Below are 57,671 nucleotides of genomic sequence, written 5' to 3' on the forward strand. Positions count from 1 at the left end.
GAGGCCCGAAGGTCCCCCGCTTTGCTCCAAAGAGGTTATGCGGTATTAGCCATCGTTTCCAATGGTTATCCCCCTCTACTGGGCAACTTCCTATGCATTACTCACCCGTCCGCCGCTCGACGCCGAAGTAGCAAGCTACCTCTCGTTTCCGCTCGACTTGCATGTGTTAGGCCTGCCGCCAGCGTTCAATCTGAGCCATGATCAAACTCTTCAATTAAAGTTTTTGTGGTCTTTCGACCGGCTCAACGAATACTGACTTCAAAACTATTCTTCTTAAAAGAAGAAGTAACCTTAAAGCTATTATCTATCCAACAGATAGATAATGAATTGACTGTGCCAATTATTAGTAAACTAATAATTGATTGGTCACTCAGTTCATTGATAAATCTTTTTGATTATCATCAACGAGTGCCCACACAGATTGATAGGTTTAAATTGTTAAAGAGCGTTGTTCTTATTGAAAGCGCTTAGCGCGTCTCGTTGAACAGGGCGGCCATTCTAGCTCAATAAATTATAGTGTCAAACACTTTTTTAATTTATTTTTTTGCTTGCCTTAAAAGGCTTAGACCGCTTTACTAACAAAGGCCTGCATTGCTGCTTACTCCGTGTCAGTGAGGGCGCATTATAGGGAGTTATTTTAGGTTGGCAAGTGCTTTTTTAAATTTAATTTCTGACTGCTTATTTTTAAATCAAACCAAGGTTTTATGATTATAATTTAAACATTTTGAGCGGTATCACAGCAATAAGTTGGTAAATGTAGACTATTAAACGTAAGATCTATGTGTCTACTTAATATAGACGTATTCTTATTTCTTTTTATTCAACTAGTAGTATGCAGATATGAACTCAAAAAAATCGACCATATTGGTCATCGCTCTTGCAGTACTTGGCACCATTATTTTTTCCCTTGATGTAATACCAGCTTGGGGAAGCTTTTTAATTGGTGTTGTCGCTACCTTCTTTATTACGTCTACCTCTTCTTCGTCAACGCAATCTCAAAGCTCATCTGAAAAAGCGTCAACTCAAACGCTTTATGTAGGTAATCTTCCTTATAAAGCTAATGAGTCTAATGTTCGTCAATTATTCTCTGAATACGGCGAAGTCTTTGCCGTTCGCTTAATGAAAGATAAGAGAACCGGCAAACGTCGTGGTTTTGGTTTTGTTGTTGTAGCAGAATCAGATACTGATAGCGTAATTTCTTCATTGAACGAAAAAGATTATATGCAACGTACTTTAAAAGTTCGCGTTGCCAATGATCCTAAGCATCCTGAAACTGGAGAATCTCAACAGGACTAAAGCTAAAGTGTTCTAGCCCTTTATTCAGTGCCGCGCCTTCCCATGGTGCGGCACTGCTGTATATGGAGTAATACTTTTTATTATATTGTTTATTCTTTTGTGGCTCGACCTGTAATACCGCCCCGATTCTCATCGCAATGGCTTCACCTGAATCAATCAGTGTAACCCCCAGACCAAAAACTTGTTGAATCTCAGGTTTTAATAACGGAAAGTGGGTACAACCAAGTACCGCCACATCTATCTTATTGACTAGTGGCCGTAAAGTTTCTTTCAATTCGTTTAAATTGACCGTTTCTCCTCTCAGCTTTTCTTCTGCCATCATCACCAAACGAGTCGAACCTAATAATTTCACTTCAACATCAGCTGAAAATTGCGAGATTAAATTATGTGTGTAAGGACGCTTTATGGTTGCAGGTGTTGCGATCAGACCAATCGCCTTTTTTGATAATGCCGCGGCAGGTTTAATGGCAGGAACGACACCAACAACCGGAATGTTCAATGTTTTCCTCAAGTGAGGCAAAACAATTGTACTAGCGGTATTGCAGGCGATTACCACGATATCGATGCCTTGTTTAATGACTATATGGGTAACTAATTTAACCACACGCTCGATAAGAACTTGTTCAGGAAGCTCACCGTATGGATAAGCTTCATTATCGAAGAGATACAGATAGTCCAGTTGAGGGTATCGCGCTTGGATCTGCTGGTAGACTGAAAGTCCGCCGACACCAGAATCGAAGATTAATACTTTAGGAATAGAATTAGCAGAATGTTCCACAACACTTACTCATGATAAACAGTATTGTTTGCATGATACTCTGCTAACTAAATGGATGGAAATAAAACACAGATAAGAAAAAATACCCCCAATGGTTGATGTCCAACTATTGGGGGTCCGTTCAATACTAGAGAGCATTAAAATTACGAATACTAAAATTGATACGCTATCGAACCATAGTAGGTTCTTTCAGGTTCAATATAGTTAGCAGCAGTTTCGTAATCAGCATCGAATAGATTTTCAATTTTGGCCGATAATATCCATTGTTGAGTTAAATTATAACTTGCCCCTAGGTTCACTAAGCTATAACCATCTAATCGAACATTACCACTATCATAACGCTTGCCTTGATATATATAATTTAAATTTGCTTGCCAGGTTTCAGCTTGATAACCGACTTGCCATTTATAGTTTTGACGGGCAATACGAATTGCATCATCACCAGTCGCTTTATCTTCCGGGTCTAAATATTCTAATGAAACTTGATGGTACAGCGGCCCTGTATCAAAGCTTCCTACCCATTCGACACCCTGAATAATTAAGCTGTCATTTTCACAGGTAGAGAAAGTGGACTGGCAACTGATTCGATTATCAATATCATTATAAAAGCCAGCTAAACGCCAACTTAAGAAGCTATGCTCACCTTCGATTGCCACTTCATAATTTGTCGACTCTTCTGGTTCCAAATCTGGATTAGAATAGCCAGGATAATAAAGTTGATTAAAAGTTGGTGCTTTAAAGCCAGTACCGACATTAGCGGTTAATCGCAGAGACTCAACAAACTGCCAGCCGGCACCAAGTTGCCAAGTGGTTTTATCTCCAAACTGTTCATTATCATCAAAACGAACACTACCTTCTAGTTGGATGACCTCACCATTATGCCCCAATGTAAGATAACCCGCTTTATTGTCGCGTTCTTGCTCTTCATACACAGTATCTGAATCACTCACATCATCATTTAAGTATTCAGCACCAAATCCAATTGAGTTTGCTTTGGTAACTTGAAAGTTATTACGCCAAGTTACTTGGTTTCTTTGCGTTACAGTTTGAGATGAAGGGACATTATGTTGAGTTTTTGATTTATCTTGGCTATTGCCATAGGTCAAGTTGGAAACAAAACGTTCTGTGGTATAAATCACTTGGCCATTAATGTTGTAATTACTGCTCTTATTTTGATCAGCACTCACACCCCATGTTGGATCATAGTCGTATTCGGTTTGCCCTTGATGATAATAACCATTCATTCGGATAATCCAGCTATCGTCTAACTGCACTCCCCAATCGGCCACAAAATTACTATTCTCATAACCATCACGGTCATCATCACCAAATTCAGCTACATTATAGCCATCAGAATGTTGATATTGAGTAGTCACGTTCAACCAAGCTTTATCACTTGGTACCATCGCTACCGAGCCTGTATAGCTTTGATAACCATTAGACCCACCTGTCGCTTTTACATTACCCGTAGTCTCTTGATTATTACCACGAGTGATAATATTAATAACACCAGCACTGGCATCGGCACCATAAACAGCTGCACGAGAACCACGTAGATATTCTATTTTTTCAACACCGGCTAACGGTACTTGACTGATATCTGAATAGCCTAATGTAGCACTGCCTATACGTACACCATTGAACAACACCAACACATCACTGCTACCACGAACATACAAGCGGGTTGGTTGATTTGGCCCACCATTAGTACTTAATTGCACACCAGGTAGCTGACGTAATACATCATTTAATGTATTGGCTTGCGAGTCGGTAATATCTTGCTTAGAAATTTCGATGATAGGGGTAACAAGATTGGTCACCGGATCGGTTCGCTTAGTCGCGGTCACCAACATCACATCAGTGGTGGCACTGGCTACTGACTCTTGTGCTAAAGCAAAAGGAGATAAAGAAAGGAAAACGCCACCAGCAATACTACTGATCGCGGTCGCTAAAACCGTTTTTTTCATTGTTAATAAGTCCTAAAAACGCGAGAAACATAATGAGCAATTGCTCTGAATCACTGGCAGGTATTCGGACTTAAAGCTCGATAGTATTCCTTACTATCACCTACTGCTTTCAACTTCCCACCCAATTGGGGTAGTGTTTGGCTCTAAACCGGAAAGTGTCGTTCTTATCACCGCTGCGCGTCAGTTCTGGATTTTCACCAAATTCCCTTTTTCAGCCATACAATGATGTTTGGCACCAGCACTGGCATCCTAAAGTGCTAAGATTTTTATGTCTACTGATTGTTAAGCACAATGGATGATTGCTCCTGTTTTATTCAAAAAAAACATAGATAGACAACAAAACTGGACATCTGATGTGCGATGGATAAAATCTGCGCTCCTTGTTCTAATCCTGTTCAGTTATAAAAAGGCTTTCACTTATGGCAAATATCACCCACAACACCACCAGCTACGCTCAACAACTCGAAGAAAAGTTGCTGCGCCTAGGCGATATGTTTGGTGAGTTTACTACGCCAGAAATTGAAGTGTTTGAATCTCCAGAACAATATTATCGTATGCGGGCTGAATTTCGCGTATGGCACGAAGACGAAGACATGTATTACATCATGTTTGACCAAACAACTCGCCAAAAATACCGTGTTGATCACTTCCCAACCGCAAGTCGACTAATTAATGATTTAATGCCGTTACTCATGGATGCCATGAAAGATAATACGGTACTAAGAACCAAATTATTCCAAGTAGACTTTCTGTCGACCTTAAGTGGTGAGATTCTAGTATCGCTGCTCTACCATCGCCAACTGAATGACGAATGGCAACAAGAAGCGCGCGCACTTAAGCAAAGACTAAATGAAGAAGGCTTCAACTTAGATCTCATTGGTCGTGCTCGTAAAATGAAAATTGTTATGGATCGTGACTACGTAGTTGAAAAGCTGCACGTGGATGGCAAACCTTACATTTATCAGCAAGTTGAAAATAGTTTTACCCAACCAAATGGAGTGGTCGCGCAAAAAATGTTGGAATGGGCGGTCGACTGCACCCAAGACAGCCAAGGGGATTTATTAGAACTTTACTGTGGTAACGGTAACTTCTCACTAGCGTTAGCACAAAACTTTGAACGAGTATTGGCCACCGAACTCGCTAAACCATCCGTCGATTCTGCTCAGTACAATATCAAAGCCAATAGTATCGATAATGTGCAAATCATTCGTATGTCAGCAGAAGACTTTACCGATGCAATGGAAGGCAAACGCGAGTTCCGCCGCTTAAAAGACAACAATATCGATTTAACCAGTTACAACTGCAATACCATTTTTGTCGATCCACCACGTTCAGGTATGGATGAAGGAACTTGCAAAATGGTACAAGGTTATGAACGCATTATGTATATCTCTTGCAACCCTGAAACCCTGAAAGACAATTTAAAGATTTTGGCGAAAACTCATAACATTACTCGTTTTGCGCTATTTGACCAGTTTCCATTCACCCATCACATGGAAGTGGGTGTTTTCCTAGAACGCAAATAAGCTTTCCACCAGCAATAACATCCAACACGTAATAACAAATAAGCCGCTGAATATTGAATATTCAGCGGCTTATTTCGTTTCCCTTCTTTTGTTTTCATAGAAAGGGAAAAGCTTTTAATGATTAATCGTTATTCTTAATGGACCCTTTCATCAAGGTACTACCCTTCGCCAGCATTCTTAATTGCAAAATCATACGCTCAGCAAGAACATCACGAGCATCTTCCTCTAGATCAAGCGCTTCTGCTCCCGAGGTAAAAACAATCATGACGGAAGCTTCTGCTTGAATAGCCGCCACTTCTCGCGCCATTCCTGCACCCACTAAATATTCGGTTAATTCCGCACCAAAATGTTGGATCTCGCGCGCAACTGCGGCACGGAATTCAGCAGATGTCCCCGACCGTTCACGTAATAACAAGCGAAACACGTTAGGACTTTGTTCAATAAACTCCATAAAGGTTTGCACCGATGTACGGATTAAACTGCCTTCTGCCACAATGCGTTGACGAGCCTGACGCATTAATTGCCTTAATAACAACCCGCCTTCATCCACCATCACTAAACCGAGTTCGTCCATGTCTTTAAAGTGGCGGTAAAAAGAGGTAGGCGCAATTCCCGCCTCACGAGATACTTCCCGTAGACTTAGGTTTGAAAAGCCGCGATCAGCGCTAAGTTGCCCAAAAGCAGCATCAATTAATGAGCGGCGCGTTTTTTCTTTTTGTTGAGCTCGAATACCCATTATGCTTTCTCGTTGATCACCATGTGGCTAATATACCGATAAATTCAGCTATACCCAAGTAACTTCAAAATGCGACTTCCAACAAGAGGTTATTTGGCTATACCACCGCTCTTCTCTCAATAAATGATTCAACGGCAAGCTATTTTTCTCTCTAAGTATCAATCTATGTGATCGTGGCGACTGTCTTTCACCTCAATCATTTACCCAATAATTTAATCAGTTACTATCTTATACCCAAGTAACGTCAAGCTGAGAGTTTCAGCAAGAATAAAACAAGCTTTAGGCAAGTTGAGTATGATCATAGTTAGTCTATCTCTTCTCAATTTAACGCCGCATAAAGATTGTTTTAACTTGCCCTTCGGAAGCTTCATCCAAACCTCTTCTTATAAGAGATAGGCAGCGTCAGATTGGTTTGAAAGGTGCTTACATTCCTTCGCTAATCATCCTTGCTTAAAGGTCTAGATGATAGCTCTGAATTCTGCATCTTGAAGTCACTTGGGTATATCTCTGCCGAATATCAATTTCGGTATGCGTTTGAGGATTTCACACAATATCAAGGGAAAGCATGATGAATTCAACACACTTTGATGTCATTGTCATTGGCAGTGGCCCTGGCGGTGAAGGTGCTGCAATGGGGTTGGCAAAAGCAGGACTTAACGTTGCAATAATTGAAAAAGAAAGTAGCGTTGGTGGCGGTTGTACTCACTGGGGAACTATTCCTTCTAAAGCCCTCCGCCATGCTGTAAGCCGCATTATTGAATTCAATAGCAACCCTCTTTTCTGTAAAAACAACACTAGCTTAACGGCTTCATTTTCCGACATTCTCGACCACGCCAAAAGTGTCATCGATAAACAAACTCGCTTACGCCAAGGATTTTATGATCGTAATGCGTGTACCCTATTATTTGGTAGCGCCAGATTTACTGGCCCAAATAACGTGTCGGTTGCACAATCCGATGGCACATTTGAAGAATATACTGCTGATAAATTTGTGATTGCTACTGGCTCTCGCCCATATCAGCCTGAAGATGTCGATTTTAATCATGAACGCATCTACAACAGCGACACCATTCTAAATCTCAAGCATGATCCTAGACACATCATCATTTACGGCGCTGGGGTAATCGGTTGTGAATATGCCTCTATTTTCCGTGGTCTAGGGGTAAAAACCGACCTGATTAATACCCGAGATCGCTTACTGGCTTTCCTAGATAACGAGACATCCGATGCCCTTTCCTACCATTTCTGGAACAGTGGTGTTGTGATCCGCAATGATGAAACCTACCATAAAGTAGAAGGCACCGATGATGGAGTGATCATGCACCTTGAATCCGGCAAGAAAATGAAAGCCGATTGCCTACTCTATGCCAATGGTCGAACCGGTAATACCGACACACTCGATTTAGAACAAGTGGGACTCACTCCAGATTCACGTGGACAGCTTTCGGTCAACAAACATTATCAAACCGAAGTTGACCATGTTTATGCGGTAGGTGATGTGATTGGCTACCCAAGCCTTGCCAGCGCTGCGTATGACCAAGGACGTTTTGTTGCTCAAGCGATTGCGAAAGGCAAAGCTGATGGATTCTTAATTGATGACATTCCAACTGGCATCTACACCATTCCCGAAATCAGTTCGGTAGGTAAAACAGAACAAGAGCTCACAGCTTCGAAAGTCCCTTATGAAGTGGGGCGCGCATCATTTAAACATTTAGCACGTGCACAGATTGCAGGTAAAGATATTGGTAGTCTAAAAATCTTATTCCATAGAGAAACCAAACAAATCTTAGGCATTCACTGCTTTGGAGAACGTGCCGCAGAAATTATCCATATAGGACAGGCAATTATGGAGCAAAAAGGCCCAGCCAATACTATTGAATACTTTGTTAATACCACGTTTAACTACCCAACCATGGCGGAAGCTTATCGGGTAGCGGCACTCAATGGACTAAATCGTTTATTCTGAAAGCAACACCAGAAACCACACTAGTCTCGAAACAGCCATGGTCACAAAAAAGGAGCTAACTTAGGCTCCTTTATTTTGGTTAATGCTCGTGATCAATGCTGATAATCAAACCGACTCAATAAATTGTTGCTTCTTCCATTGAGTAATAAATATCACCGCAAGCCCTACGCCACGCATTCCCATAAAGGTTAGCATCGACATCCACAATGCATGGTTACCCCAAGAAGCGAAACTGAAATACAGAGCAAAAAAGCACAACATGGCAATAAGCATACTATTGCGCATATCTTTGCCTTTGGTCGCCCCTACAAAAATCCCATCTAATAAAAAACACCACATCGATACCAATGGCATCATAATCAACCAAGGTAGGTAAATTTCAGCTTGTTCCTGTACATTAGGAATGTCGGTAATCAGCCGAATCAATTGATGGCCAAATAACCAAAACAGCAAGGTTAAGAAAACGCTACACACTAAGCCCCAAAATGAAGTGCCTATTAACGAATTAAGTAATTGACCACGACTTTTGGCACCTACCGCTTTACCAACCATCGCTTCCATTGCATAAGCAAAACCATCCATGCCATAAGACACCATCATCAAAAAGCTCATCAACACGGCATTGGCAGCAACCACATCATCACCTAATGCCGCTCCTTGGAAGGTCATAAAACTAAACACGGCTTGTAGACACAATGAGCGCAAGAAGATATCGCTATTTAAGCGTAACATTCTACCCATTCCATGAGTGGCAGAAGGTAGCAAGGTCAATACATTAGGAAGTTGCTGTTTGATCCAGGTACGCATCACGAAAAACAAGCCTAATGCTAAGCCAGTATAATCAGCCAAAACCGATGCCCACGCAGCACCTGCCACCTTCCAATCAAATACCAAGACAAACAATACATCCAATATAATATTGGTAAGATTAGTCACAATCACTAACCACATCGGCGCTTTGGCATTTTGCGTTCCTAATAACCAACCTAAAATAACAAAATTGGCAAGTGCTGCAGGCGCGCTCCACACGCGAATCGAAAAGTATTGCATGCCGTAATGCTTCACTTCGACACTAGCATTACTTAAAGAAAAAATTAGCTCAGCCAATGGCGAATGAAATAATAGAAACAATCCAGCTAGTAACCAAGCCACTAACATACCTTGCAACCAAATATGTGCTAACTTTTGTGAACTTTCTTCACCTTGTGCCTGAGCGGCGAGCCCAGTGGTTGCCATACGTAAAAAGCCTAGCAACCAAAATGTTACACTGATCATAGTACTACCTAGTGCAACACCACCTAAATACCAGGCGTAGTCTAAATGTCCGATCACGGCAGCATCGACTAGACCTAAAAGAGGCACTGTAATATTGGAAAGCACCATAGGAATGGCGAGCAACAGCACCTGCTTATGCAAAGAGCGTTGCGAGAGAATTTGTTGAAGCAATTGAAATGACGAATATTGTTTGATCACGAAAACCTCACTTAGATGAGGCAACAGTCTACCTTGTCTAAAGGTTTGGATGATAGCTCTGAATTCTGCATCTTGAAGTCACTTGGGTATAAGCAAATAAATTATTAGCAGATTTTGATCTACCAACCCAAATGAATCATGCTTGGAGTGAGCCTATGTTTGATAAAAGGCAACTTAGAAACCAATTTCTGCCATGCTCGCCAACGCTTACAATTATGCTCGACAGGAGATCGCGCTTTAATCCGATCAATCCACGGTAGCCAAGATAAAACACTGGTCACAGGATCTTTTAAGCCATGCTTATAAACGGAACAGCCCATTTTCTTACCCCAGTGTGATTGGCTTTTATCACCGGCCAACACTAAACAAGCTTGAGCATGAGAAAAATGTCGCCCAAGTTTTTGCACAAAATGCGCCACTTGATTACGAGGCTGAAGTAATAATGCTTGCTCACACACAACTAAAATCGGTGCATTATCAGGAATCGCTAATTGATCGAGCCATTGCATATCCGGCACAGAGCCGCACATCATTTTATAACGCTCACTATGATGAAATAATTTTTGTCGCCATAACAAGGTTTCATCGACATCAACTTCTATCCAATGGCAAATTCCATTATCTAGACGATAAAAACGAGTATCGAGCCCCGCCCCGACATTTATAATCCAAGCATTAGGGTGACGAGTAAGAAAGCGTGATACTTCCATATCACATAGTTGCGTAAGGGTGGCGTGTAATAACTGCTTTTGATCGATATCGCCCGCTAAACACTCAGACGAAAGATGACAACGTTGGCAAGCTCGTGCCGCAATAGGATCATAAACCAAACCATCATCAATTAAACTTTCACGACTACGTAACCATAAAGGTTGCAATAGCTCACTGGGAACTTGATAAGTTTGGCAAGTAGCGGGTTGAGTTGGATCAGAAGAAGCAGTCATCAATTAATCCCCTAGATTGAGATTAATTGATGATAATGATTATCATTTGAATTTACAAGCAAGTTTATATGAAATTTGCTCAAGTAACTTCAAGATGTTGAAATATTACATCCAAGTGTTATTACGAATAATGCCTACCGCTAACCCTTCAATGGTTAGTTCCTGCTGAGTTAAATCCACTTCAATTGGGCTAAATTCTTCATTTTCAGCATGTAGAAAAACTTTCGAACCTTTACGCTCTAAACGTTTTACTGTGACATCTTCATCAACACGCGCAACGACTACTTGGCCATCACGAACGTCTTGAGTTTTATGAACCGCCAATAAATCACCATCTACGATACCGATATCTTTCATACTCATGCCATGAACACGCAACAAGAAATCAGCTTGTGGGCGAAACATCGCAGGATCAACATGATAATGGCTTTCTACATGCTCTTGCGCCAAAATTGGTTCACCGGCAGCCACTTGTCCAACAAGAGGTAGACCTTGCTCTTCTAGCAATTCTTCTTCACTTTGTACAATGCGAATACCACGAGAGGCACCAGGAATAATTTCAATTACATTTTTTCGAGCTAATGCCTTTAAGTGCTCTTCGGCGGCATTGGCCGAGCGAAAACCTAATTCTCGTGCAATTTCTGCACGCGTTGGTGGCATTCCAGTCATATCAATTTTATCTTTGATCAATTCAAAGATTTGCTGTTGGCGGGGCGTCAACGGTTTCATAATTCACCTGTCTTTTTATACAGTTGACTGTGAGTATATACAGTAAATTAAGATAACTCCAGAGATATGAATCACTTTTTAAGCATTGATTTAAACGATTATTAAAGTGGGGAAAGTGGCTATATTTATCATTTGGTGTGATTTCACGAGAATAAACTATAGAATAGGCCACTTGCTGCGTATTGTATGTGGGGGTTGAGCCCCACTTTTTATATTTGAGGCTGTACACTGTTATGTCTTACGGACACCGCGTTTCTCGCTCACTTCTAAAGTTACCTCTTTCTTTTTTAGTTAAGGGTAAAACCATCCCAGCCAATCCGGTTGAAGAACTGACGTTAGATTTAACCAAGCCCATTGTTTATGCACTGCCTTTTGATTCTGATATTGATTTGATCAGTCTACAAACGCAAACCAAAGCGCTCGGCCTACCTGATCCGTTAACACCACTACAAATCAATGGCCAAGAGTTTTCGCGCTTTGTGTTTCTAACGTCAAAAGGCATGACCACTCACAGTAAACAAGTACTACCCAAACAATCCGTTGAGTTATTTACTCAATTGCTCAAATTGCATCAAGCCGATTCTGAGCTAGATATCCAAATGCTGCCTACTTCTATTTTGTGGGGGCGAAAGCCAAATCAAGAAGGTAAAGAAAAACCATATTTACAGGCGATGAATGCTTGCCAGAAAAGCCGCTTATTAGTTTCATCGGGACGCGATTGTATGATTCGCTTTAGCCCTGTTGTTTCATTGCGATATATGGCTGATACCCATGGTGTCGATGAAACCATCGCTCATAAATTGGCACGAGTGGCACGCATTCACTTTTCACGCCAAAAGTTAGCCGCCTCAGGTCCAAGCTTGCCACAACGCCAAGTACTGTTTAATCGTTTGTTAAAATCTCCAGAGATCCAACAAGCCATTCAAGATGAAGCCAAGAGTAAAAATATTTCCCTAGAAAAGGCGCAAAAACAAGCACAAGGCATGCTCGAAGAAATTGCAGCCGACTTTTCTTATACTTTAATTCGTGTCGGCGCTCGCTTCTTAGGCTGGTTGTGGAATAAGCTGTATCAAGGCTTAAATATCAATAATATGGCAGCGGTACGTAAACTGGCACAAGATGGCCATGAAATCATTTATGTACCTTGTCACCGCAGTCACATGGACTACCTACTGCTTTCTTACGTATTACATCATGAAGGCATGGTTCCGCCACACATTGCTGCGGGAGTGAACCTCAACTTCTTCCCTGCAGGACCAATTTTCCGTCGTGGTGGTGCTTTCTTTATTCGTCGCAGTTTTAAAGGTAATAAGCTCTACTCCACCATTTTCCGTGAATATTTAGCAGAGCTGTTTACTAAAGGTTACTCGGTCGAGTTTTTCAGTGAAGGTGGACGCTCACGTACCGGTCGTTTACTACAAGCCAAAACTGGCATGCTGGCGATGACTATCCAAACCATGCTGCGTGGTTTAAACCGCCCAGTTACTTTAGTGCCAGTTTACATTGGTTACGAGCACGTGATGGAAGTGTCGACTTATGCCAAAGAATTAACTGGAAAGCGTAAAGAAAAAGAAAGCGCCGGTATGGTGCTGAAAACATTACGTAAATTACGTAACTTTGGCCAAGGCTATGTGAATTTTGGTGAGCCAATTAATCTCAACCAATACCTCAATGAAGAAATACCAGGTTGGTCGAGTAAAGAAAACCAAACACAAGATAACAGCCAAAAACCACAATGGATGAACCCTGTGGTGAATAAGCTTGCCAATAAAATGATGACGCATATTAATGATGCGGCCGCAGCGAATGCCCTGACACTTTGTGCCACTGCCTTATTAGCCTCGAATCAACGTGCTCTTTCTCGCCGTAAGCTTGAACAACAGATTAATTGTTACTTATCACTATTAACGCAAGTGCCTTACACTCCAACGAGTACCGTGCCAGATAGCAGTGCTGCGCAATTGGTGGAGCATGCAGAAAAGTTAGATAAATTCGTAGTAGAAGCTGATGAACAAGGGGATATTATTTCTCTTGATCGACAACAATCGGTTCTGATGACTTATTATCGTAATAACATCATTCACTTATTCGCTTTACCATCGTTAATTGCTCATCTAGTAATACAAAAAGAGCACATTTCACGCGATGAGCTGCACCAAGCAATTAGCTTGATCTACCCATTCTTAAAAGCTGAATTGTTCTTACATTATCAACCAGATCAGTTAGACACAGTGATCACCGATTTAATCAATGAGCTATTACGTCAAGAATTGATTAAAGAAGACAATGGCGTAATTTCAATTAATCCTTCTCAAGTGCAGATGTTAATTCTACTCTCTCGTACGATTGTAGAAACCTTACAACGCTATGCTATTGCGTTAACTCAATTAGTCGCGATGCCAGATATTGATAAGGCACTACTTGAAAAGCAAAGCCAAACCATTGCTCAGCGCTTAGGAAGGCTACATGGCATTAATGCTCCTGAATTTTTCGATAAAGGGGTATTTATCACTTTATTCCAAACACTCAAACAACAGGGCTACTTAGCGCCACAAACTGAACAGCAGCACAAAATTGAAACCTTAGTCGACTTGCTAGGTGAGTTATTATCACCCGAAGTTCAACTGACGTTACAAGAAAGCATTATGCGTAAAGTGGATTCAAAATAATTTAATCGGTATCCCTGCTGATATGATACCCAAGTAACCTCAAGATGCGAGTTTCAGCAAGAATAAAACAAGTTTTAGGCAAGACGAATTGAATATGATCATAGTCATTCTATCTCTGTTCAATTTAACGCAGCATAAAGCTTGTTTTAACTTGCCCTTCGGGAGCTTCATCCAAGCCCTTAGCCTTCGTCAGATTTACTTGAAAGGTGCTTACATTCCGCATAAATCTTCCTTGTCTAAAGACTTGGATGATAGCTCTGAATTCTGCATCTTGAGGTCACTTGGGTATAGATACAAAAATGCCGCCGATGAGTTCGATCATCGGCGGCATTTTTATTAGGGTAAAAAGAATGATCAAATCACGCTAATCAATATCCCAATCGCAATAACCATCCCCACGTAGTTATTGTTTAAAAAGGCAGTGAAGCAACTGTCTCTTTCCCGATCTTTAATTAGGCGTTGTTGATAAACAAATAACGCTGCTGCCACAAGCAAGGTCCAATAGTAGCCACCAGAAAGCCCCATCCAATCACCCAATACCATTAATAGTAATAAACAGGCTAATTGTAGTAATCCGATGATGAGCTTATCGAAACGACCAAACAAAATCGCTGTCGACTTAATGCCGATTTTTAAATCATCATCTCGGTCAACCATGGCATATTGAGTATCGTAGGCGATGGTCCACAATACATTAATCACAAACACCAACCATACTTCGGCGGGTAGTGTGCCAGCTTCAGCAGCCCACGCCATCGGAATTGCCCAACTAAAGGCTAAGCCGAGAAATAATTGTGGTACATGCGTGAAACGCTTCATAAAGGGATAAATAAACGCGAGTACGACACCGACTAACGACAGCTCAACCGTCAATGTATTCATACTTAGTACCAGCAGAAATGACACCAATACTAATACGAAAAACAAGACCAAGGCTTCTTTGCTCGACACTAATCCCGAAGGTAGGGGACGATTTTTAGTACGCTTAACGTGGCCATCAACTTTACGATCCGCAAAATCATTAATCACACAACCAGCTGAGCGCATGGTAAACACGCCTAGTACAAACACAATAGTCACATGCCAACCAGGTAAACCATTCGCTGAAAGCAATAACGCCCATAAAGTTGGCCATAATAAAAGTAGTGAACCAATCGGACGGTTCATACGGGTAAGCTGCCAGTAAGCTGCAGCTTTTGCCATAGTCATATCATTCATTCCTTGAGATAAATAGGCGATGGAGGAAGAAAAAGCTCTGCAACCAACATCGGTTTTTGATTCATCCATAAACGAGAGCTACGTGCTGCCAGTTCGCCTAATGGAGAAGATATGGTCGCTAAATGTAACTGATCTCGAGCGACTTGATCAGCTTGAAATACCGTTAACCCTAACGGCACATCACCTTGCTTGGACAAGTCAAACTGCTCATCGGTTAATGACGAACGGGGAATTAACGTACTACCAAGTAACCAAGGTTCACCATCGGCCGCTAGCACCACTTCTCGTAGTAAATAGTCTTGATCTACAATGTCTGACCTTAACAACATATCACGTTGAAAGTCGGTTAATTGACTATTAGGGATAATTTGATTGCGTACAACTTGGGCAGACAACTGCTGACATTGCTGAGAAAAGCGCATCGAAAGCGACCCTTGCTCTTGCAACCATTCGGCATCCAGACACTCACCAAAATTAAACGACGATGCAGTTTGCCAATCAAGGCGAGTAAAATAATTAAAATATGAAGAATACATTTGCTCAATCATGTGTAAATCGTCGCTGAATATTACGGCCAACCGCCATTGTAACAATAGAATGGCCTATCGAATATCCAACGCGAAAGAAAGGTAAACCTAAAGCACAAAAACTTATACCGCTTTTGACTGCCCTTCCAAAGCAGCTAAACCACAACCGGCAAGTAAACCAGCTAAATGCGCGCTGTTGGCAATCGCCATAAATGGCTGAATAAAGCCTAATACCAGCCAACCTAGCATAAATATCACCAATGTGCGGGGAATAGATAAACCTTTATCAGGCCGACGCCAGCCAATAATCCATAAATACCCCATCAAGGCATAAACCACACCCGATAATCCACCAAAGTTTGCGCCTCCAACCCAATACTGCGCCGCACCTGATAATGCTGCCGAAAATAGAAAGATTTGTAATAACTTACCCGAGCCTAGTTTCTTCTCAATATCACCACCAAACTGCCACCACCATAGAAGGTTAAAAGCAATATGAGCGACAGAAAAATGCAAAAAAGCATGGCTCACCCAACGCCATAATTGCCATTTTTGTTCAGGATTGGCCGGAAAATGCAAAGATTGGAACAATGGTTGGCCAAACCCAAAGAACAGTAAACCATACACCACAAGACAAATGGCCATAATCGCTAGAGTCAAAGGACCTGCTTTGGCTTTAATCTGAGCCATAAAGCTCGGTGAATGATAATGAAATTGCTGAGTACGAGAGTCCGCTACCTGCCAAGAAGCCGCTTGATACTTTTGAGCATTAGGGTTATCGATAAATAACTTTAATTCCGCTTCCACTTCAATTTGATGTTCCGTTTGTTTTAGCCAAAGTGCGAACTGCCCTTCTCCTTCTGGCATCATCAAAATTTCAATTTCTCTCGATGCCATATAATCAATAAATGATTGTGCAATACGAGGATTATTTAAAGTGATCAAACGAATCATACGACTACCTATTAAATTTTTTGGTAATGATTAACCGCAATGCAACCCCAAAAGAATCGGCTTAGCTTAGCAATATCAAAAGAATATTTAAGCCATTTTTATCATTGGCAAACCACTACGCTGCCATGCTTCAAAGCCGCCATCAACACTATACACTTCTTCGAAGCCTTGGTTTACCAAATATTGTGCCGCCCCTTGACTACTAATGCCGTGGTAACACATCACCAATAATGGTTGATCAAATTCTAAATCTTCCATCAAAGCCACGATAGTATCGTTTGTTAGGTGTTTAGCTTGCTCGGCATGGGCAACGGCAAAAGATTGTGGGTCGCGAATGTCTAATAACACCGCCGATTGCTCAATTATCATTTTCTGAGCTTGTTCTACATCAATATGTTGAAACTGGTCCATCGTTAGGTTCCTTTTCCTAGCATTAAAATCACAACCCAAAGGGTATGGTTAAATTTGGCCTAGTATAACGTATCCCACAGCAAACAAAGACAGATAGAAAGTGAGGACACAGTGTTGTGTACATAATTTGTTCATTTGTGGATAAAGCTGTGAATTACGTTGATAAAGTGTTTTTCTATTTTTGGATCTACAACATGTAGTAATGATCCTGATCTAAGTGTGGGTAAGATGAATTTTATCAACATTCAAAAAAAGCCCTTAACACTATATATAGTGTATCTTGCCCCCCATACACACCTAGCTTCTCCACACATTTACCCACAGAAAATGATCCCTTGTGATTAACTATTAGATCATGACTTGTGATCGCCATAAATAAACTCGATCGCATAAAAAAAGCCAAGATCATTGATCTTGGCTTTTCATTATTAATTAACTGTTAATGAGATTGAACTAAAACTCACCTACCGCCAATTTTAATTTTTTCATCGCATTCTTTTCTAACTGACGAATACGCTCTGCAGAAACACTATACGTTTCTGCCAATTCTTGTAGTGTTGCTTTTTGATCATCTAACCAACGAGAACGTACAATATGCTGACTACGTTCATCTAAGGTCGCTAATGCATGACCTAGACGGTTATTAGTATGCGTTTCCCAATTATCTGCTTCGATGTTCTCAGCAATGTCAGAATGCTTATCTTCTAAATACAAAACCGGTGCCGTATAAGAAGAGACTGAATCATCATCTTCTGATGGCATCTCAAAAGTCGCATCTTGCGCCGCTAGACGAGATTCCATTTCACGCACTTCAGTGGTAGAAACACCCAGCTCTTTAGCTACCGTTTCAACTTCACCATTATTAAACCAACCTAAGCGCTTTTTAGACTTACGTAGATTAAAAAACAATTTTCGCTGTGCTTTGGTGGTTGCGATTTTCACAATACGCCAGTTACGTAACACATATTCGTGAATTTCGGCTTTAATCCAATGCACCGCAAACGACACCAAACGAACCCCTACTTCTGGGTTAAAACGCTTTACTGCCTTCATTAAGCCGATATTACCTTCTTGGATCAAATCCGCTAAAGGTAGACCATAACCAGAGTAGCCACGCGCAACGTGTACAACAAAACGTAGGTGCGACAAAATCAGGCCTTTCGCCGCCTCAATTTCATCGTGGTAATGTAATCGCTCTGCTAAGTCACGTTCCTCTTCAGCCGTCAGCATTGGGTAGCTATTGGCTGTGCGAATGTAGCTATCTAAACTATCTGAAGTGACTAAAGCCATTGGATATGCGTTTGACATTCAATTCCTCTTTTGTCTTTAAAAAATTAATAACACACTTTAAAAAAGACAGTTTGCTTAATTTCAACCCACCTATTCTGGACCTTATGATAGAGATCTTCAAGGGGGTAACTATTATTCATAGCAAATCTCTAGAATGCAAGAGTGAATATAAATTGAATAGAATAAAGCCTACTAAACTCACATTCGATTCATTTCCACATAAAAGAAGACCTCTATACCCAAGTGACTTCAAGATGCAGAATTCAGAGCTATCATCCAGACCTTTAGGCAAGGAAGGTTGGCGAAGGAATGTAGGCACCTTTCAAACCAATCTGACGCTGCATAAAGGTTTGGATGAAGCTCCCGAAGGGCAAGTTAAAACAAGCTTTATGCTGCGTTAAATTGAACAGAGATAGAATAACTATGATCATGTTCAATTTGCCTTACCTAAAGCTTGTTTTATTCTTGCTGAAACTCGCATCTTGAAGTTACTTGGGTATAAATTAGAGGTCTTATCATTTAATTAGTTCAAATTTTCATTAAACCGGTTCAATTTCTTTTAAATGCTTTCTGGCAGATAAATTCGCTGCTATCCAACCTAAGGTAGAACCTAACATCAATAGTAAAATACTTTCATCCCAGCCCAAACCGAGCAAGCTAAAGTGGCTGTCATATAATCCTGCTAATGTATCGACTGCTCCACTTACCAACAAGGTGATAATTAAGGTTAAGAACCAAGCAATTAAAGAACCGAGTAGGCCAAGCCATAATCCGGTATACAAATAAGGTCGCAAAATAAAGCGATCGGTCGCGCCAATCAGCTTCATAACTTGGATTTCTTCTTTATGTGCCAGAATATTGAATCGTAAAGTATTGCCGACAATTAAAAACACTGAAACTAGCATCAACAAAGCAAACGAGTAAGCGACGATATAAGCTAAATGTTTAATCGCATCAAGACGAGCAAACCAATCTTCATCCAAACGGACATCAGTCACATCGCTTTCTGCTTGCAATTTTTTCGCCAATGTTTTGATGTAATCGGTTTGTTGGTGCTCAGCATCTGGCATCACTACAAGTACAGGTGGCAAAGCAGTATCATTTAATAGTGACATGGCTTGTTCTAAGCCGGCAAACTGGCTTAAGTCTTCTAGGCCTTGTTGCGATGAAATATACTGTACTGACTCAACCTCAGGCCAAGTTTCAACTTGGTCTTTTAATACCATCAAGCGCGCTTCTGGCGTGCCTTCTTTTAAATACACACTCACTTGTGAAGCGGTATTCATATCTTCAGCTACTGTCGCAATGTTTTTGCCCGCGGTATAAAAGGTCGCAGGTAGTGTTAAAGACATTGATACTACAGCTAACGTCAAAATAGTGCCGAGAGGGCGAGCCATTAAACTACGAAAAGAATCTCTAGCTTGTTTGATATGAGTTTGAAAAAAGCCTGCAGATTGTGGGCGCGCATTCGATTTAGACGATTTGGCCGCTTTAAGCTTCTTATTGGCCATAACGTTCTACCTCACTTAAAAAACCTTGGTTTAATTCAAAACGACGATATTGTGGGCGACTATTAACCAACTCTAAATCGTGGGTAGCAAAAATAATCGACACTCCAGCACGATTAAATTCTTCTAATAGATTCAGCACTTGGTGAGATAAATCATGATCTAAATTACCGGTCGGTTCATCCGCTAACAACAAACGAGGGCGATTCACTACCGCACGGGCAATTCCGACACGTTGTTGTTCACCACCTGATAATTGACGTGGCAAACAAGGTGCTTTATCCAACATACCAATTTTATCTAAAGCCGCTGAAACACGACGTTTGATCTCATTTTCAGAAGCGCCTTCAATACGCATTGGCAACGCAACATTATCAAAAACGGTACGATCCATCAGGAGCTTATGATCTTGAAAAATAATGCCTATATTACGACGTAAAAATGGAATATCTTTACTGGCAATACGCGTAATATCATGATCATTAAAATGGATCTTACCATCACTAGGACGCTCGATCGCACAAATCAACTTCAGCAGAGTACTTTTACCTGCACCGGAATGCCCTCCGAGAAAGGCCATCTCGCCGCGACGTATATGAAAGTCGACTTTTTGCAGCGCTTGGTGACCACCACGATATACCTTGCTGACTTGTTGAAATTTAATCATTTCTTTCCCTTAAAACTCACCCAGTAACATGGATAAAAATTATTCTTCTCGGCTAAATAACGCTTCAATAAAGTCTTGAGCTTGGAATGGACGTAAATCATCAATACCTTCGCCTACACCAATATAACGAATAGGGATTTTGAATTGGTCGGCCAGCGCAAAGATAACCCCACCTTTAGCCGTTCCATCTAATTTAGTTAGGTTGATACCGGTCACCGGAGCTACATCACTAAATAGCTTCGCTTGGCTAATCGCATTTTGACCAGTTGCAGCATCAAGTGTCAGCATAATTTCATGCGGTGCAGAATCATCAATTTTCTTCATCACACGAACGATTTTACGCAACTCTTCCATCAAGTTGCTCTTATTCTGTAAGCGGCCGGCAGTATCGGCAATCACGACATCAACACCACGCGCTTTTGCCGCTTCAATGGCATCATAAATTACTGAAGCACTATCTGCGCCTGTATGTTGAGCAATAACAGGAACATCATTACGTTGACCCCAGACTTGCAGTTGCTCAACTGCGGCTGCACGGAAAGTATCACCGGCGGCTAAAATCACCGACTTACCTTGGGATTGGAATTGTTTCGCCAGTTTACCAATAGTGGTAGTTTTACCGACACCATTCACCCCGACCATTAAGATCACATAAGGCTTTTTGCTAGTATCAATCTCTAAAGGTTGTTCAACATCGGCTAAGATATCGGCCATCTCTTGTTTTAACAGACCATATAATGCTTCACCATCTTTTAGATCTTGGCGTGATGCTTTTTCTGTCAGGTTATCAATAATTTTCACTGTGGTGTTCATGCCCACGTCAGCAATCAATAACTGCTCTTCTAATTCTTCAAATAACTCATCATCGATTTTCTTGCCTTTAAATAGACCAAAAAATCCTGCGCCAATATTTTGTTTGGTGCGTTGTAAACTACGCTTTAAACGAGCAAAAAAGCTTTCGGTTGGTTTTACTTGCTCTTGGATACGATCACTTTCTAAAACTTCAGCTTGTTGAACTGCTAGACTCTCATCTTGCGCTTCATCAGATTGTTGAGTCGTTTCTGCTTCAGTTTCAGTGTCTGATTGAAGCGCTTGTAGGCCTTGCTCGACCATATCTTCATCTTGTTCTGATGTTTGGTCTACGACGGACTGCTCAAACACAGATTGCTCATCAGCTTGTTCATCCGTTTGCTTAAGCGTTTCATCTTGCTGTGATTCAATATTTTGGTCGGATGAGGCTTTATTCTCTTCTTCAGCAAAACCGAGCCAAGAGAGTAAACCGCGTTTCTTTTTAGCTGTCATGAACAAGTCCTAGCATGCACTTTGATATAAAGTGGCAAATTTATTTAAGTTTGAATGGGTAACTAACGCATTGACCAGCAATAATAGCCAAACATCCGCAATGAGAAAACGGCAAAGTTCTGCACCTTGAAGTTACTTCTGTATATAATATCACTTTATTCGAGCACTCAAAAATCTATCTGCGGTTTATTCTATGCAAAGACGTAAAGCTTCATCTTCTCAATCAGCCAAAGGCAATGTTGGTTTTGTTCGCATCATCAGTGGCTTATGGAGAGGCCGCAAGTTACCGGTCCATGATGCTCAAGGTTTACGACCAACTACGGACCGCGTCAAAGAAACATTATTTAATTGGTTAGCGGCTGATATTCCCCATGCTCGCTGTCTTGATTTATTTGCCGGTTCCGGTGGATTAGGTTTTGAATCGGCTTCACGCCAAGCAGAACTGGTGACTATGGTAGAGCTCAATAAACAAGCGTACCAACAATTAGTCACGAATAGTAACCAACTCAAAGCCAACAATATTGAGATTCATCAACAAGATGCCTTGCTATTTTTACAGCAACCAGGTCAAGCCTATGATGTAGTCTTTATCGACCCACCTTTTCGCCAAGGCTTACTTGAGCAAACTCTCAACTTATTACAACAAAATGGTTGGTTAACAGAAAATAGCTTAGTCTATATCGAAACTGAAAAAGAGCTTCAATTACCTGAAATTCCTGAGCATTGGCAATTACATCGTGAAAAAACAGCCGGACAAGTTTGCTACCGCCTATATCAACTAGCCACGAATTAAAGCAACGAATAAGCACGTCCCGACACAATACGGAGCAACAGATGAAAAAAACATTAAATCTATTAGCAAAAGCCTTTATGTTGTTGGTGTGGGCGGTATTTATTACTAACCTAGTTCAGCCATTCCCGGGTATGGCACATATTGCATTGAATGTGATGGCAATTTTCACCTTGATTATGCATGGATTGCAAAGTCTGCTTTTTTCCAGCGCACTCGGCGAAGGCGTCGCACTAACACGCTGGGAAAAAACTTCGATTGTTTTGTTTGGTACCTTTGCATTGCTCGATCTAAAAAATAAATATTTAAAATAACTTCATTATTCGATCTATTAGAGACAACAAAGCCGCAGTTAACGTCAACTGCGGCTTTGTTATTTGTATATACCCAAGTGACTTCAAGATGCAGAATTCAGAGCTATCATCCAAGTCTTTAAACAAGAAAGATTCGTACAGGAATGTAATCACCTTTTAAATGAATCTGACGCAGCCTTTCTATTATAAAAAAGAAGAGGCTTGGATGAAGCTCCCGAAGGGCAAGTTAAAACAAGCTTTATGCGGCGTTAAATTAAATAGAGATAGAATAACTATGATCATATTCAATTTGCCTTGCTTAAAACTTGTTTTAATCTTGCTGAAACTCGCATTTTGAAGTTACTTGGGTATAAAAGTAAATTATTTAACCTAAATACTGTTTTAGCCCATCTAAGAACATTTGCGTCGACATCATCACTAATAACAACCCCATCAAGCGTTCAATTGCTTTTAACCCCTTTTCGCCCAAGATCCGATGGAAGAAGTTATAAAACATCAAGATCAAAAAGGTTCCACTCCAAGCGAGAAATACCGCAATCGACCAATCCAACATACGATCCGGTGATTGAGTGGATAATAATAGTAAAGATGCAATCACTGATGGCCCAGCAATCATCGGAATCGCCATCGGCACAAAAAATGGTTCTTCACCGGCCGCCAATCCAACCACACCGCCAGGTTGTGGGAAGATCATTCGAATCGCGATAATAAATAAGATCAAACCACCTGAAATACTCAAGGTTTCTGCTTTTACATGTAAAAAACCTAGGATGGATTTACCTGCATATAAAAATAACAACAAGATCACTAGAGCAAATAACAACTCACGCACCAACACAATCCGGCGACGTTTTGGCTCTAAATGCTTCAAGATAGAAAGAACGACCGGTAGATTACCAAGCGGGTCCATAATCAGAAACAGCATTACTGCTGCTGATAAAATTTCCATAAAAAATCCAGTTTAAATAATGAGGTGTGATCTTAATCGATGATGTTTTTTTATTGAATTTACCAACTATTCGTTCAGATTAACGAACATTACTTCAATACGATTGGAGCGATAATCAAAATATGCGCACTAAAATAACAGCACATGATCCAAGCATAAGAATGTTTAAAGGGCTTTCTAAAATAATGAAGGGCCCAAATCAATACCGTGATAGCAAGCAATAAGACTCCTAACAAACTGCTCATATCCAACAGGGTTCGGTTGGTATGCCAAAGCTCGCCAGCAGCCCATAACATCTGCCATAAAATCAAAGCCACCATAGAAGCCTGAATTGCAAAACTATCCAATAAAGGCAATACCAGTAAGAAAGCGACCACCACTAGTGCAAAAGAAGGAATTGCCACCGCCCAATTCAACGCATCAAGTTGAAACCAAAAGTCTAAGCTGTAACAAAGACAGGCTATGGAAAAAAAACATAGCTGTAGATTTCTGTATTTAGGGGCAAACTCTTCTATCCCATAACATAAGGTAAAAAAGATTACTGCAAAAAGTGATAGTAACCAGGACAACTGCATCATATCGTGTTGCGAAAGCAGGCTACCAATCAAACCAATAAAGAGTAATAACTTGGAAATAGACAACCACTTAGGCTGCTCAAGCTTTATAAACACAAGCATGGGGAGCAATAAAAACCCCATCAATAGCCAATACCACATGCGTTTCCCCTTTCAATTTATCAACTTAGTGTAGAGAGAGGCTCCCAGAAGGTAAAGGCGAAAATGGCCAAGGTTAAACAAGCTGTGATCTTGATTATCGCCACCGAAATAACTAACTCACTAAAACAAGCATAAGAGGCTAAAATCCGCCCTTAACAGATAAAAAGATAGTTTTTACAGAACAACAAACAAGCAACCAAACAAAACACATAAATAACAATAAGTTAAACAACAAAAATCAGTATCAAAAGTATCCAAATCATAAATTAAAGTAATCTATTACCAACTAAGCTTATATTCATTCAACTAAAGATGATAATAACTCTCAACATAACCCAAATTTTCGGTCACTATTCAAGTTAAACGATTAAACCTAAGGTCTGATATTCTAGCAACCAAAATAATAACTTTTAAAAAACAAAACTATAAAAAAATAATAAAAACAAAGTAAACAAATAAAAATCAACAACTTAACAAAAAACCAATAACACCATAAATGAAATTATGATTTTCAAAAATAAAAATAAAAATATTTAATGGTCACTATGAGTGATTTTTCTGACATTAAACTTACATTTATAGGCCAATATCAAATAGATCTAGATCAACTGCATTTTTTTTGTTATATTAGCTGCATATCTAATCAACCAGAAGGAAGTTTTCACATGACAACATCTCAAAGACAAGGATTGGTATTGATTGCAGTAATGGTTGGTTTAATGACTCTACCAATGATTTCTTAATCAAATACTAAAACAAAAAAGGACGCTGATAGCGTCCTTTTTTGTTTTATTTCAATAGATTATATTTCTTTTATTCTAGATTTAAATGATGAGCTACCACATCCCAGTGAATCGAGTAAAATAAAATTGCACCGAGTGTCATTGTTAGCATTAATACAATAGCCACACCCCAAATAAAGCGACCACTTCTTGGTGTCAATTCCTTTTCACACTCAATACACGCCTGAATAAAAGCTGCTGTTGATTCCGGCTCAACGTCATCATCATCTAATAATTGTTGGCGACTTTGAGCAATTAAATGAATTTTTTGAGCAACATCATGAGGTAAGCGTGTCACGCAACTTTCAGTCAGCTCAATTAACCCCTGACCTTTCGCATGATACTGCTCTCTCAATAAACCCTCTAAACGACGAGTATGTAAAACTACTTTTTCAATATCGGACACTCTACACACCTCTTACTCACAAATCATATATAAGAATAAACCAACATCAGCCCTATAAAACTAGTCATATTTCGACAAAAGCGAGACTGGATCACGATTTACTCTATTAGGTTAGTTAACTTTTAGCGTAACTTGGGTAATATCTACTGTAAAATTAATTATTTAGGATATATCACTATGCCAATAACTTTATTAATTAGCCTTATTTTACTCATCGGGCTTGCTGCATGGATGTACCGCCAATTCCATAAAAAGCACAATTTAGGGCTAGATGCTCCAGAGCAAAAAGTCAAAGTAGTGGTCATCGATAAACAAGCCATCGACATACCTGAAGCTCAGCCAGGACAAGAAGATCAAGAACATTGGATTTATGTACAAAAACTCCCAGTTGGCCCTAAGCGAGAATTCAAAGTGGGTATCCACTACTACAGTGCATTAAATCCTGGTGACAAAGGGACGCTCACTTATCAAGGTGATAAATTCCTTCATTTTGCTTTATTAAGAGAATAATTCCATTAAGCCATTCATATTAAGACTTGCTTGCCACAGGTAATAACCAACAAGTCTTATTAGAGCGAGTCATTAACCAACTTAATCCCAACGCTCCTGCACCACTCAACGCGACCCAAACAGGAATTACCCAAATTGGGTGGCCTTGATACCAACCATAAGTTTTCATCGGCCATAGAAATAGTGGATGCAGAATATACACCCCTAAACTGTGATCGCTAATAAAACCAATTATTCGCTTTGCCTTACCTGCAATAGATTCACCAAAATAACGACCTACCATAAATATCATTGTAGCTGCTAATACAGTGTTCAACGTTTTATAAGAAAGCCAACGCCCTACCGTGTACTCACCAACCTCAACACTATCCGTTATCACCGAAAATCCAGTCACTAATAGCGCTGCAACGCCTAATACCGTCAGACCAATCACGAGCGACTTATCTAGCGGAAGCTTTTGATAACAGACATAACCCAATAACAGATAACCACTATATAAATAATATTGATTACTCCATGGGCCATCAAAACTCAGTAAATAAAAGTTAGTGGTTAATAACCACAACATCACCAAAATAAACAACCCGGTGTTATCAACTTTTTTCACCAAAATTTGCAAGAAAGGGGCAACGAAATATAAAGGAAGGAAGTAATAGAAAAACCCAAGATGGTAGTAAGTTGCATGGTGAAAGCTATCCGCTAAGACCGAAGAAGCAAGCTCACCATCAAATCCATTGATTCCCCACCCAGAAAGGTAAGCATAAAAAAGCGACCAAATTAAAAAGGGAATCAATACCTTGCCAAATCGACGTTGCAGATAATATTTAGCATCAAATGGGCGAGAATCACTTAATAACAAAGCACCAGAGATCATGATAAATACCGGCACTGCCCATCGAGAAACACTATTAAGACTTACAGCCGTTACCCATTGATTAAAAGGAATGGTTCCCAGCTCATAGCGATAAGGAGCAAGAACATGAATGGCAATAACAAAAATAGCCGCTACGCATCTCAGTAGATCAAAGAAGAAAACCCTTGGCTGAGTAGGTTGGGTTGGTTGGCTAGCTTGTGGCATCAAAGTATCACTCCATTATTACTTTATTTATCCACCATAAAACAACCATAACAACATAGCTATAAGCTTACACAACTTAACCTATCGTTACCGTCATCAACACTTCATATTTAAAACCATAAAATGAGCCATTAAAATAGCCAAGAAATTGCTACGGAAGATAGACAAAAAGTGGCATAGTTGAACCAATATAACTGAGTAATGATTAAACCAAATATGATTGAGCACAACAAAGACTGGCAACGTGAACAAAAGTTGATCGAGTTTTCGCAACAGACCTTAACTCCATTTTGGCAATCGCGAAATGACGGATTCATTGAAGGCCAACAGGGCAAGCAATTGTACTGGGTGTCTTTCACTCGTCCAGAGAACACCAAAGTCATTTTATTAGTCAATGGCCGGATTGAGAGTGTTTATAAGTATCAAGAGGTGTTTTGGGATCTGGTTGAACAAGGTTATGACGTTTACTCTTATGACCATCGTGGCCAAGGTATGTCCGAACGCTGCTGCGCCGATAAACAAATCGGTCATGTTGAGCATTTTGATTACTACATCAAAGATATGCATCATGTGGTTGAAGCATTTAATTTAAGCCGCTATCAAAAACGCTTTATTTTGGCTCACTCTATGGGAGGGGCGATTTCAACGCGTTATCTACAAACTCATCCAAGTCATCATTTTGATGCGATTGCGTTCAGTGCACCTATGATCGGCATTCAAATGCAATGGTATCTACGCCCGATTTCTGGCCCACTGACCAAATGGATGTCATCTCGTAGCCCAGATCCGGTTTATGCTCCGGGACAAAAACCTTATTATAACAAGCCATTTGAAACCAATGATCTCACTCACAGTGCATTACGTTACCAATGGTTCCGCGGTTTATATGAGCAACAACCCGAAATTCAACTTGGTGGCGTCAGTACTCACTGGGCTCATCAATCATTAATCGCCGCCAAGCTTTGTGGAAAAGAAGCACATAAATTGAACTTGCCTGTACTCTTAATGCAAGCCAGTCAAGATACCATTGTCGATAATGCCGCTCAAAGACGCTTCATCAACAAGATCAACAAAACCAAGCCGGGGTTAGCACAGTTGGCAATAATACAAGGCGCTCGCCACGAACTGTTTTTTGAAACAGATCAATTGCGCAGCCAAGCACTAGCTCAATGTTTAAAATTTTTTGCCCAGCAATCTTAATTCCTAGGGCCTGTTGTTCTTTTGTGGTTAAATTTCGTTCGAGATAAAAGCGTTTTAGCTTTCTCTTTATATAAATAAAAGAGGAAATGAACTATGCCAGCTTTACCCTCTTTTTTCCTATTAAATTAACGTAAACTATTCCTGTTTTTAAATGATTATATAGAGGCAATATGTCAAACAACACGCTTTCTCAACCAGCTCTACAAGATGTGCATATTGTTGCATCTGATTTAGATGGCACGCTATTGTTGCCTGATCACACCTTAGGTACATTCACCAAGCAAACACTGAAGAAGCTACATCAAAAAGGCATGACCTTTATTTTTGCCACCGGCCGCCACCATATTGATGTAGAAAGCTTTCGCACTAGTGCCGGTATTCCAGCTTATATGATCACGTCTAATGGTGCTCGTGTTCACTCACCAGATAACGAATTACTGTATAGCAAAAATCTGCCTGAAGATGTAATTCAACCGATTGTCGATATCATCAAACAAGATCCAACCCATCGCATTCATATCTACCGTAGTAATGATTGGTTGACTGATAAAGAAGATCTTAAACTCAGCAAGCATCACCAAGAGTCTGGCTTTAATTATTCGTTATTCGATACTGATAATGCACCAACCGAAGACATTGCTAAGTTATTCTTTACTCATACCGACCATGATCATTTAGCGGCTTATGAACAACAGCTAAAAGAACAATTTGGTGATCGTATCAGCATTGCTTTCTCAACGCCTTGGTGTTTAGAAATGATGGCACCTAATGTATCAAAAGGGGATGCTCTATTAGCCGTGGCGAACAAACTAGGTAAAGAACTTAAAAACTGCATCTCGTTTGGAGACGGCATGAATGATGTGGAAATGCTGGCAGCGGCGCACAAAGGCTTGATCATGGGCACAGCTCACGACAAAGTCATGAAAGCGCTACCAGATAATGACATTATTGGTAGCAGCCTCGACGAAGCCGTGGCGCACTACCTAGAAGATCACTTGTTATAAGACGAAGTCCAACAAGTTATTGAATCAAAAATGGCAGCTTAAATTAGCGGCCATTTTTTTATCTTTACAAGCAGCCTATATACCCAAAGTAATTGGAGTTGCAGTGAGGCGATAAGCGAATGGGGCCCCATGAGTTTAGCTTGCCTAAATGATTGGGGTGAATGAGCGCCATCAACAAAGCTGCAGCTTCAAGTACGAAGGGTATATTCTTTATCTAAAATTGCCAGCCATTCAAATTCAGTTACAGGCATGATCGACAAACGATTTCCTCTTTTCACCAAAGGCATATTTTCCAACTCAGGCATGGCTTTCATTTCCGCCAAACTAATAATGCGACTGGTTTTACGAACAAATTCAATATCTACCATCACCCATCGTGGGTTGCTCGAATCAGATTTAATATCAAAATATGGACTTTCTGGATCAAATTGAAAATGATCTGGGTATGCGCCCTTCACCACTTTGGCGATACCAGCAACCCCAATATTTTTACAAGAAGAATGGTAGATCAAAACCTCATCACCCACTTTCACTTCATCACGTAACATATTACGGGCTTGATAATTGCGGACTCCCTCCCAACACGCGACATTTTGCACCCGCAAGGTATCAATCGAAAATGTGTCGGGTTCTGTTTTAAATAACCAATATGCCATAATGAACCTTCTGTTTTGCGGTCAGTCTACTAAGTAACCTTAACGTTACTTGATACGAAAAATTAAGGAATAAAAATAACATGAAGGCTTATACAATCCCATTGAGTTTTTCTGCACTATTGTTACTAAGTGCATGTTCTAGCCAACCAGATGAACCGCAACTACTGGCACAAAGTGAGCCAATTGAAATGGCAAGCAGCGAGGCTCAATCTTCTGCACACAACGACATATCAGAGCAAGATTTCATTTCAGCTAGCCAACAACAAGCCAAAGACAACGTTGCCGAGCAATTCGTGGGGACTTATCAAAGCCAACCAAGTGCCGGATTAACCACCACATTAGTACTCAATGACGATCATACCGCCGCGACCCATTATGACTATCAAAATGGTGATAAAAGCCTAATCGAAACCGGCTATTGGCAGCAGCAAGATCAGCAATTGCACGTTTTAATGACTCAACATGCAGAGACTAAAATGAAGGCGCTTCGAGTGTTTACTGTTGACGGTTTTCAACTTAAAGCACAGAAAGAAATCATTAATGGTGGTGAATATAACCTAGGTACTGATGGGTTAACGCTACAAAAAATGAAAGTCGAAACCACTATGGTCAAAGCAGGACAAAAAAGCACTCAAGGTCCAGTAGATGCACTGGCGGTCGCAAGCATTAAAGGCAGCAATCAATACGATGCAAAAGTCGACACTACTTTACGTAAGTACTTTAAAGACCACCGTACCGATCCAGAAAACAACCGTTATCGCTGGCTCACTTACGATATTAACAACGATCAGCAGCCTGAATTATTTATCTTAACCGACTGGTGTGGTTCGGGTGGCTGTACCATTTTAATGTTTGAAAATCATAATAATGAGTGGCGTTTTAATAGCCGTATTACTCAAGTACGTACCCCAATTCAAGTCAGCAATTATCATCACTTTGGTTGGCGTGATTTAATCATTCCCGTGAGTGGTGGCGGTATCAAAGCGGCAAATCACACCATGGAATACACTGGCGTCAGCTACCCACTTAATGCTTCTACTGCGCCAGCAAGCGATAGAAAAGGCAACGTTACGCTATTTTCAGATAACATCAGTGCAGCGCAGCAAGGGATAAAAATGTAAACTGCTCGGATATTTATCTACTCTGCAGAGCCAACATGTCTTCATTACCCTCAACTCAGACCGGAGCTTGCCCTAGTTGCGGTCTACGTTATCAATGTATTTGCGACCATTGCCCAAAACTTGATAGCACGACACAGATAGCCCTACTAACTCATCCAAATGAAGCCAAACGTGCGACCAACACAGGTAAACTTCTCACTCACAGCTTGCCGCATTGCCAAGTACATATTTGGGATCGAATAACCCCACCAGCGAACCTAATAAAACAAATTAGCGAGCAACCAAGTTATTTATTATTTCCAAGTGAAAATGCGATTGAAGTGAGTGAATTTCAGGCTTCAATAAACACTAGTGCCAATAAAAGTGCACCATTATTTATTATCTTGGATGGCACCTGGCAAGAAGCCAAGAAAATGCTCAATAAAAGCCCGTGGCTACAAACCTTACCGAAAGTAGTATTGTTGAGTGAACAAACATCAAACTACCGCTTGCGCCGCAATCAAGAAAAAGGGAATTTATGTACTTGTGAGGTGGGAATAAACCTGTTGCAGCAACTGAATCCACAACAGAATTTTTCATCCCTACAACAGTATTTTGAATTGTTTTTAAAGGTGTATGAGGCGGATAGGCAACATAGTGTTTACGGTTAGCGTGTCTCGAGTCCCGTGCCTCAAACGCAGCTTAACTTTTCAGCTAAAGAAGTCTACACATAGAGTGATTTTCAAATTATGTAATCTACTCGCTACCTTTGTCGAACCACGAGAAGCGTAGCGTCCTAGCTACGAGATTCGATAAAAGCCAACAAATCCTCAAGTGCGGTGATCTCCACATCTGGTAGCACTTTTCCATACTCTTCATGCTTGAGTGATTTTTGATAATCATTAATCCAACAAGCTGTCATACCGGCATATTTCGCCCCTGCAACATCGGAAGTCAGGTTATCGCCCACATGCAACACATTTTCAGCTGGTAAGCCAAGATGTACTAATGCGGTTTCGAACATTTGACCATGCGGTTTCGCCCAACCATCAGGGCCGGCGTTAAGCACAAGGTCAAAATAATCACCTAGGCCAATTTTACTGGGATTAACGTTACCGTTGGTTATCGCGATCAATGGCATTTTCTGTTTAAGCTGAGTCATCACCAGATGAGTCATTTGTGGCACTTCAATTTGATGACGCCAAATGACCACTTGATCCATTGCCAATTTAGCCACTTGAGAAGCTTTTGGATCATCGTAACCCAAATGCATTAATCCCTGACGAATTTGCTGAAAACGCCATTCAGAAACATCACTTTGTAGAAATGGGGTTTGCTCGGCTAATTTGAATTTCAACAAACGCCACTCTTGATGGCTCATGTTTTGGCTGACCGGGTGATGTTGATGCATCCAGTCAGCCGTTTTTTGTTCAAGGTCGACAATCACAGGATGGTTATCATAGAGGGTATCGTCTAAATCAAACGTCATGGCTTTAATAGTGGGAATGTTGCGATAAAAGCGTAATGACATAGGTAGCTCCTCGTTTGATTTAGTGTGGGTAAAGGGTTAATCGTCCGATTCAGAGTTGGATGGCGCGCGGTTCTTTTTCGCTCTAGGGTGCGCGTTATCATAAACCTTAGCTAAATGCTGGAAATCTAAGCTGGTATAAATTTGGGTGGTCGAAATATTTTCGTGCCCAAGCAGCTCTTGTACCGCACGTAAATTCTGGCTCGATTCCAACATGTGGGTGGCAAATGAGTGACGCAATTTATGCGGGCTAATATGGCTAGACACTCCTTGCTTAATCCCCCATTCTTCCATACGTTTTTGCACATTACGATGTGAAATACGAGTACCGCGTTTTGAGACAAACAACGCCTGTTCTTCTTCATTCGCCAGGCTAGAACGCACGGTAAGCCAACGATCTAACCATTGTTTCGCTTGGCCAGAAAAAGGCGCTTTACGTTCTTTATTACCTTTACCAATAACGCGAATCTCACCGACACTTAATTGCACATGTTGGATATCAATACTAACGAGTTCGGCTAAACGCAAGCCAGCTCCATACATCAATTCCATCATGGCACGATCGCGAATAGATAATGGGTCATCATCATTCACTTCGAGTAATTGACCTACTTCATCAATATCTAAGTTCTTTGGTAGAGGGCGCTTTTTCTTTGGCGCAGAGACCCCTTTAGCTGGGTTAGCGGTTAACTCATCAATCGAAATAAGATAATCAAAGAAACTGCGTAAAGATGATAAGCGTGTGCCAATGCTGCTAGCTTTCAAGCCTTCACGCATTCCTTTAGTGGTCAATTGTCTAACCCAAGCGGCATCGACTTGTTGCCACTCGGTGATACCAAGCTCAACCAGTTGCTGAGTCATAATAGTCAACTGACGCTGATAGTTGGCTTGTGTATGGGCACTTAAGCCTCTTTCATGATGTAAGTAATCATAAAAGCGTTGTAATGATACGGCCAAACCAGTAGGAAAATTAGGATTCATTGGCGCAGCTTAAGGTTTCTGGCTGGTTCGATTCCATTTGTTCATCAAGCAATTGAACCATAAAGGTGACTAATTCCGTCAAATGGCGTAAAAACAAGGTGTCCATTTCTGGCTGAAAATGACCGCCTTCTTGACTTGAAAATGCCAATAAGCCCAATTTTTTACTATGCGCTGCCAAAGGCAAAACCACGTAAGAGCCAAGCTCCGACATCTCATTATTCGCGAAACGATCACCACCAAATAACGCATAACGGTCTTGGCGATTTAAGCGTCCTAAATAAGCATCTTTACCATTTAAGTGATTGGTGGAAAACCTGTGGTAGGTGTCGTGCGATAAATTCCAATTTGAATTAACGTGATCAAGCAATAAAAGGTGTGATTTTAAACCGATCTTGCGGCTATATTGCATGATTTCTTGATCAAGAGCTTCAATTGATTGACAAGCGAGTAACGACTTTTGCAGATCCATTAATTGATGGAAAGTACGATCATTTTTAGCCGCTAAAGACATCATTTGCGTAATGTCTTCTTCAAGCTCTTCGATACGCTGACGCTGACGGCGCATTTGCACTTCAACCAAAGAAACTGCGCCTTGTTGCTGATGAGAAATGGCTAAGCGGTCTACCAGCTCAGGACGATGTAAAAAGAAATCAGGATTATCTTTTAAATATTCTGCTACCGTTTCGGCAGTCAAATGATCCGCTTGCATCACTCACTCTATATTTGAAATCTATAGTTAATTATAAATATATGACTACAGCCAAAGTAATTGAGATTGCAGTGAGGCGACAAGTGAATGAGCCCCCATGAGCATAGCTCGCCTATTCGATTGGGGCGAATGAACGCCGTCAACAAAACTGCAGTTTCAAGGACGAAGGATGTAATTAGAAACTAATTTGCCCATCATACACATGTGCCACAGGGCCAGTCATATATAACGATTTACCTTGGCCTTGCCAGAAAATTCGCAACTTACCGCCAGGCAACTGTACTGTCACTTCTTGATCAAGCACCCCTTGGTCAATACCAATTGCAACCGCGGCACACGCACCGCTACCGCAAGCCTGAGTTTCACCAGCACCACGTTCGTACACACGTAACTTAACGTTTTGACGGTCAATAATTTGCATAAAGCCCGCATTCACTCGCTCAGGAAAACGCTCATGAGACTCCATTAAAGGCCCGATATTATCAACATCAAAAGTATCAACATCTTCGACAATCGTCACCACATGTGGGTTGCCCATGCTGACTGCGCCACAAAATAATGTGTGTTCACCAGTACGTAAAATATAGGTCTTTTCTGCTTGTTTTGCTTTAAAAGGTATTTTGCTTGGCTCAAAAATAGGCTGACCCATATTAACGGTGACCGAATCTAGACTTTCTACTTTAAGCACCATTCGACCTTTTTTGGTGCTTACATTAATGCTGTATTTATTGGTAAGCCCTTTCATTCGCACAAAACGGGCAAAACAGCGCGCACCGTTACCGCATTGCTCAACTTCGCTACCATCAGCATTAAAGATGCGGTAATGAAAATCGGTTTCTGGATCATAGGGCGCTTCTACCACCAACAATTGATCAAAACCGACACCAGTATGGCGATCAGCCAAACGACGGATCAGATCAGGTGAAAAGAAGATGTTTTGAGTAATACAGTCGACCACCATAAAGTCATTACCCAAACCGTGCATTTTAGAAAAATGGAAATGCATATCGCCTCATTAATTCAAATAAAACGCCCTAACGAATCATTCGCTAGGGCGTAAGCGGTTATATTTATTCTGGTAGGATATTTTCCAATTCCCACAAGCGGCTCAACTCTTCTCGCTGACGAACAAGGTGAACAGCAGAACCATCTACCATCACTTCAGCCGCTCGAGTACGGGTATTGTAGTTAGAAGACATCACAAACCCGTAGGCCCCCGCAGAGCGTACTGCTAGCAAATCGCCTTCTTCTAATACCAACTCACGGTCTTTACCTAAGAAGTCACCCGTTTCACAAATTGGACCAACTAAATCATAAATAGCAGGCTGACCTTGACGAGGAGCGACTGGCACAATATCCATCCAAGCTTGATATAAAGCAGGGCGAATCAAATCATTCATCGCCGCATCAATCACTGCAAAGTTTTTATGCTCTGTCGGTTTCAGTAGTTCTACTTTGGTTAGTAATACACCTGCATTCGCCGCAATGGCACGTCCTGGCTCAAACACTAACTCTAAATGGCCGTGATTTTCTAAACGGGATAGCAAGGCTTTAGCATATTCAGACGGTTGTGGTGGTAATTCATCACGATAGACCACCCCTAAACCACCACCAACATCAAGGTGACGAATATTAATACCTTGCTCAGTCAATTGGTCGATCAGCGCAAGCAAGCGATCTGTAGCATCGATAAACGGTGCAAGATCGGTTAATTGAGAACCAATATGGCAATCAATACCTTGTACGTCTAGGTTCTCTAAGCTACTTGCGAATTTATACACTTGCGGCGCACGATCAAAGGCGATACCAAATTTATTATCACGCAAGCCAGTCGAAATATAAGGGTGAGTATGTGCATCAACATCTGGATTAATACGCAAAGAAATTGGAGCAATCACACCAAGCTCACCAGCGACTTTATTTAAGCGCTCAAGTTCAGGTTCTGACTCAACATTAAAGCATTTAATACCTAGCTCTAACGCACGCTTCATTTCAGCGCTCGTTTTACCTACCCCAGAAAACACCACTTTTTTCGGATCGCCACCTGCGGCAATCACACGTTCAAGTTCACCACCAGACACGATATCAAATCCAGAACCTAAACGGGCCAGTACATTAAGCACACCAATATTCGAATTGGCTTTTACTGCATAACAAACCAAATGCGGGTGATCGGCCACCGAGGAATCAAATGCCTTCCAATGGCGTTCTAATGTGGCACGAGAATACACATAAAGGGGTGTGCCATGTTGTTGTGCCAATTGCGTAAGAGAGACGTCTTCAGCCCAAAGCTGACCATCATCCTGATAATTAAAAAAATCCAATGTTCTCTTCCTTATTCTGCGTCTTGAGCCTCTGCAGGCTGAGTCGATTCTGTCGCGGGTTCTGGTTGTTCAGTTTCTACAGGTTTAACGGTTACAGTTCCGCCATCAGAACCTGAAATAGAAACCTCACCAGTATTAACCGGGGCTGGCTCTTCATCCGGTAGGTAAAGTGGCCCGGTTTGACCACAACCGGATAAGCCAAGTACGGTTAACGCAAGTAAGCTAAAAGTTATTTTTTTCATCGTGATATCGTGATTAATGATTCAATGCCCCCTATAATCGCACCACACACAAGAAAAGCAATAGCCAAGCTATCTCAACCAATAGGATGAAACCAATGAACGATACGGAATTCCACCAATTAGTCGATATTCAAATGACAAAAATTGAAGAAGCGATTGATGATTCTGGCGCTGATATTGATTATGACGTGTCAGGAAATGTGATGACACTTGAGTTTGAAGACCGCAGCCAAATCATTATTAACCGCCAAGAGCCTATGCATGAAATCTGGCTAGCCTCAAAATCGGGTGGCTACCATTTCAAATATAATGATGGCGAGTGGATTTGCTCAAAAACTGGAGCTGAACTTTTCAGCTTAGTGAAAACCGAATGTGAGAAGCATGCCAACGAAACCATTGAATGGGAATAGTTTAAGGTCTATTAACCTTTCGTGATTGTTTTTACAACGAGTGGTTGGGTATTTGAACAAGGCAGAGGCTCCGTGGTGTAGCTAGCCTACACGAGGAGCCGATAACGCAGAAGAAAAGAAAACCGCTATTCGTGGATAGTCGAGTAGCGGCAATAAAATCATTTAAAATAGATTCAGATTAGAGACAGGAGTTAATCCATTCTATCAATAGGTGAACTCGCATCATTAACACTAGTAAATCAAACCTACTTTACTAAATCTCGATTGCCTTTTTTTTCTCCATCAGTATTATCTCGGTTCATTTTTCGTCACACATCACATTAAAGAGTTAAACGGTTATGTCATTCGATCCTAAAAATGCCAGTAAAACATTGGATGCCCTAGGCTTGCGCTGCCCAGAACCTGTGATGATGGTAAGAAAGACGATTCGTACTATGCAGGATGGCGAAATATTATTAATCACCGCCGATGATCCATCGACTACCCGCGATATTCCTAGTTTCTGCCGGTTTATGGATCACCAACTCTTACAAGCCAATACTGATGAGCTACCGTACCAATTTGTGATCAAAAAAGGCTTAAACTAAAAACGGCCTATCCTTAACCAAGGATAGACCGCTGTAATATGCTAGTTTAGGTTACTTATGCTCAAGCCGAGTTAACCGCACCGTCAACTCTGTTAGTTGTTTCTTCATTGGAATGATGTAGAGAATTCTGATCCAAGACTCAACCGCCAGCCCGGCTAAAATAATCGCACCCGCCACCATCGGCAGCCACATATCCGTGACCATCATACCGATTAGTGTTAATGCTAAACCAAAGGTAAATAAGTAACTTTGGCTCTTTGGGGTCATACCTGCGTAACGTGTCAACATCGCATCACCTCACTATTAATAGGGTTTATAAATAGTATAGTGACAAGCATGACAAATGGATGAATTAAAGATCACTAAACCAATAAAAACTTAAATGCGATTCCTATCAATACCAAACCACCTAACAGTTCCGCCTTACTTTCCAGCCAAGTACCACTTTTACGGCCAATAAACACCCCAAGAAAACTAAACAAGAAGGTGATAATACCAATCAAAGCGCAAGCTAAGAATGGATCGACATCGAGCAATGGTAAACTAAAACCTGCCGCCATCGCATCCACACTAGTAGCAATCGCCAAAGTTAACATCACTCGGTGAGTTACTTGGCAAAAATCTTCTTCGATACCCTCGACAAACGACTCATAAATCATCTTACCGCCAATAAACAATAACAATACAAAGGCAATATAAGGTGCATACCCCTCTATCCAGCCAAGTACACCGTGACCACCTAAGAATCCTATAAATGGCATTAATGCTTGCGCCACACCAAAATACACCCCAGCCTTTATCGCTAATACCGTTGGCTTGTTAGCTTGGCCAACTAATTTTGCCCCTAAACCTATCGAAACTGCAAACGCATCCATACTCAGCGCCAACGCTAATAGCAATACATCAAACATATTCTTCACTCACACTTTATTATTTGGCCATCTAGTGGCGATTTTGGGGCAAAGGATAGTATTTCGCTCATTTTCATTCAATGATTAAAGTGTTCAACTGCAAGTTCACATTGAGGCCACTAAGTGAACTCGCTATACTGATCAACTATTTTTCAATTAAAATCGCGCGAACTGAGTAGGCAAATAAAGTTATGCAAAAATACGACGTCAAAACCTTTCAAGGGATGATCCTCGCGCTGCAGGATTATTGGGCCCAAGTAGGCTGTACCATTGTTCAACCTTTAGATATGGAAGTAGGCGCAGGCACCTCTCACCCGATGACCTGCCTTCGCGCGATTGGTCCAGAGCCAATTGCTACTGCTTATGTACAACCATCACGCCGTCCAACCGATGGTCGCTACGGTGAGAACCCAAACCGTCTGCAACACTATTACCAATTCCAAGTGATCATCAAACCCTCTCCTGACAATATTCAAGAGTTGTACCTTGGCTCATTAGAAGTCCTTGGCATTGACCCTCTTATTCACGATATCCGTTTCGTAGAAGATAACTGGGAAAACCCAACACTAGGCGCATGGGGCTTAGGCTGGGAAGTGTGGTTAAACGGTATGGAAGTCACTCAATTTACTTACTTCCAACAAGTCGGTGGTCTTGAATGTAAGCCTGTGACTGGTGAAATCACCTACGGTATCGAACGTCTTGCAATGTACATCCAGGGCGTAGATTCAGTTTACGATTTAGTATGGACTGATGGCCCATTAGGTAAAGTCACCTACGGCGATATCTTCCACCAAAATGAAGTTGAGCAATCAACTTACAACTTCGAACACGCTGATGTGGATTTCCTATTTAGCTTCTTTGACCAATGTGAAAAAGAATGCCTGCACTTACTTGAGCTTGAAAAACCTCTACCGCTTCCGGCTTACGAGCGCATTCTTAAAGCTGGTCATGCATTTAACTTACTTGATGCACGTAAAGCCATTTCAGTGACTGAACGTCAACGCTACATCTTACGCATTCGTAATTTAACCAAATCGGTAGCAGAAGCTTACTACGCTTCTCGTGAGGCTTTAGGATTCCCAATGTGTAAAAGCAATGATGTAAAAAGCAGTCAAGGCGAGGAGAAGTAATCATGGCTAAGAATTTCCTAATCGAGCTAGGTACTGAAGAACTACCACCAACGCAACTTCGCACTTTAGCTGAAGCATTTTCGAGCAACTTTGAAGCTGAACTAAAAGCGGCAGATCTAGAGCACCAAGGTGTGAAGTGGTACGCGGCACCTCGTCGTTTGGCATTAAAAGTCAGTGAACTTGCTGAAAGCCAACAAGACAAGATCGTTGAAAAACGTGGGCCGGCGATCGCTCAAGCCTTTGATGCAGATGGTAATCCCACTAAAGCGGCTCAAGGTTGGGCACGCGGTAATGGCATTACGGTTAAACAAGCAGACCGTTTAAAAACTGACAAAGGTGAATGGCTACTTTACAAGCAGGAAGTTAAAGGCCAAGCAGTTAAAGATCTCGTGGTCGACATGGCTGCGAAAGCACTGGCTAACTTACCGATTGCTAAGCCAATGCGTTGGGGTGATAAAGAAACACAATTTATCCGCCCAGTAAAAACCCTCACCATTTTATTTGGTGATGAACTTATCCAAGGTGAAATCTTAGGTGTGGCTTCTGATCGCATCATTCGCGGTCACCGCTTTATGGGTGAGCGTGAATTTACTATCGATAACGCAGACCAATACCCAACATTGCTGGCTGAAAAAGGCAAAGTCATGGCGGATTACGAAGAGCGTAAAGCCATCATTTTACGTGACTCTCAAAAAGCAGCAGCTGCGGTTGGCGGAACCGCTGACTTAGAAGATGACTTAGTTGAAGAAGTCACCTCTCTAGTTGAGTGGCCAGTAGTACTGACGGCTAAGTTTGAAGAAGAGTTCTTGAAAGTGCCTTCCGAAGCTTTGGTTTACACCATGAAAGGCGACCAGAAGTACTTCCCAGTCTACGATGACAATAAAAAGCTATTACCTAACTTTATCTTTGTTTCTAACATTGAATCAAAAGACCCTCGTCAAGTGATTGAAGGTAATGAAAAAGTCGTTCGCCCTCGTCTAGCAGATGCAGAATTCTTTTTTAATACTGACCGTAAGCGTACGTTAGAATCGCACCTTCCTGAATTGGAAACCGCGATCTTCCAAAAGCAATTAGGTACCATTAAAGACAAAACCGATCGTATCACTGAATTGGCTGGCTTTATTGCTGAACAAATTGGTGCAGATATTGAAAAATCAAAACGCGCAGGCCTATTAGCCAAATGTGATTTGATGACTTCTATGGTATTTGAATTTACCGACACCCAAGGTGTGATGGGCATGCACTATGCTCGCCACGACGGTGAAGATGAAGAAGTCGCTGTCGCGCTAAACGAACAATACATGCCTCGTTTTGCCGGTGATGACTTACCAAGCTCTGGTGTTGCCGCTTCTGTTGCGATGGCAGATAAACTCGATACCTTAGTGGGTATTTTCGGTATTGGCCAAGCACCAAAAGGTTCTGATCCATTTGCGCTACGTCGTGCTTCTCTAGGTATCCTACGCATTATCGTAGAAAAAGGTTACAACCTAGACCTAACGGTTCTGATCGCAAAAGCTAAAGAACTGCTAGGTGACAAACTGACTAACACCAATGTTGAATCTGACGTATTAGATTTCATGCTAGGCCGTTTCCGAGCTTGGTATCAAGATGAAGGCTTTAGTGTTGATATCATTCAAGCGGTACTGGCACGTCGTCCAACCAAACCTCTTGATTTCGACCAACGCGTTAAAGCCGTATCACACTTCCGTGGTCTAGATGCAGCTGAAGCTCTCGCGGCAGCCAACAAGCGTGTCGGTAACATCCTAGCGAAATTCGATGGCGAACTAAGTGCCGAGATCGACCTTACTCTACTACAAGAAGAGGCAGAGAAAGCGCTAGCAGAAAATGTTGAAGTAATGACTGAAGCATTAGAGCCTGCTTTTGCCAACGGTGACTACCAACAAGCACTAAGCAAGTTGGCAGATCTACGTGAACCTGTTGATGCCTTCTTCGATAACGTAATGGTAATGGCAGATGATGAAGCATTGAAGAAAAATCGCTTAACGATGCTGAACAACCTACGTAACTTGTTCTTGCAGATTGCGGACATCTCTTTATTACAAAAATAAGCTTTACTGAAAAAGTAAGCATTAGAATTAATCGGTAACAAAACATCGCTTTGTTAACTGATTAAAAGCATTAAGATTAAGCCCAAGCTATACTCAATTTAGCTTGGGCTTTTATTTTATAAGGACTTTAACCAGTGCCAATATTGCAGTTATTACATCGCTGGATAACCGCTAAATTTAACCGCTTAACGGGACAAAACTTACTGTTTGCCTTATTGGTTTATTTAACGATTTCATGGAGTCTGCTGTATCTTGCTAATGAGACAGCACTCACGACTCCCTTCGCCGATTTCATCTATTACATAATGGTAACCGGTTCTACCGTCGGTTATGGCGATATGTCACCGCAAACGGAAATGGGCAAATGGGTGACGGCACTGTTTATTATTCCAGGCGGTGTTGGTTTATTCGCAATGGTAGTCGGACGTTTAGCAGCTAACGCTATTCAACTATGGAAAGCACGATTAATGGGGCACAGAAAAGTGAATGTAGAAAATCATATTTTAATTTTAGGTTGGAGCGAACAACGTACACCACATTTAATCGAAATGTTGCTACATGAAATTAAAAGTAGCCATCAAGATATTGTTTTATGCTCAGCGCAACAAATTGAAAACCCCTTCCCAAGTAAAATTGAATTTGTCCATGTTAGTGCTTTCACTGATGAACACGACATGAAAAGAGCCGGAATCAGTAAAGCCAAAACCATTATTATCGACCTCGATAGTGATAACGATATCATGGCGGCAGGGCTTAACTGTGCCAATGAAAACCCAGAAGCCCATATCGTTACCTACTTCCGTGACGCACATTTAGGTACTCTACTTAAACAGCACTGCAAAAATGTCGAATGTATTCCGTCGATAGCCTCAGAAATGATCGCTAAATCGGCTGTCGATCCAGGATCCAGTCAACTGCATTATGAGTTGGTCAATAATTCCCTTGGCATGACCCAATATATGGTCAAATACCAAGGGCAACCCACCAGCTTTAATACCGTTTTCTCTCGCTTTAAACAGCAATATGATGCAATTTTAATTGCCGTAAACCATGGTGATGGCTTAACCCTGAATCCGCCACTCGAACACACCATCAAACAAGATGATGTACTGGTGTATATTGCCGATGAGCGCATTACTGGGATAGATTGGAAAACCTTTATTTAATTCCTTAGATCACCTATCCACTAAAGCCATGAATGATTTTTATGGCTTTTTTGTTGCACGTGTTTATCGCTCCCTCTTTCTATCAACTACACAATCAGGTATGTTTCAGCATTCAATCGCTAACCGTAACGTTGGATGTAAAGGATATGCAGTTTTCTCAGTTTGGTGACAAGTTTAATCGCTACTCAGGCATTACCCAGTTAATGGATGATCTAAATGATGGGCTCCGCACTCCCGGTGCCATCATGCTCGGAGGAGGTAACCCTGCCGCCATTCCAGAAATGCTCGACTACTTTAAACAAGCCAGTACTGACATGCTCAATAATGGTGAACTGATTGCCGCCATGACCAACTACGATGGCCCACAAGGCAAAAACGTGTTTATTCAAGCTTTAAGCGATTTGTTAAAGCAAACCTATGGTTGGGATATCAGCCCAAAAAACATCAGCCTAACGAACGGTAGTCAAAGCGCCTTCTTCTCACTGTTTAACCTCTTTGCTGGCAAACAAACCAATGGTAGCCATAAGAAAATCCTACTGCCTTTAGCGCCAGAATATATTGGTTACAGTGATGCCGGAATTGATGAAGATATCTTTGTCTCTTATCACCCTGAAATCGAATTGCTCGATAATAGTATGTTTAAATATCATGTCGATTTTGAACAGATCCAGATAGATGAATCTGTTGCAGCGATTTGTGCTTCTCGTCCAACCAACCCAACCGGCAATGTACTCACAGATGAGGAAGTTCGTAAACTGGATAAACTGGCACGCGATAACAATATTCCACTGATCATAGATAATGCTTATGGCACCCCTTTCCCGAATATTATTTTTGAAGACGTCACGCCCTTTTGGAATGACAACACTATCTTGTGCATGAGTCTATCTAAACTGGGCTTACCAGGCGTGCGTTGCGGCATTGTGATTGCCAATGAAGAAATGACTCAAGCGATGACCAATATCAATGGCATCATCAATCTTGCGCCATGCAGTATTGGCCCTGCATTGGCGACGCATATGATCAAAAATAACGATCTACTACCGCTGAGTGAAAAAGTCATCAAACCGCATTATCAAGCCAAAGCGCAGCATGCGGTAGAATTACTGCAAGCGGCGATCCCCGATCCTCGCTTTAAAATTCACAAACCGGAAGGCGCGATCTTTTTATGGCTATGGTTTGATGAACTACCGATTACCACCATGGAGCTGTATCAACGCTTAAAATCTCGTGGGGTGTTAATTGTACCTGGAGAATACTTCTTCTTTGGCCAAGACGATGATTGGGATCATGCCCACCAATGCTTGCGGATGAACTACGTACAAAAAGAGCAAGATATGCAGCGTGGTATTGAGATAATTGCTGAAGAAGTGAATAAGGCCTATCAACAAAGTTAATAGGAAAACTCATCTCACCTTCTAAATATAAATGAAACAAAAAGGGTGCCACTTGGCACCCTTCTCTTCCTTTATGTTTTCGCTGCTAGATTATTTGTTTTCTAACAACTCTTTACCGTTAATGGCAATTTTACGTGGTTGCATCGCTTCTGGAATTTCACGTTCCAAGTCGATGTGCAATAGGCCATTTTCCATACCGGCGCTAAGCACTTTAACGTAGTCAGCAAGTTGGAATTTACGCTCAAAATCACGTTCAGCAATACCTTGATAAACGTAGTTTTTACCTTCTTCAGGTTGACGTTCACCACGCACAATTAGCATATTTTCGTGCTGAGTAATATCGAGATTTTCTTCAGCAAAACCTGCGACCGCCATGGTGATGCGGAAATGGTTTTCGTCTTGTTTCTCAATATTGTATGGAGGGTAACCGCCTGATGAATTTTTGGCGTTGTTTGATTCCATTAGGTTTAATAAACGATCAAAACCAATGGCGTTACGGTATAAAGGTGAGAAGTCTACATTACGCATAATACTATCCTCTTATTTAAGCAATAGTCTCTATTTAATCAATAGTGTGCAAGGTTTCAGCCCGAGCCGAAGCTTGCGATTGAGTTAAGTGCCTATCTATAACCCCGCAGGCGAAATAGATTCAGCGTTGCAAAGGACCCACTCTTTATCTTTATCGCGAACTATCTTTACGCGTAGTCTTTATAATAAAAACTTCAGACTTAGAGCTTATCGGCATCCCTTTCACGATCATATATAAGGCCGAAAAAATAGCTTTCAAGAGGACAATTAAAAATTTTTTAATCTATTTTCTATCCCTAAAAACAAAAAACCCTTTGCGTAAACAAAGGGCTTTTAAAGATTTCAGTTAGCGTTTCAGACTACACGTCTAAATCTAAACATCTAGGTTCGCTACTTTCAATGCGTTGTCTTCAATGAACTTACGACGAGGTTCTACCTGGTCACCCATTAATGTAGTGAACAACTCATCTGATGCAACCGCATCATCGATCGTTACTTGCATCATGCGACGTGTTTCTGGGTCCATAGTGGTTTCCCAAAGTTGATCTGGGTTCATCTCACCTAGACCTTTGTAACGCTGTAGGGATAAGCCACGACGTGATTCTTTAATTAGCCATTCAAGTGCAGCAGAGAAAGTCGATACTTCTTGAGTACGCTCACCACGCTTCACATAAGCACCTTCTTCAACTAAACCATCTAATGCTTCAGAAAGATCGGCTAAACGACCATATTCTTTAGAGTTTAATAAATCTAAAGATACTACATATTCATGCATCACACCGTGAGTACGAACTACAAGTTTAGGAATACTGATACCTAGCTCTTGGTGTTTTTCAACTTCAAGAGAGTATTGGCTCGCACCGACTTCTTTAGCATTCAATTGCTCAACTAATTTTTGACCCCAAGCTTGAACTTGCTCAGAATCTTGACACATATCAGCAGTTAAGCGAGGAATATAAGTTAACTCATTAATCATCGCATATGGGTAACGACGACTCATGCGTTTAATTAACTTAATGCCTTCATTGTATTGAAGAACCAATTTCTCAAGCGCTTCACCTGTCATTGCGGGTGCTTGAGGGTTCACGTATAACGCTGCGCCATCAAGTGCAAGGCCGGCTTGGTAAAGCTCCATCGCTTCTTCATCTTTAATGTATTGCTCTTGCTTACCTTTCTTCACTTTATAAAGTGGTGGCTGAGCAATGTAGATGTAACCACGTTCGATAAGCTCTGGCATTTGACGGTAGAAGAAAGTCAAAAGCAAAGTACGGATGTGAGAACCATCGACATCGGCATCGGTCATGATGATGATGTTGTGGTAACGCAGTTTATCTGGGTTGTATTCGTCACGCCCAATACCACAACCTAGTGCAGTAATTAGCGTTGCCACTTCTTGTGAAGACAGCATTTTATCAAAACGTGCTTTTTCAACGTTTAGGATTTTACCTTTCAATGGCAAAATCGCTTGGTTTTTACGGTTACGCCCCTGCTTGGCTGAACCGCCAGCAGAGTCCCCTTCCACTATGTATAGTTCAGAAAGAGCAGGATCTTTTTCTTGGCAATCGGCTAGTTTACCCGGTAAGCCAGCTAAATCTAACGCGCCTTTACGACGAGTCATATCACGAGCTTTACGCGCCGCTTCACGAGCACGAGCGGCATCAATGATTTTGCCACAAACGATTTTCGCTTCGTTCGGGTTTTCAATTAAGAATTCCGATAGTTTTTCGCTCATCGCAGACTCAACAGCCGATTTCACTTCAGAAGAAACCAGTTTATCTTTGGTTTGGCTTGAGAATTTTGGATCTGGCACTTTTACCGAAACGACAGCGGTAAGGCCTTCACGAGCATCATCACCCGAGGTCGCCGCTTGCGCTTTCTTCGAGTAACCTTCTTTATCCATAAAGTTATTCAAAGTACGCGTTAATGCACCACGGAAACCGGCTAAGTGAGTACCACCATCACGCTGAGGGATATTGTTAGTAAAACAGTATACGCCTTCTTGGAAAGTGTCATTCCATTGCATTGCCACTTCAACGGTAATGCCATCTTCTTCGCGAGAGTGGTCAAAGTAGAAAATCTTTTGGTGAATCGGGGTTTTGTTGCGGTTTAGATGCTCAACGAAAGCACGGATGCCACCTTCAAACATGAAGTGATCACTTTTATCTTCTTCACGCTCGTCAGTTAATTTGATCGAAACACCTGAGTTTAGGAATGATAATTCACGTAAACGCTTAGCAAGAATGTCGTAATGGAATTCGATATTGGTAAAGGTTTCTTCACTTGGCCAAAAACGAATACGCGTACCGGTTTCTTCGGTTTTACCGATCACAGCAAGTGGCGCTTCTGGCACACCATGCTTATAAACTTGTTGGAAGATTTCACCTTGACGCTTGATGGTTAACTCAACTTTTTCAGACAAGGCGTTAACAACTGAAACACCTACGCCGTGTAAACCACCGGAAACTTTATAAGAGTTATCATCAAACTTACCACCAGCATGCAGTACCGTCATGATAACTTCAGCGGCTGAAACACCTTCTTCTTCGTGCATTTCCGTTGGAATACCACGACCGTCATCGCTCACCGATACAGAGTTATCTTCATGAATGGTGATTATGATGTCTGAACAATGGCCAGCTAATGCTTCATCAATTGAGTTATCGACGACCTCAAACACCATGTGGTGAAGGCCAGTACCATCATCAGTATCACCGATATACATCCCTGGACGTTTACGTACAGCATCTAGCCCTTTAAGTACTTTAATACTTGATGAATCATAGCTATTTGCAGAATCATTGTTATTCGACATGAATTGTTCTCGCCTTAATTATCCTTGCTCTATTTTGCCATGTTCCACATGAAACATCCTGCTATTTTCACTTTGCATTTCAGCAATGTGACTTGCAGTAATAGAGCTTACAAAAACCTGTGCCTGCGTTTGCTTTAAATATTCTGCAAGACGCCCTCGACGTTGACCATCTAGCTCTGAGGCAAAATCATCAATTAAATAAATACACTGCTTACCTGTGGTGTCGGTTAGGTGTTGACCTTGCGCTAAACGCAAAGCACACACCATGAGCTTTAACTGCCCACGAGACAATACATCTTCCACCGGTGTCGCATTAATTTTTAGTTTTAGATCGGCTTTATTAGGTCCACTAAAGGTGTAACCGAGTTGCTGATCGCGCTCGAAATTCTTCTGTAAAATTTCAGCATAGGGCGTGTCTTTATCCCACCCTCTATAATACTGAATTTTCACTTCAAATTCAGGTAAAAATACACCACAAATGTGTTCTGCCACTTGTTTTAACTCTGTGACATAGTCAAAGCGCCACTGGCTAATGGTTTCAGCCAATTCGGCCAGTTCTTTATCCCAATAACTCAGCTCTTGATAACCTGTTGCGGTCTTCAATAATGCATTTCTTTGCTTAATTAAACGTTTTAAGCGTGCCCATTTTTCATAGAAGCTAGGTTGGGTATGGAATACTCCCCAATCAATGAAAGATCGACGGAACTTTGGTCCTTCCGTTAATAATTCAAAACCTTCGGTATGGATTAACTGTAGAGGCAAAATTTGCGCCAATTGAGCAATTTTCTGCCCACTTTGACCACCGATCTTAACTTCACTACTACCATCTCGTTGTTTATTGATACCAATCGGCAACTCAAAATCATCATCAGACAAAAAGCGCCCATGGACAAACAACTCGCTTTGTTCATTTTGAATCACTCGCCCAGTTAAGGTACTTTTGAATGAACGGCCATGCCCAAGCAAGTAAATCGCTTCTAATACGCTGGTTTTGCCGCTGCCATTCGGCCCGACAAGAAAATTAAAGCCTGATGATAACGAGATATCACAGGCTTCAATATTGCGAAATTGCTTTATAGATAAACGAGTTAATGGCATTTACAAGCGAATCGGCATAACAACATACATAGCAGATGTATCTTCGATATTCTCAACCAAAGCACTCGCGTTAGCATCACTCATCGACATACGCACGGTTTGGCATTTTAGAGTGTTCAAAATATCCAACACGTAGCTCACGTTAAAACCAATCTCTAATGGCTCACCTTGGTAGTTCACATCAAGGTTTTCTTCTGCTTCTTCTTGCTCTGGGTTATTAGCAGTAATTCGCATTTCAGAGCCAGATAAATTTACTCGTACGCCGCGGAATTTCTCATTTGATAAAATCGCCGCACGTGAGAACGATTGACGCAACGCTTCACAATCAGCTTCTAGTGTTTTATTGGTTGATTGCGGCATTACGCGGCGGTAATCCGGGAAACGACCATCAACTAACTTAGAAGTGAAGGTAAATTCGTTTACATTGGCGCGAATATTAGAGCTACCAATTTGCAAGGTCACTTGCTCGTCAGGACGATCTAATAGCTTAATTAACTCTAGTACACCTTTACGCGGCACGATCACTTGCTGCTGTGCATACTCACCAACCAACGCCGTTTCAGCAACTGCCATACGGTGACCATCAGTAGCCACTGAACGTAATGTGGTACCTTCAATTTCAAACAACATACCGTTTAAGTAATAGCGCACATCTTGGTTAGCCATTGAGAATTGAGTTTTTTCGACTAAATGACGTAGTTCGCCTTGAGTAACCGTCACTTCCGCCTCACTCGTCCAGTCTTCAATATTAGGAAAATCAGATGCCGGCAGTGTGGCTAATGAGAAACGACTACGGCCAGATTTTATCAATAAACGTTCATCATCTAACGTTACATCAATCTGAGAGCTATCAGGTAGACCACGGCAAATATCTAAAAATTTACGTGATGGAACGGTCGTGCTGCCCGGTTCAAAGTTGCCTTCTAACGCCAAGCGACAAACTAATTCCACTTCAAGGTCGGTCGCAGTAATCGACAATTCACCATTATCGACTTTAATTAATAAGTTACCCAAAATAGGCAAACTTGAGCGACCACCAAGAGCACCAGACACCTGCTGCAAAGGTTTAATCAATTGAGTACGTTCAATGGTAAATTTCATAATCTACTCTAAATAATCTAATTCTATTAAAAACACGGCCAAAACAGCGGTAAAGATAGCTTGGAATTAAGCGCCTAATATTAAGAAGACAGGGTGCGAATCAAGTTAGAGTAATCTTCTTTAATATCATGGCTTTCTTCTCGTAGTTCTTTGATTTTACGACAAGCGTGCAACACCGTGGTATGGTCGCGACCACCAAAAGCATCGCCAATTTCAGGCAAACTGTGGTTGGTTAATTCTTTCGATAAAGCCATCGCCAATTGACGAGGACGTGCAACCGAACGAGAGCGACGCTTAGATAATAAGTCAGCCACTTTAATTTTGTAATATTCAGCGACAGTTTTTTGAATATTGTCGATGGTCACCAGCTTTTCTTGTAACGCCAGTAAATCACGCAATGCTTCACGTACGAAATCAATGGTGATTGGACGACCGGTAAAATTGGCATTAGCAATCACGCGGTTTAACGCACCTTCCAACTCACGAACGTTTGAACGTAGACGCTTAGCAATAAAGAATGCCACTTCATCAGCAAGCGTAATTTGGTGATCTTCGGCTTTTTTCATCAAGATCGCGACACGGGTTTCCAGCTCTGGTGGTTCGATCGCAACGGTCAATCCCCAACCAAAACGAGATTTCAAACGATCTTCAACCCCGTTGATTTCTTTTGGATAACGGTCAGAAGTAAGAATGATTTGCTGATTACCTTCTAGCAATGCGTTAAAGGTATGAAAGAATTCTTCTTGCGAACGCTCTTTATTGGCAAAAAATTGAATATCATCGATCAGCAAAGCATCTAGACTACGATAGTAACGTTTAAATTCTTCAATCGCGTTATTTTGTAGCGCTTTTACCATATCTTGCACAAAACGCTCAGAGTGCATGTACACCACTCGAGCATCTGGCTTACTTTCAACAATGGCATTACCTACCGCATGCAATAAGTGAGTTTTACCTAAACCCGTGCCACCATATAAAAACAGTGGGTTATAAGAAACACCTGGATTATCGGAAACTTGTTTTGCTGCAGCTAGACCTAACTGGTTCGACTTACCCTCAACAAAGTTATGAAACTTATGCTTAGGGTTAACATTAGAACGATGATTAACATCGATAACCACTTCACGCTCACCAGTATCCCAAGATTTATCTAATGGGCGACTTTTTTGCAATTGCGCAGGAGCTGATGATTCTGCAGCCACATCGGCAGCGGTTCTTTTCGGTACTTCAACTGTACTTTGAACAGGTTTACTACCAACTTCAAAATGAAGATTTGGCGTATCTGAGCCACAAAACTCTTTCAATAAACGGTTAATACTATTGAGATACTTATCACGCACCCAATCCAATACAAAGCGATTAGGGGCAAATAAGGTGAGAGTATTGTCATTGAGTTCAGCTTGCAGCGGTCTTACCCACATGCTGAATTCAGTTGCGGGAAGCTCTTCTTGAAGCTGTTGCGAACACTGCAACCATAACGAAGACGACACATTAACCTCACACGAAATGAAATGATCTGAAAGGAGAGTAATTCTACAGCTATCACTATAAGATCACCAGCAATAGATCCTGAGATCAGTGAATAAGATCTAAGTTATTCACAGTTTTTTTAGATCTATCCCGATTTTGTGCGCCGTCAAGCAATTAAAGCATTTTAATAAACAATTTTTGCTCTCCGGGGATAAAGTTACCCACAAGACAAAAACTGATCAGCTATTGTTTAACAACACCAATTGTTATGATTAATAACATCTTGTTCTTAGATTTATTAATAAGTGAATAACTATAATGGAACTCAAATAATCTGGAGAACTCACTATGAGCCGAATTTTAAATAAAATTGTTACCGCTGCCGCACTATTTTTTGCTGTTTCCAACTTTGCTCAAGCAGCGAATCAAGAAGTGAAAGTAGGCATGTCAGGCACTTACTTTCCATTTACTTTTCAAAAACTTGATAAACTACAAGGCTTTGAAGTGGATTTATGGAATGAGATTGGTCAACGCAACCACTATGACGTGAAATTTGTTACTGCCAACTTCTCAGGTCTGTTTGGTCTACTCGAAACCGGCCGTATCGATACTATTTCAAATCAAGTAACGATTACCGATTCACGTAAAGCCAAATACTTATTCTCTGATCCTTATGTGGTTGATGGCGTGCAGATCACTGTGAAAAAAGGCAATGATTCGATCAATGGTGTAGAAGATCTTGCTGGCAAAACCGTAGCCGTTAACTTAGGTTCAAACTTCGAACAAGTGCTACGTAGTTATGATAAAGAAGGTAAAATCAATATCAAAACTTACGATGCTGGTATTGAACAAGATGTTGTATTAGGTCGTTCTGATGCATTCGTCATGGATCGTCTATCTGCTCTACAACTCATTAAAGCCACCAATCTCCCACTACAGTTAGCGGGTCAGCCTTTTGAAACCATCGAAAATGCTTGGCCATTTGTTGATAACGAAAAAGGCAAAAAGCTACAAGCTGAAGTAAACACTGCATTAGCAGCAATGCGTGAAGATGGTACTTTGGCCACTATTTCTGAAAAATGGTTTGGTGCCGATATTACTCATAAGTAATCTAACCTTTCTCATTAACCGATTGTCCCTTTAGCCGCTTGCCATTCTCCTGATACGTAAACGAGGAGTGATGGTAAGCGGTTTTGTATTTTAAGCCGCTGAATCAATCTACTACCCAAATATTGTGATTTGTATCAAAATGTAACCTTGATTAGCACTAATGACCGGCTTGAATGAACTCTGATTGTTTATGTCGGTCTTTATAGGCTCTAGATTTTATATGAAAGGAACATCTTGATATGGCGCTTCGTTTAACGTCCTCTCGCTTTCTTGGCAAGGTTTGGCAGTTATCTAAACCTTATTGGCAATCAGAAGAAAAATGGATCGCTCGTGGTTTGTTGCTAGCCATTGTTGTCCTCAACCTTGGTATGGTGTACATGTCAGTAATTCTTAACAAGTGGAATTCTGATTTTTACAACGCATTTCAAGAACTCGATAAAGAAGCCTTCACCCAGTTAATCTTAAAATTCTCGATCATTGCAGCAATTTTCATTGCCATTGCGGTGTATCGCATCTATCTCAATATGATGCTGCAACTACGTTGGCGTCGTTGGTTAACCAACGCCTATTTTACTGAATGGCTTAGTGATCGTTCGTACTTTCAATTAGAGCGTGGTAATCATCAAACCGATAACCCTGACCAACGTATCGCCGAAGATATCGACCAATTCACCGGAGATACCCTCAACTTATCCCTTGGATTACTCAACTCAGTCGTCACACTAGCATCTTTTATTACCATTTTATGGGGGTTATCCTCGCCGCTAAATATCAATATTGCCGGCCATCATATTAATATACCCGGCTTTATGGTGTGGGCAGCTTTGCTTTATGCCGTGGTAGGTAGCTTTGTCATGCACAAAATTGGTAAACCTCTGATTGGTTTAAACTTTATGCAGCAAAAATTTGAAGCAAACTTTCGTTATTCCATGGTGCGTCTACGTGAAAATGCCGAAGGGGTGGCGCTGTATAACGGTGAAGATAAAGAACGTGAGCTATTGGAATGGCGTTTTACTGATGTATGGAAAAATACTTGGCAAATTATGCGTAAACAAAAACAAATTGTCGGCTTTAATAGTGGCTATAACCAAATCGCTATTATCTTCCCGATCATTATTGCTGCGCCAAGTTTTTTCTCTGGAGCCATCAAGCTCGGTGGGTTGATGCAAGTCAATAATGCTTTCTCTCAAGTAATGGGAGCGGTTAGTTGGTTTGTCGATTCTTACGCCAGTATTGCCAGTTGGAAAGCCAGTGTTGACCGTTTAACCACTTATAACCAAGATATGATCGAAACCAAGCAGCAATCAGCACATTCCAAATTATTAATGACTCGTCATCAAAACGATCATTTAACCATTGCTCAATGTGCGATTAAACTACCTAATGGCACTACTTTAAGTCATTTAAACCAACTGACTTTGCAATCAGGTCAACATACTTTAATTTCGGGGCAATCAGGTATTGGTAAGAGTACTTTAATGAAAACCATTGCTGGGATTTGGCCGTTTTCGGAAGGGAATATTGAATTAGCCGAACGCCGTTTATTCTTACCACAAAAGCCTTATCTACCGACAGGAACACTACGTGAAGTGTTGTGTTATCCGAATGTCGATATCAATATCAGCGATCAAGCTATTGAACAATTATTGTCTGATTGCCAATTAGCACACTTCAACCATAAATTAGATGACACTGAGCAATGGTCACACACTATGTCACCAGGTGAGCAGCAACGGGTTGCGATTGTAAGAGCGTTAATACTCAAGCCAACATGGCTGTTTTTAGACGAAGCAACCTCATCACTCGATGAAGAAACCGAAAGCTATTTATATCAACTATTAGCGAGTCGATTACCCAATACCACCCTAGTGAGTATTGCGCATCGCAGTAAAGTTGCCCATTATCATCAATATCGTTTGCACGCACAGGGCTCAAAAGGTCAAGTAAGCTGGCAATTTGCACCAATATAAGGACCGTAATCTTCAACATGAATTTTGATTTCAATTACATGCTCGACCTACTGCCAATATTATTTCGGTATTTAGGCACCACTTTGCAAATGGCATTGTGGGGCATGCTCTTCGCTCTCATTCTCTCAGTAGTTATAGCCAATATTCGGGTATTTAAAGTGCCGGTATTGAATCAACTGAGCCAGCTATACATTAGTTTTTTCCGTGGTACGCCGCTATTAGTACAGTTATTTTTACTCTACTACGGGCTACCACAAATCTTTCCAATTCTAGTTGGTATGGATGCGTTTACCGCGGCGATTATTGGCCTCACTCTACACTTTGCTTCTTATATGGCAGAAAGTATTCGTGCCGCAATCATTGGTATTGATCGCAGCCAAATGGAAGCCAGTATTTCAATTGGTATGACACCATCGCAATCAATGCGCCGAATCATTTTGCCTCAAGCTTCTCGTGTGGCATTGCCTTCTTTAATGAATTACTTCATTGATATGATCAAATCTACTTCTCTCGCTTTTACTTTAGGGGTAGCCGAAATTATGGCGAAGGCGCAAATGGAGGCTTCTTCTAGCTTTCGTTTCTTTGAAGCTTTCTTAGCGGTCGCCCTCATTTATTGGGGAGTAGTACTAGTGCTAACACGCGTACAAACTTGGGCTGAAACTAAACTCAATAAGGCGTACCAACGATGATTCGAATTTCTAATTTACATAAATCTTTCGGTAAGACTGAAGTGCTACGTGGCGTTGATATCGAGATCAAAAAAGGCGAAATCATTGTCATTATTGGTTCCAGCGGTACTGGTAAATCCACTCTACTACGCTGTGTTAACTTTTTGGAGAACCCAGAACAAGGTGTGATCGAAATAGAAGGCACTAAAGTGGATACCCAACACTACAGTAAAGCCGATATGTTAGCACTACGCCGTAAAACAGGCTTTGTGTTCCAGAACTATGCGCTATTTGCTCATTTAACTGCTCGTCAAAATATCGCTGAAGGCTTAATCACGGTACGAGGTTGGAAAAAAGACCAAGCTCTAGCCCACGCTCAGCAAATTTTAGATGATATTGGACTAGGTGATAAAGGGGATAGCTACCCTGCGGCATTATCAGGCGGTCAACAACAGCGCGTTGGTATTGGCCGAGCAATGGCCTTTGATCCCGAACTGTTATTATTTGATGAACCGACTTCAGCATTGGATCCTGAATGGGTCGGTGAAGTGTTGTCTTTAATGAAGAAATTAGCGAAACAGCACCAAACTATGCTGGTGGTCACCCATGAAATGCAGTTTGCTCGAGAAGTGGCGGATCGCGTGATCTACATGGCAAATGGTAAGATTGTTGAACAAGGTACGCCGGATCAAATATTTAAAAACCCAACTAATCCACAACTTATTAAGTTTTTAAATCAAGTTGGGATCCAATAGGATCCTTGCACTTGATTTAAGAACCCGTATAATCCGCACACAGATTTTTAGGCCAACTGGCTTTTTATTATGCGATTTCCGTGTTTATTAAGCCCTGTAGCATTGACTCTTAGCCAGTCAATGATTACAATTCCGCCTCTTTGTTGAGAGGTGTCGGATAAAACATCTTACACCAGGTTTAACAAGAACCTATAAACTACTGATCAGTAAAGGTAATTACCATGAAACGCACTTTTCAACCTACTGTTCTTAAGCGCAAACGTACTCACGGCTTCCGTGCTCGTATGGCAACTAAGAATGGTCGTAAGACAATTAATGCACGTCGTGCAAAAGGCCGTAAGCGCCTTTCAAAATAATTCTTGAATTATTTTGACTAAGTCTACTTTTACTCGGGAGTTACGTTTGTTAACTCCCGAGCATTATCAAAACGTCTTTCAGCAAGCTCATCGAGCCGGCTCCCCTCATTTCACTATTATCGCTCGCAATAATACACTCTCCCATCCAAGACTTGGATTAGCTGTTCCTAAAAAACAAATCAAAACCGCTGTTGGTCGTAATCGTTTTAAACGTTTAGCCCGTGAAAGCTTTCGTCTAAAACAAACTCAACTGCCAAATAAAGATTTTGTAGTAATAGCGAAAAAGAGTGCTCAAGATTTGAGTAATGACGAAATTTTTAAAATATTTGAGAAGTTATGGCAACGCCTGTCTCGCCCTTATCGTGGTTAGCTATTAGGTTAATTTACCTATATAAAGGAATCATTAGCCCCTTAATTGGACCTCGATGTCGCTTTACTCCAACTTGTTCTACTTATGCTATTGAAGCAATTAAAGAGCACGGTTTTGTAAAAGGGTGTTGGTTATCTGGCAAACGTCTATTAAAATGCCATCCTTTAAATGCTGGGGGATATGACCCTGTCCCACCTAATCAAAAACACGACAGAGATAAATAACAATGGATTCTCAACGTAATATCCTGTTAATCGCTTTTGCTCTAGTCAGCTTTTTATTGTTCCAACAATGGAATAATAAAGATGCTCAACCGGCCCAAACTAGCGTGCAGCAGACTCAAACGAATACAGACAGTAGCCTACCGCATGACCCTGCTGAAGCGTCAGCTGATCCGTTAGCTCCTCAGCAAGCAAAAACTCTACCGGCCGCTTTCAACATCGAAGTTAAATCCGATGTACTGACTTTAGCGATTACTCCTGTAGGTGGTGATGTTGTTTCAGCTAAGCTGAA

57 protein-coding genes, 1 rRNA gene, 1 pseudogene and 1 riboswitch (1 of these 60 running past the window's edge) are annotated in these 57,671 nt (G+C 41.2%); of the genes and pseudogenes, 25 read left to right on the plus strand and 34 right to left on the minus strand.

The window, feature by feature from the left end; all coding sequences use genetic code 11:
• A 16S ribosomal RNA gene (locus tag QQJ93_RS01115) occupies positions 1–217 on the minus strand; the annotation flags it as partial.
• 623 nt (positions 218–840) lie between these two features.
• On the opposite strand from QQJ93_RS01115, the gene QQJ93_RS01120 reads away from it, so the two are divergent.
• Positions 841–1,296, plus strand: a complete 456-nt coding sequence (locus QQJ93_RS01120; RefSeq protein WP_089125054.1) for an RNA recognition motif domain-containing protein — start codon at positions 841–843, stop codon at positions 1,294–1,296.
• Here the strand turns inward: QQJ93_RS01120 and murI are convergent.
• Together murI and QQJ93_RS01130 are read right to left on the minus strand one after the other, a co-directional pair.
• Entirely contained in the window at positions 1,259–2,074 is an 816-nt protein-coding gene (murI, locus tag QQJ93_RS01125; RefSeq protein WP_244943801.1) for a glutamate racemase, read from the minus strand. The two genes, QQJ93_RS01120 and murI, sit on opposite strands and share 38 nt — an antisense overlap.
• 152 nt (positions 2,075–2,226) lie before the next feature.
• Positions 2,227–4,041, minus strand: coding sequence for a TonB-dependent receptor domain-containing protein (locus QQJ93_RS01130; protein ID WP_089125055.1), 1,815 nt, complete (start codon positions 4,039–4,041; stop codon positions 2,227–2,229).
• A gap of 38 nt (positions 4,042–4,079) precedes the next feature.
• A riboswitch (cobalamin riboswitch) is annotated at positions 4,080–4,296 on the minus strand.
• A 164-nt stretch (positions 4,297–4,460) separates the two neighbouring features.
• Here QQJ93_RS01130 and trmA point away from each other — a divergent pair.
• Complete coding sequence (gene trmA, locus QQJ93_RS01135; protein ID WP_089125056.1) at positions 4,461–5,567, plus strand: tRNA (uridine(54)-C5)-methyltransferase TrmA; 1,107 nt, start codon at positions 4,461–4,463, stop codon at positions 5,565–5,567.
• A 121-nt stretch (positions 5,568–5,688) separates the two neighbouring features.
• Here the strand turns inward: trmA and fabR are convergent, their stop codons facing one another.
• Positions 5,689–6,303 carry an HTH-type transcriptional repressor FabR gene (gene fabR, locus QQJ93_RS01140; protein ID WP_089125057.1) on the minus strand — a complete coding sequence of 205 codons (615 nt, stop codon included), beginning with the start codon at positions 6,301–6,303 and terminating at the stop codon, positions 5,689–5,691.
• A 565-nt stretch (positions 6,304–6,868) separates the two neighbouring features.
• Between fabR and sthA the strand changes: the two genes are divergently transcribed.
• Positions 6,869–8,269: a Si-specific NAD(P)(+) transhydrogenase gene (gene sthA, locus QQJ93_RS01145; RefSeq protein WP_089125058.1), complete on the plus strand. Its 1,401-nt coding sequence runs from the start codon at positions 6,869–6,871 to the stop codon at positions 8,267–8,269.
• 105 nt (positions 8,270–8,374) lie between these two features.
• On the opposite strand, the gene dinF is transcribed toward sthA, so the two are convergent.
• From dinF to lexA, 3 genes are all read right to left on the minus strand, one after another.
• Entirely contained in the window at positions 8,375–9,742 is a 1,368-nt protein-coding gene (dinF, locus tag QQJ93_RS01150; RefSeq protein ID WP_162497267.1) for an MATE family efflux transporter DinF, read from the minus strand.
• 119 nt (positions 9,743–9,861) lie between these two features.
• Complete coding sequence (locus QQJ93_RS01155; protein ID WP_089125059.1) at positions 9,862–10,686, minus strand: class I SAM-dependent methyltransferase; 825 nt, start codon at positions 10,684–10,686, stop codon at positions 9,862–9,864.
• Between the two features lie 105 nt (positions 10,687–10,791).
• Positions 10,792–11,415: a transcriptional repressor LexA gene (lexA, locus tag QQJ93_RS01160; RefSeq protein ID WP_089125060.1), complete on the minus strand. Its 624-nt coding sequence runs from the start codon at positions 11,413–11,415 to the stop codon at positions 10,792–10,794.
• Positions 11,416–11,648: 233 nt separating this feature from the next.
• Between lexA and plsB the strand changes: the two genes are divergently transcribed.
• Positions 11,649–14,084, plus strand: coding sequence for a glycerol-3-phosphate 1-O-acyltransferase PlsB (gene plsB, locus QQJ93_RS01165; RefSeq protein ID WP_089125061.1), 2,436 nt, complete (start codon positions 11,649–11,651; stop codon positions 14,082–14,084).
• Between the two features lie 354 nt (positions 14,085–14,438).
• Here plsB and ubiA read toward each other — a convergent pair whose 3' ends face one another.
• The 9 genes from ubiA to ftsY all read right to left on the minus strand — a co-directional run bounded on the left by ubiA (position 14,439) and on the right by ftsY (position 21,961).
• On the minus strand, positions 14,439–15,293 hold the full coding sequence (ubiA, locus tag QQJ93_RS01170; RefSeq protein ID WP_089125062.1) for a 4-hydroxybenzoate octaprenyltransferase: 855 nt from the start codon (positions 15,291–15,293) through the stop codon (positions 14,439–14,441).
• A 5-nt stretch (positions 15,294–15,298) separates the two neighbouring features.
• Positions 15,299–15,847 (minus strand): chorismate lyase, encoded by a 549-nt coding sequence (locus QQJ93_RS01175; RefSeq protein ID WP_089125151.1) that lies wholly within the window; start codon positions 15,845–15,847, stop codon positions 15,299–15,301.
• A gap of 105 nt (positions 15,848–15,952) precedes the next feature.
• Positions 15,953–16,783, minus strand: coding sequence for a rhomboid family intramembrane serine protease GlpG (glpG, locus tag QQJ93_RS01180; RefSeq protein WP_089125063.1), 831 nt, complete (start codon positions 16,781–16,783; stop codon positions 15,953–15,955).
• A gap of 87 nt (positions 16,784–16,870) precedes the next feature.
• Positions 16,871–17,194 (minus strand): thiosulfate sulfurtransferase GlpE, encoded by a 324-nt coding sequence (glpE, locus tag QQJ93_RS01185; protein ID WP_089125064.1) that lies wholly within the window; start codon positions 17,192–17,194, stop codon positions 16,871–16,873.
• 453 nt (positions 17,195–17,647) lie between these two features.
• Entirely contained in the window at positions 17,648–18,502 is an 855-nt protein-coding gene (gene rpoH / locus QQJ93_RS01190; protein WP_089125065.1) for an RNA polymerase sigma factor RpoH, read from the minus strand.
• Between the two features lie 266 nt (positions 18,503–18,768).
• The gene (locus tag QQJ93_RS01195) at positions 18,769–18,915 is read right to left on the minus strand and encodes a hypothetical protein (protein ID WP_284186016.1); all 147 of its coding nucleotides are present in this window, start codon (positions 18,913–18,915) and stop codon (positions 18,769–18,771) included.
• Positions 18,916–19,023: 108 nt separating this feature from the next.
• Positions 19,024–19,995, minus strand: coding sequence for a permease-like cell division protein FtsX (gene ftsX / locus QQJ93_RS01200; RefSeq protein WP_089125067.1), 972 nt, complete (start codon positions 19,993–19,995; stop codon positions 19,024–19,026).
• Entirely contained in the window at positions 19,985–20,659 is a 675-nt protein-coding gene (ftsE, locus tag QQJ93_RS01205; protein WP_089125068.1) for a cell division ATP-binding protein FtsE, read from the minus strand. The genes ftsX and ftsE overlap by 11 nt, the downstream gene beginning before the upstream one ends.
• 39 nt (positions 20,660–20,698) lie before the next feature.
• Positions 20,699–21,961, minus strand: coding sequence for a signal recognition particle-docking protein FtsY (ftsY, locus tag QQJ93_RS01210; RefSeq protein WP_089125069.1), 1,263 nt, complete (start codon positions 21,959–21,961; stop codon positions 20,699–20,701).
• A 193-nt stretch (positions 21,962–22,154) separates the two neighbouring features.
• On the opposite strand from ftsY, the gene rsmD reads away from it, so the two are divergent.
• Both rsmD and QQJ93_RS01220 read left to right on the plus strand, forming a co-directional pair.
• Positions 22,155–22,754 (plus strand): 16S rRNA (guanine(966)-N(2))-methyltransferase RsmD, encoded by a 600-nt coding sequence (gene rsmD, locus QQJ93_RS01215; protein ID WP_089125070.1) that lies wholly within the window; start codon positions 22,155–22,157, stop codon positions 22,752–22,754.
• A gap of 41 nt (positions 22,755–22,795) precedes the next feature.
• Positions 22,796–23,065, plus strand: a complete 270-nt coding sequence (locus tag QQJ93_RS01220) for a DUF1145 domain-containing protein (RefSeq protein WP_089125071.1) — start codon at positions 22,796–22,798, stop codon at positions 23,063–23,065.
• 364 nt (positions 23,066–23,429) lie between these two features.
• On the opposite strand, the gene QQJ93_RS01225 is transcribed toward QQJ93_RS01220, so the two are convergent.
• The 3 genes from QQJ93_RS01225 to QQJ93_RS01235 form a co-directional block, all read right to left on the minus strand.
• The gene (locus tag QQJ93_RS01225; protein WP_089125072.1) at positions 23,430–24,014 is read right to left on the minus strand and encodes a YhgN family NAAT transporter; all 585 of its coding nucleotides are present in this window, start codon (positions 24,012–24,014) and stop codon (positions 23,430–23,432) included.
• A gap of 89 nt (positions 24,015–24,103) precedes the next feature.
• A complete protein-coding gene (locus tag QQJ93_RS01230) occupies positions 24,104–24,730 on the minus strand; it encodes a lysoplasmalogenase family protein (RefSeq protein ID WP_089125073.1) in 627 nt (208 codons plus the stop codon).
• An 813-nt stretch (positions 24,731–25,543) separates the two neighbouring features.
• The gene (locus tag QQJ93_RS01235) at positions 25,544–25,918 is read right to left on the minus strand and encodes a DUF4145 domain-containing protein (RefSeq protein WP_089125074.1); all 375 of its coding nucleotides are present in this window, start codon (positions 25,916–25,918) and stop codon (positions 25,544–25,546) included.
• 177 nt (positions 25,919–26,095) lie between these two features.
• On the opposite strand from QQJ93_RS01235, the gene QQJ93_RS01240 reads away from it, so the two are divergent.
• Positions 26,096–26,428: a DUF2500 domain-containing protein gene (locus QQJ93_RS01240; protein ID WP_089125075.1), complete on the plus strand. Its 333-nt coding sequence runs from the start codon at positions 26,096–26,098 to the stop codon at positions 26,426–26,428.
• A gap of 19 nt (positions 26,429–26,447) precedes the next feature.
• Here QQJ93_RS01240 and QQJ93_RS01245 read toward each other — a convergent pair whose 3' ends face one another.
• Positions 26,448–27,506 (minus strand): acyltransferase, encoded by a 1,059-nt coding sequence (locus QQJ93_RS01245; protein ID WP_089125076.1) that lies wholly within the window; start codon positions 27,504–27,506, stop codon positions 26,448–26,450.
• Between the two features lie 216 nt (positions 27,507–27,722).
• Between QQJ93_RS01245 and QQJ93_RS01250 the strand changes: the two genes are divergently transcribed.
• Positions 27,723–28,706 (plus strand): alpha/beta fold hydrolase, encoded by a 984-nt coding sequence (locus QQJ93_RS01250; RefSeq protein WP_089125152.1) that lies wholly within the window; start codon positions 27,723–27,725, stop codon positions 28,704–28,706.
• Positions 28,707–28,876: 170 nt separating this feature from the next.
• Positions 28,877–29,710: a Cof-type HAD-IIB family hydrolase gene (locus QQJ93_RS01255; protein ID WP_089125077.1), complete on the plus strand. Its 834-nt coding sequence runs from the start codon at positions 28,877–28,879 to the stop codon at positions 29,708–29,710.
• Between the two features lie 188 nt (positions 29,711–29,898).
• Here QQJ93_RS01255 and QQJ93_RS01260 read toward each other — a convergent pair whose 3' ends face one another.
• Positions 29,899–30,366, minus strand: coding sequence for an EVE domain-containing protein (locus tag QQJ93_RS01260; protein ID WP_089125078.1), 468 nt, complete (start codon positions 30,364–30,366; stop codon positions 29,899–29,901).
• A gap of 80 nt (positions 30,367–30,446) precedes the next feature.
• Here QQJ93_RS01260 and QQJ93_RS01265 point away from each other — a divergent pair, with 80 nt between their 5' ends.
• Together QQJ93_RS01265 and QQJ93_RS01270 are read left to right on the plus strand one after the other, a co-directional pair.
• A complete protein-coding gene (locus QQJ93_RS01265) occupies positions 30,447–31,487 on the plus strand; it encodes a hypothetical protein (protein WP_089125079.1) in 1,041 nt (346 codons plus the stop codon).
• 35 nt (positions 31,488–31,522) lie between these two features.
• The gene (locus QQJ93_RS01270) at positions 31,523–32,137 is read left to right on the plus strand and encodes a tRNA-uridine aminocarboxypropyltransferase (RefSeq protein ID WP_089125080.1); all 615 of its coding nucleotides are present in this window, start codon (positions 31,523–31,525) and stop codon (positions 32,135–32,137) included.
• A gap of 125 nt (positions 32,138–32,262) precedes the next feature.
• On the opposite strand, the gene yigB is transcribed toward QQJ93_RS01270, so the two are convergent.
• The 6 genes and pseudogenes from yigB to lptM all read right to left on the minus strand — a co-directional run.
• On the minus strand, positions 32,263–32,997 hold the full coding sequence (gene yigB, locus QQJ93_RS01275) for a 5-amino-6-(5-phospho-D-ribitylamino)uracil phosphatase YigB (protein ID WP_089125081.1): 735 nt from the start codon (positions 32,995–32,997) through the stop codon (positions 32,263–32,265).
• 36 nt (positions 32,998–33,033) lie between these two features.
• Complete coding sequence (gene xerC / locus QQJ93_RS01280) at positions 33,034–33,975, minus strand: tyrosine recombinase XerC (RefSeq protein ID WP_089125082.1); 942 nt, start codon at positions 33,973–33,975, stop codon at positions 33,034–33,036.
• Entirely contained in the window at positions 33,965–34,684 is a 720-nt protein-coding gene (locus tag QQJ93_RS01285; protein WP_089125083.1) for a DUF484 family protein, read from the minus strand. The genes xerC and QQJ93_RS01285 overlap by 11 nt, the downstream gene beginning before the upstream one ends.
• Before the next feature lie 175 nt (positions 34,685–34,859).
• Entirely contained in the window at positions 34,860–35,690 is an 831-nt protein-coding gene (gene dapF / locus QQJ93_RS01290) for a diaminopimelate epimerase (RefSeq protein ID WP_089125084.1), read from the minus strand.
• Positions 35,691–35,754: 64 nt separating this feature from the next.
• Positions 35,755–37,008 (minus strand): diaminopimelate decarboxylase, encoded by a 1,254-nt coding sequence (gene lysA, locus QQJ93_RS01295; protein WP_089125085.1) that lies wholly within the window; start codon positions 37,006–37,008, stop codon positions 35,755–35,757.
• A gap of 152 nt (positions 37,009–37,160) precedes the next feature.
• Positions 37,161–37,250, minus strand: a pseudogene (gene lptM, locus QQJ93_RS16435) (LPS translocon maturation chaperone LptM); the annotation flags it as partial.
• Positions 37,251–37,345: 95 nt separating this feature from the next.
• Between lptM and cyaY the strand changes: the two are divergent.
• Together cyaY and tusA are read left to right on the plus strand one after the other, a co-directional pair.
• Positions 37,346–37,660 (plus strand): iron donor protein CyaY, encoded by a 315-nt coding sequence (gene cyaY, locus QQJ93_RS01305; RefSeq protein ID WP_089125086.1) that lies wholly within the window; start codon positions 37,346–37,348, stop codon positions 37,658–37,660.
• A gap of 338 nt (positions 37,661–37,998) precedes the next feature.
• Positions 37,999–38,247, plus strand: a complete 249-nt coding sequence (gene tusA, locus QQJ93_RS01310; RefSeq protein WP_089125087.1) for a sulfurtransferase TusA — start codon at positions 37,999–38,001, stop codon at positions 38,245–38,247.
• 51 nt (positions 38,248–38,298) lie between these two features.
• On the opposite strand, the gene QQJ93_RS01315 is transcribed toward tusA, so the two are convergent.
• Together QQJ93_RS01315 and QQJ93_RS01320 are read right to left on the minus strand one after the other, a co-directional pair.
• Positions 38,299–38,535 carry a hypothetical protein gene (locus QQJ93_RS01315; RefSeq protein ID WP_027695087.1) on the minus strand — a complete coding sequence of 79 codons (237 nt, stop codon included), beginning with the start codon at positions 38,533–38,535 and terminating at the stop codon, positions 38,299–38,301.
• 74 nt (positions 38,536–38,609) lie between these two features.
• Positions 38,610–39,158, minus strand: a complete 549-nt coding sequence (locus QQJ93_RS01320) for a manganese efflux pump MntP (protein ID WP_089125088.1) — start codon at positions 39,156–39,158, stop codon at positions 38,610–38,612.
• A gap of 191 nt (positions 39,159–39,349) precedes the next feature.
• On the opposite strand from QQJ93_RS01320, the gene glyQ reads away from it, so the two are divergent.
• The 4 genes from glyQ (at position 39,350) to QQJ93_RS01340 (ending at position 44,920) form a co-directional block, all read left to right on the plus strand.
• The gene (gene glyQ, locus QQJ93_RS01325) at positions 39,350–40,288 is read left to right on the plus strand and encodes a glycine--tRNA ligase subunit alpha (RefSeq protein WP_089125089.1); all 939 of its coding nucleotides are present in this window, start codon (positions 39,350–39,352) and stop codon (positions 40,286–40,288) included.
• A 2-nt stretch (positions 40,289–40,290) separates the two neighbouring features.
• Positions 40,291–42,357 carry a glycine--tRNA ligase subunit beta gene (gene glyS, locus QQJ93_RS01330; protein WP_089125090.1) on the plus strand — a complete coding sequence of 689 codons (2,067 nt, stop codon included), beginning with the start codon at positions 40,291–40,293 and terminating at the stop codon, positions 42,355–42,357.
• 134 nt (positions 42,358–42,491) lie between these two features.
• The gene (locus QQJ93_RS01335; RefSeq protein WP_179949219.1) at positions 42,492–43,523 is read left to right on the plus strand and encodes an ion channel; all 1,032 of its coding nucleotides are present in this window, start codon (positions 42,492–42,494) and stop codon (positions 43,521–43,523) included.
• Between the two features lie 146 nt (positions 43,524–43,669).
• The gene (locus QQJ93_RS01340; protein ID WP_089125091.1) at positions 43,670–44,920 is read left to right on the plus strand and encodes a valine--pyruvate transaminase; all 1,251 of its coding nucleotides are present in this window, start codon (positions 43,670–43,672) and stop codon (positions 44,918–44,920) included.
• 90 nt (positions 44,921–45,010) lie between these two features.
• On the opposite strand, the gene QQJ93_RS01345 is transcribed toward QQJ93_RS01340, so the two are convergent.
• The 5 genes from QQJ93_RS01345 to dnaA form a co-directional block, all read right to left on the minus strand.
• Complete coding sequence (locus QQJ93_RS01345) at positions 45,011–45,448, minus strand: Hsp20 family protein (RefSeq protein WP_179949218.1); 438 nt, start codon at positions 45,446–45,448, stop codon at positions 45,011–45,013.
• Positions 45,449–45,821: 373 nt separating this feature from the next.
• Positions 45,822–48,260, minus strand: a complete 2,439-nt coding sequence (gene gyrB, locus QQJ93_RS01350) for a DNA topoisomerase (ATP-hydrolyzing) subunit B (protein WP_089125092.1) — start codon at positions 48,258–48,260, stop codon at positions 45,822–45,824.
• 18 nt (positions 48,261–48,278) lie between these two features.
• A complete protein-coding gene (gene recF, locus QQJ93_RS01355) occupies positions 48,279–49,358 on the minus strand; it encodes a DNA replication/repair protein RecF (RefSeq protein ID WP_089125093.1) in 1,080 nt (359 codons plus the stop codon).
• Positions 49,359–50,459, minus strand: coding sequence for a DNA polymerase III subunit beta (gene dnaN / locus QQJ93_RS01360; RefSeq protein WP_089125094.1), 1,101 nt, complete (start codon positions 50,457–50,459; stop codon positions 49,359–49,361).
• Between the two features lie 80 nt (positions 50,460–50,539).
• Entirely contained in the window at positions 50,540–51,949 is a 1,410-nt protein-coding gene (gene dnaA, locus QQJ93_RS01365; RefSeq protein ID WP_089125095.1) for a chromosomal replication initiator protein DnaA, read from the minus strand.
• 328 nt (positions 51,950–52,277) lie between these two features.
• Here dnaA and QQJ93_RS01370 point away from each other — a divergent pair, with 328 nt between their 5' ends.
• The 8 genes from QQJ93_RS01370 to yidC all read left to right on the plus strand — a co-directional run.
• The gene (locus QQJ93_RS01370; RefSeq protein ID WP_089125096.1) at positions 52,278–53,039 is read left to right on the plus strand and encodes an amino acid ABC transporter substrate-binding protein; all 762 of its coding nucleotides are present in this window, start codon (positions 52,278–52,280) and stop codon (positions 53,037–53,039) included.
• 239 nt (positions 53,040–53,278) lie between these two features.
• A complete protein-coding gene (locus QQJ93_RS01375; RefSeq protein WP_089125097.1) occupies positions 53,279–55,009 on the plus strand; it encodes an ABC transporter ATP-binding protein/permease in 1,731 nt (576 codons plus the stop codon).
• A 17-nt stretch (positions 55,010–55,026) separates the two neighbouring features.
• Positions 55,027–55,698, plus strand: a complete 672-nt coding sequence (locus tag QQJ93_RS01380) for an amino acid ABC transporter permease (RefSeq protein ID WP_089125098.1) — start codon at positions 55,027–55,029, stop codon at positions 55,696–55,698.
• Positions 55,695–56,432, plus strand: coding sequence for an amino acid ABC transporter ATP-binding protein (locus QQJ93_RS01385; RefSeq protein ID WP_089125099.1), 738 nt, complete (start codon positions 55,695–55,697; stop codon positions 56,430–56,432). The genes QQJ93_RS01380 and QQJ93_RS01385 overlap by 4 nt, the downstream gene beginning before the upstream one ends.
• Before the next feature lie 221 nt (positions 56,433–56,653).
• Positions 56,654–56,788 (plus strand): 50S ribosomal protein L34, encoded by a 135-nt coding sequence (rpmH, locus tag QQJ93_RS01390; protein ID WP_017024264.1) that lies wholly within the window; start codon positions 56,654–56,656, stop codon positions 56,786–56,788.
• Between the two features lie 46 nt (positions 56,789–56,834).
• The gene (rnpA, locus tag QQJ93_RS01395; RefSeq protein ID WP_237296333.1) at positions 56,835–57,158 is read left to right on the plus strand and encodes a ribonuclease P protein component; all 324 of its coding nucleotides are present in this window, start codon (positions 56,835–56,837) and stop codon (positions 57,156–57,158) included.
• Complete coding sequence (gene yidD / locus QQJ93_RS01400) at positions 57,125–57,382, plus strand: membrane protein insertion efficiency factor YidD (RefSeq protein ID WP_089125101.1); 258 nt, start codon at positions 57,125–57,127, stop codon at positions 57,380–57,382. Before rnpA ends, yidD begins: the two co-directional genes overlap by 34 nt.
• A 2-nt stretch (positions 57,383–57,384) precedes the next feature.
• Positions 57,385–57,671: the start of a membrane protein insertase YidC gene (yidC, locus tag QQJ93_RS01405; RefSeq protein ID WP_089125102.1), read on the plus strand. 1,360 nt of this gene lie beyond the right edge of the window; the window shows 287 of its 1,647 coding nt (coding positions 1–287); it begins with the start codon at positions 57,385–57,387; its stop codon lies off the right edge, out of view.

The sequence above is a fragment of the Vibrio algivorus genome, from assembly GCF_030161215.1.
Taxonomy (GTDB): Bacteria; Pseudomonadota; Gammaproteobacteria; order Enterobacterales; family Vibrionaceae; genus Vibrio; species Vibrio algivorus.

Bases quoted from the DNA above. Each gene is read 5' to 3' on its own strand.
- QQJ93_RS01120 (WP_089125054.1), top strand. From the start codon at position 841: ATGAACTCAAAAAAATCGACCATATTGGTCATCGCTCTTGCAGTACTT.
- yidD (WP_089125101.1), top strand. From the start codon at position 57,125: ATGGCAACGCCTGTCTCGCCCTTATCGTGGTTAGCTATTAGGTTAATT.
- glyQ (WP_089125089.1), top strand. From the start codon at position 39,350: ATGCAAAAATACGACGTCAAAACCTTTCAAGGGATGATCCTCGCGCTG.
- QQJ93_RS01285 (WP_089125083.1), bottom strand. From the start codon at position 34,684: ATGCAAGCGGATCATTTGACTGCCGAAACGGTAGCAGAATATTTAAAA.
- QQJ93_RS01345 (WP_179949218.1), bottom strand. From the start codon at position 45,448: ATGCGTAATGTAGACTTCTCACCTTTATACCGTAACGCCATTGGTTTT.
- QQJ93_RS01270 (WP_089125080.1), top strand. From the start codon at position 31,523: ATGTCTTCATTACCCTCAACTCAGACCGGAGCTTGCCCTAGTTGCGGT.
- ftsX (WP_089125067.1), bottom strand. From the start codon at position 19,995: ATGGCCAATAAGAAGCTTAAAGCGGCCAAATCGTCTAAATCGAATGCG.
- gyrB (WP_089125092.1), bottom strand. From the start codon at position 48,260: ATGTCGAATAACAATGATTCTGCAAATAGCTATGATTCATCAAGTATT.
- QQJ93_RS01230 (WP_089125073.1), bottom strand. From the start codon at position 24,730: ATGTGGTATTGGCTATTGATGGGGTTTTTATTGCTCCCCATGCTTGTG.
- recF (WP_089125093.1), bottom strand. From the start codon at position 49,358: ATGCCATTAACTCGTTTATCTATAAAGCAATTTCGCAATATTGAAGCC.
- QQJ93_RS01315 (WP_027695087.1), bottom strand. From the start codon at position 38,535: ATGTTGACACGTTACGCAGGTATGACCCCAAAGAGCCAAAGTTACTTA.
- rsmD (WP_089125070.1), top strand. From the start codon at position 22,155: ATGCAAAGACGTAAAGCTTCATCTTCTCAATCAGCCAAAGGCAATGTT.
- QQJ93_RS01130 (WP_089125055.1), bottom strand. From the start codon at position 4,041: ATGAAAAAAACGGTTTTAGCGACCGCGATCAGTAGTATTGCTGGTGGC.
- yigB (WP_089125081.1), bottom strand. From the start codon at position 32,997: ATGTCATTACGCTTTTATCGCAACATTCCCACTATTAAAGCCATGACG.
- QQJ93_RS01245 (WP_089125076.1), bottom strand. From the start codon at position 27,506: ATGCCACAAGCTAGCCAACCAACCCAACCTACTCAGCCAAGGGTTTTC.
- tusA (WP_089125087.1), top strand. From the start codon at position 37,999: ATGTCATTCGATCCTAAAAATGCCAGTAAAACATTGGATGCCCTAGGC.
- cyaY (WP_089125086.1), top strand. From the start codon at position 37,346: ATGAACGATACGGAATTCCACCAATTAGTCGATATTCAAATGACAAAA.
- ubiA (WP_089125062.1), bottom strand. From the start codon at position 15,293: ATGACTATGGCAAAAGCTGCAGCTTACTGGCAGCTTACCCGTATGAAC.
- QQJ93_RS01375 (WP_089125097.1), top strand. From the start codon at position 53,279: ATGGCGCTTCGTTTAACGTCCTCTCGCTTTCTTGGCAAGGTTTGGCAG.
- QQJ93_RS01340 (WP_089125091.1), top strand. From the start codon at position 43,670: ATGCAGTTTTCTCAGTTTGGTGACAAGTTTAATCGCTACTCAGGCATT.
- plsB (WP_089125061.1), top strand. From the start codon at position 11,649: ATGTCTTACGGACACCGCGTTTCTCGCTCACTTCTAAAGTTACCTCTT.
- ftsY (WP_089125069.1), bottom strand. From the start codon at position 21,961: ATGACAGCTAAAAAGAAACGCGGTTTACTCTCTTGGCTCGGTTTTGCT.
- QQJ93_RS01370 (WP_089125096.1), top strand. From the start codon at position 52,278: ATGAGCCGAATTTTAAATAAAATTGTTACCGCTGCCGCACTATTTTTT.
- lexA (WP_089125060.1), bottom strand. From the start codon at position 11,415: ATGAAACCGTTGACGCCCCGCCAACAGCAAATCTTTGAATTGATCAAA.
- fabR (WP_089125057.1), bottom strand. From the start codon at position 6,303: ATGGGTATTCGAGCTCAACAAAAAGAAAAAACGCGCCGCTCATTAATT.
- rpmH (WP_017024264.1), top strand. From the start codon at position 56,654: ATGAAACGCACTTTTCAACCTACTGTTCTTAAGCGCAAACGTACTCAC.
- glpG (WP_089125063.1), bottom strand. From the start codon at position 16,783: ATGATTCGTTTGATCACTTTAAATAATCCTCGTATTGCACAATCATTT.
- trmA (WP_089125056.1), top strand. From the start codon at position 4,461: ATGGCAAATATCACCCACAACACCACCAGCTACGCTCAACAACTCGAA.
- dnaN (WP_089125094.1), bottom strand. From the start codon at position 50,459: ATGAAATTTACCATTGAACGTACTCAATTGATTAAACCTTTGCAGCAG.
- QQJ93_RS01385 (WP_089125099.1), top strand. From the start codon at position 55,695: ATGATTCGAATTTCTAATTTACATAAATCTTTCGGTAAGACTGAAGTG.
- QQJ93_RS01320 (WP_089125088.1), bottom strand. From the start codon at position 39,158: ATGTTTGATGTATTGCTATTAGCGTTGGCGCTGAGTATGGATGCGTTT.
- xerC (WP_089125082.1), bottom strand. From the start codon at position 33,975: ATGAATCCTAATTTTCCTACTGGTTTGGCCGTATCATTACAACGCTTT.
- QQJ93_RS01255 (WP_089125077.1), top strand. From the start codon at position 28,877: ATGTCAAACAACACGCTTTCTCAACCAGCTCTACAAGATGTGCATATT.
- QQJ93_RS01265 (WP_089125079.1), top strand. From the start codon at position 30,447: ATGAAGGCTTATACAATCCCATTGAGTTTTTCTGCACTATTGTTACTA.
- glyS (WP_089125090.1), top strand. From the start codon at position 40,291: ATGGCTAAGAATTTCCTAATCGAGCTAGGTACTGAAGAACTACCACCA.
- QQJ93_RS01380 (WP_089125098.1), top strand. From the start codon at position 55,027: ATGAATTTTGATTTCAATTACATGCTCGACCTACTGCCAATATTATTT.
- sthA (WP_089125058.1), top strand. From the start codon at position 6,869: ATGATGAATTCAACACACTTTGATGTCATTGTCATTGGCAGTGGCCCT.
- ftsE (WP_089125068.1), bottom strand. From the start codon at position 20,659: ATGATTAAATTTCAACAAGTCAGCAAGGTATATCGTGGTGGTCACCAA.
- QQJ93_RS01225 (WP_089125072.1), bottom strand. From the start codon at position 24,014: ATGGAAATTTTATCAGCAGCAGTAATGCTGTTTCTGATTATGGACCCG.
- glpE (WP_089125064.1), bottom strand. From the start codon at position 17,194: ATGGACCAGTTTCAACATATTGATGTAGAACAAGCTCAGAAAATGATA.
- dapF (WP_089125084.1), bottom strand. From the start codon at position 35,690: ATGCATTTCCATTTTTCTAAAATGCACGGTTTGGGTAATGACTTTATG.
- QQJ93_RS01260 (WP_089125078.1), bottom strand. From the start codon at position 30,366: ATGGCATATTGGTTATTTAAAACAGAACCCGACACATTTTCGATTGAT.
- rpoH (WP_089125065.1), bottom strand. From the start codon at position 18,502: ATGTCAAACGCATATCCAATGGCTTTAGTCACTTCAGATAGTTTAGAT.
- QQJ93_RS01220 (WP_089125071.1), top strand. From the start codon at position 22,796: ATGAAAAAAACATTAAATCTATTAGCAAAAGCCTTTATGTTGTTGGTG.
- QQJ93_RS01195 (WP_284186016.1), bottom strand. From the start codon at position 18,915: ATGATCATAGTTATTCTATCTCTGTTCAATTTAACGCAGCATAAAGCT.
- QQJ93_RS01240 (WP_089125075.1), top strand. From the start codon at position 26,096: ATGCCAATAACTTTATTAATTAGCCTTATTTTACTCATCGGGCTTGCT.
- QQJ93_RS01155 (WP_089125059.1), bottom strand. From the start codon at position 10,686: ATGACTGCTTCTTCTGATCCAACTCAACCCGCTACTTGCCAAACTTAT.
- QQJ93_RS01250 (WP_089125152.1), top strand. From the start codon at position 27,723: ATGATTGAGCACAACAAAGACTGGCAACGTGAACAAAAGTTGATCGAG.